Genomic DNA, 57,671 nt, shown 5'->3' on the forward strand with positions numbered 1-57,671 from the left:
AAAAGCAGTTGCTAATCCACCATACTCAAGAGATGAACTTAAATGTCCATCTCAGGAACTTGCGCTGAAGCTATGTGAAAAATATAATATTCCACTTCATCCGGCCCATACACATCTCTGGCATGATATATCTGTAAAAGAATACGAAACCCTTGCATCATTTATATCAGAGAATGGGATCATTTCTCAGGATTCAAGAATACTTGAACTTCCTCTTACTTTAACCAGAGATTCCGGTATAAAAACGATCCTTGAACATCTTCTTGTCCTGCACAGACTGACTGATGGACATATTGTTATCGAAAATCCTTTACCATTCATCAGATGTATGGGACTGGACACAGACCTTAAGAAAAAATGGACTGAATTACCGGAAGAACTTACAGAAACAGTACCATTGGTCAACAAACTCAGTGGACTGATCGTCAGAGAACGTGCGCCAATAAGGATTGGTGCAAGGATGGGACGTCCTGAGAAATCCAATAAGAGAAAAATGTCTCCTGCTCCTCATGTGCTGTTCCCCATAGGAGATTCGGCAGGAAATACACGTAAAATGGAAGCTGCGGCTGGCTATATATCATCGATGAACAGCAAGGTAGGGCAAATACGAGTTGAGATCGGAAACAGAGTATGTCCGGCTTGTGGAATGGATACTTTCCTTTATCGCTGCGACTGCGGCGAGTTTACCATACCCAAACTTTTCTGCCCCAGATGTGGAATTTCAGCGCAGAAAGAAGAGTGTCCTAAGTGCGGTTCTAAAACCACATGCGTGAAAATGCAGAATATCAATTTCAAAGAGATCTATCAGGCTGCCTTTGCAAAGGTCGGTGAGCGTGAGAATATCGAGGTCAAAGGTGTCAAGAGAATGATGTCAGGAACCATGACCCCGGAACCTCTTGAAAAAGGAATTCTACGTGCAAAACATGACCTTTATACATTTAAAGACGGGACTGTCAGGTACGATATGTCCGATATTCCACTAACACACATCCGGGCTGATGAGCTGGGTATAAAGGTTGAAAAGCTTATTGGAATAGGATATACCGAAGATATCTACGGGAATAAACTGGAAAGGGATGATCAGGTTGTATGCCTGAAAGTTCAGGACCTTGTGATTTCCTACGATTGTGGTGAGTATCTTCTGAGAACCACGAAGTATATCGATGACCTGCTTGAAAAATACTATGGAGAAGAGGCATATTACAAGGCTGAAAAACTCGAGGACCTTGTTGGCGTGATGCTAATGGGACTTGCACCTCATACTTCCGCTGGTGTGCTTGGAAGACTTGTAGGCTTTACAAAAGCATCAGTTGGTTACGCACATCCGTTCTTCCATGCGGCTAAAAGAAGGAACTGTGACGGAGATGAGGATTGTGTCATGTTGCTTATGGATGGTCTCATTAATTTCTCAAGGGATTATCTGCCTGAGAAAAGAGGAGGTAAGATGGACGCACCTCTTGTGCTTACAACTCGTCTTGATCCAAGTGAGGTCGACAAGGAAGCGCACAACATTGATGTATGCGACCACTATCCGCTGGAATTCTACGAAGCTACCCAGAATTATACAAATCCAAAGGAACTGGAGTCCACATTTGACCTTATAAGTGCAAGATTGGGAACTCCTGACCAGTACGAGCATTTTATGTACACTCACGATACAACCGATATTGCCGCAGGTCCGCTCAACAGTGCTTACAAGACACTGGGAAGCATGGTGGAGAAAATGGATGCACAGCTTGCTCTTGCCGATAAGATACGTGCGGTCGATGCCTCAAATGTTGCTGAGAGGGTTCTAATTTCACACTTCCTGCCGGATATGTTCGGTAATCTCAGGGCATTTTCAAGGCAGGGTACAAGATGCCTGAAATGTGCCGCAAAGTTCCGCAGACCTCCACTTACGGGAATTTGTCCTAAATGTGGTGGCAGGGTCATACTTACAGTTCACGAGGGTGCTGTGAAAAAGTATCTGGAGGTTTCAAAGAAAGTCGCTCATGATTACAATGTTTCCAGTTATACAAAACAAAGAATAGAATTGTTGGGTCTGGATATGCAATCACTCTTTGAGAATGACAAATCAAAACAGACCGGACTACTGGAATTTATGTGAGCAGCCGGCACAGATATTTTGTAATTTGATTTTCAGTATTGAATTGGTCTATTCACCAATTTCCAGACCAATTGCATTTATTTCACGGATAAGTTCTGTGAACCCTTCTATTTCAAATTCAAGAACTTCATCTTTGCTAAGACCAATGGACATTTCACCATCATATGTCAGCATTTCCGGTCCCCTGCGCACAAAGCGGGATACGCCGTCACTGGACAGGACTGAAGTTGCTTCAGGATCATGCACAAATGCCCTTCCGGGAATTATAACCGTCTCTTTTACATCCGTAAGATCCAGCTTTTCCATGTCTTCAATGGTTATTAGACAACCTATATCCTTATCCACGGCAACCACATTAACAGCACTTCCAAGCTTTGTGAATACTTCCTGAAGCCTGTCCTTTGAAGCCCGGCTGGTAAGTATTGTTGCATCCTTGCGGATCTCAGGAAGTCTGGCAAGAGCTTCCGGCTCATTCCTTATTGCATATGGTGAACCGATAAGTGGATCCTCAAGTGGAGTTCCGGTTATACGGAAATCGTATTTTGCATCGGCATCTCTTACGATCTTCACGAATTCCTCGATGCTGTGGGTTTCGATCCCTTCCATAACAGGAGCATTGTTCAGTATGAGACCTTCTTCTGTTTTGTTGGCAAAGCGCATGAGTATGGCTCCTTTGGCACCCATATCCTCAAGGTCGCTGAGAGTTTTGTCAAGTACTTCGCCATCATTGATTCCGGGAATGAGAACGATAGCTGCATAAACGTCACAATGCTTACAGAACTGGCGTAGCACCTTAAGTGCGGCTTCTGGCTCTGGGTCACGCATGTATTTTCTTCGCAGTTCCGGGTCGGTTGCAAATACTGTGAACGAAACCTCAGTAACACCGTATTCAATGAAGAAATCCGCCTCATCGCCATTACTGAAACCTTTTCCGCTGGTGTATCCAAGATGTATCGGAAGACCGAACTGCGCAATGTTAGCCACAAGTTCCATCAGGTCCGGATAACAACTTACGTCACCACCACCGCTTATGGTGATCTTTTCAATATTGTCACCTGCCATCATGAGACGCTGGTACAGGTCCTGGAACACATATTGCCCGGGTTTGAAACCGGAATAAGATTCCCTTACACCCCTGGTGCAGTAATCACATCCCTTTTTGAAAGGGAAACAGTATTTACAGCCAAATGGAGGGTTCTCTTTTACTTTCTTAAAATAACAGTATGTGCAGAAGCCTTTGCAATCTATTCCGGGATTGCCTCCTACGTCAGCAGTGATCTCCATAGAACGAAATACATATTATATAGGTACTTAAAGGTTTGTGGTTCTTTTAATATTCATTCATATACTGGATGATAAGGCGTTTTTAATAAACTAAAAAAAAACAGAAAAATTTTCAGAGAGAATTCTGTTATTTAAGCTTTCTTTAATTGGGGGCAAATCCAATACATATCCAATTATTTTTACACCCATTTTTTGCTTGCGGTTAATGATTGCGAAATTGTCGCGAAACGATGCAAAAGGTTTAAACGTCATCGTTGCTTAATAATTCCGAGAATTCCCAGTGGAAAGTTTTCGTACAGAAAATTACTATGTGGTACAAAGTAATTGGCTTACATTCATTCATCTGTACATTTCCAAAATGGGTGATTTCTGAATAGAAACATAGGAGGAAAATATACGTGTCTGATAAAATAGACATTTACGACGACAGAGGTAAACTGTTGGAAAGCGGCGTTGATCTTATGGATATTGCGCCAACAAGGAACGCAGCGATTCAAAATATCATCAAAGATACAAAGAGGACAGTTGCTGTAAACCTCGCAGGTATCGAGAAATCACTGAAAACCGGTGCTATGGGCGGAACTAAAAAGCAGATCCTTGGCAGAGAACTTGAATACGATATTGTAGGCAACTCCGGTGCTATCCTTGATGCAGTAGAGAAGCTCATCAAAGTAAGCGAAGATGATGACACCAACGTAAAGGAACTTGGTGGCGGAAAGCAGCTCCTCGTCCAGATCCCAAGCGTAAGGACACAGGTCGGTGCTGACTACGTATCTGCAAGCACAGTAACAGGTGCAGCAGTAGTCCAGACAATCATTGACATGTTCAACACTGACATGTTCGATGCACCAATAGTAAAGTCCGCTGTATGGGGAAGCTACCCACAGACAATGGACATGAAGGGCGCAAACATCGCATCAATTCTCAGCATTCCACAGAACAACGAAGGTCTCGGTTACTCCCTGAGGAACATCACAACAAACCACGTAGCAGCAATCACCGGCAAGAAGGCAATGAATGCAGCAGCACTTTCATCAATCTTCGAGCAGGTAGGTATGTACGAGATGGGTAACGCTGTAGGACCATTCGAGAGACACCAGTTACTCGGTCTTGCATACCAGGGTCTTAACGCAGGTAACTACGTCTACGACATCGTAAAAGAGAACGGAAAGGACGGTACAATCGGTACTGTGATCCAGTCTGTAGTAGACAGAGCACTTGAAGCAGGTGTTATCTCAGTCGACAAGACAGCTCCATCCGGATACAACTTCTACAAGGCAAACGATGTTTCAATGTGGAACGCATGTGCAGCAGCAGGTCAGCTTGCAGCAACCATGGTAAACTGTGCAGCAGGAAGAGCAGCTCAGAACGTATCCTCAACTATCCTCTACTACAACGACATACTTGAGAAGGAAACAGGCCTTCCAGGCTGTGACATGGGTAGAGCTCAGGGTACTGCAGTAGGATTCTCATTCTTCAGTCACTCCATCTATGGTGGTGGCGGACCAGGTATCTTCAACGGTAACCACGTTGTAACCAGACACTCCAGAGGTTTCGCAATTCCTTGTGTATGTGCAGCATGTTCACTTGACGCTGGCACACAGATGTTCTCAATCGAGAAGACATCCGCACTTGTCGGTAACGTATTTGGATCCATCGAAGAATTCAGGGAGCCAATCAAGGCAGTGGCAGGTGCACTCTAAGACACAACACCCCTCCTTAAATATCACAGATAATCATAAAGGTAACAAAAATGTCCGATACTTTTTCAGACGCAAACTATGTGCAGCTTGAAATATTCCCTTCAAGGCTGCTTAAACCCGAAACAGCCCAGAACTTACTTAGGGAGATCGCTGATCTCGAAGGAATTATCAGGCTGTTTGTCCATGGCCCAAGACTTCCCCAGACCGTTCCTTACGGACCTGCCACAGGACTGCCTGTGCAGCACCCGGGAAATACTGTAATTGAGGTCGCAGGCCAGGCAATAGAACTTGCCGTATCCGTTGGCAGCATCCGTATGGAAGTTGTGGACGTAGATGTAAAAGAGCAGGTAAGGGGAGTTTGCGAAAAGATTCTAACAGTACCGTTCGAATTCAGAGAAGGACATTTCATTCCAACGAGGCAGACAGTCAGTGACTATGCAAGACGTGGCCCAAATGCTGATCCTCTTATGACCGGAATGACAGATCCTAAAGGTAAACTGAAGAATCAGCCAGTATGTATTCTAAAACCTGACGATATGGAATAAGTGATAACATGTTTGACCGGGAAACACAGGTTGTAGATTGCAGACACGGAATGGGTCTTGGCCGTGGAGGAGGACTTGCACAGCGAGGTACTCTCTCTGAAACAGGAAGACCTGATGTGATCGCAGTTGCAATGAGCCCGGGAAGAAGACATATCACAAAACCAGTATGTGAACTCACATATGGCATGCGCCGTGAGGAGATCCAGGTAAGTGTGCTTGTGCTTAACACCGGTTCAGGTGTTCCGGACACAAATATGGGTTCCGGATCTTTTGGAATCAGTCCTGAGGAGATAGCACAGATCAACAGACACAAAGTTGCTGTGATCCACACAGGAAACATCAGGGACCATGTGGTCAGAAAAGTAAAGGCAATTCTTGAACAGGCCGATATTCCCGCAGTAGTTGTTTGCCAGACCCTTGTTGATTTCGAGGATTTTGCAATGGCAGGAGTAAAGACACGGCTTGTTAAACCAAAAGAGAGTGATATTTTAGCAAAGGGAAGGGTAATGGAAATTGTGACAGGAGTTACACGAGGCGAATCATGTTCGAGGGAAAAACTGAACGAACTCGTGAAGGCCGTGAAAACCACAATGAGATCATTAGAGAATTAGGAGTGAATAATAATGGCATATGAACTACAATATTATCCAGGAGCAACATCCGTTGCTGAAAACAGAAGAAAACACATGTCTGGTAAAGTCGAGAAGCTCAGAGAGATCTCCGACGATGACCTGACACTTGTTCTCGGACACCGTGCACCAGGTAGCGACTACCCAAGCACCCACCCACCACTCGCAGAAATGGGCGAGCCAGAATGTTCAATCAGAGAACTCGTAGAACCAACACCAGGTGCAAAAGCTGGTGACAGGGTAAGGTACGTACAGTTCGTTGACTCAATGTACAACGGTCCATCAGTACCATACTTCAGATCATACAACGCAGCAATCAACTTCAGAGGTGTCGACCCAGGAACACTTTCCGGTCGTCAGGTCGTTGAAGCTCGTGAGAGAGACATGGAAGAGATCGCAAAGTTCCAGATGGAAACTGAGATGACATGTCCAGCACTCGCAAGCCTTAGAGGTGCAACAGTACACGGTCACTCACTCAGACTTCCAGAAGACGGTGTAATGTTCGACATGCTCGACAGGTGCAGAAAAGAAGGCGATGTAATCGTTATGCACAAGGACCAGGTAGGAAGACCAATCGACAAGAAGGTAAACCTCGGCAAGCCAATGTCCCCAGAAGAGGCAGCAAAGAGGACCACAATCTACCGTGTCGACAATGTAGCATTCAGAGATGACGCAGAGGTCATCGAATGGGTACACAGAGTATTCGACCAGAGAACCACATACGGATTCAAGCCGGAGAACTGAGGTGATTATAATGGCAGACGACAGAAAGAGAATGTTTGCAAAACACATGGAAATTAAGTACACAAAAGAACACGGTACTAACAAAATGGAAGGTGGAAAGATCACCGACAAGACTGTAGAATACTACAGACTTGGTGTCGATCAGAACCCACGTAAATTAGAAATGAAAAAGGCAGGTCAGGAACTCGCAAAGAAGAGAGGACTTGTCGGTTACAACCCAATGATGCACTGTGGTGGTATACCACTCGGTCAGAGAGCACTCACACCATCTTTCCTTTCCGGAACAGATGACATGGTCGAGATCGATGACCTTCACTACGTCAACAATGCAGCAATGCAGCAGATGTGGGATGACATCAGAAGGACCGTAATTGTCGGTCTGGACATGGCACACGAGACACTCGAGAAGAGGCTCGGTATCGAAGTCACACCAGAAACAATCAACCACTACCTTGAGACACTCAACCACGCACTTCCTGGTGGAGCAGTTGTCCAGGAACACATGGTCGAAACACACCCAGCTCTTGTAGATGACTGTTACGTAAAGATCTTCACCGGTGACGATGAACTCGCAGATGAGATCGACAATCAGTTCCTCATTGACATCAACAAGGAATTCCCAGAAGAGCAGGCAGCCCAGCTCAAAGCAGCTATCGGAAAGAACTCATTCCAGGCAGCACACATCCCAACAATTGTCAGCAGAACCACAGACGGTGGTCAGACAAGCAGGTGGATGGCTATGCAGGTCGGTATGTCATTCATTTCAGCATACAGCATGTGTGCTGGTGAAGCAGCAGTAGCTGACCTTTCATACGCAGCAAAGCACGCTGGTGTTATCCAGATGGGAGAAATGCTTCCAGCAAGACGTGCACGTGCACCAAACGAGCCAGGAGGAATTCCATTCGGCCACATGGCAGATATCGTACAGACAAGCCGTGTAGACTCAGAGAACCCAGCACACGTAGCTCTTGAAGTAGTCGGTGCAGGATGTATGCTTTACGACCAGATCTGGCTCGGTTCATACATGTCCGGTGGTGTAGGTTTCACCCAGTACGCAACAGCAGCATACTGTAACAACATCCTTGACGACAACCTCTACTACAACGTTGACTACATCAACGACAAGTACGATGGTGCAGCAAACAAGGGTACAGACAACAAGGTAAAGGCAAGCCTCGATGTAGTAAAGGACATTGCAACAGAGTCCACAATCTACGGTCTTGAGAACTACGAGAAATACCCAACAACCCTCGAAGACCACTTCGGTGGATCACAGAGAGCAACAAGTCTTTCCGCAGCAGCAGGTTCCGCTGTAGCTCTTGCAACAGGAAACGGAAACGCTGGTCTTTCCGGATGGTACCTCTGTATGTACCTCCACAAGGAAGCACACGGCCGTCTCGGTTTCTTCGGATACGACCTGCAGGACCAGTGTGGTGCTACAAACGTACTCTCATACCAGTCCGACGAAGGTCTTGCTCTTGAACTGCGTGGACCAAACTATCCAAACTACGCAATGAACGTAGGTCACCAGGGTGGATACTCTGCAATCACTTCCGCTGCACACGCAGGTCGTGGAGATGCATACGCAGTCAACCCACTCGTCAAGATCTGCTTCGCAGACAAGCTCCTGCCATTTGACTTCACACAGCCAAGGAAGGAGTTCGCAAAGGGCGCACTCAGAGAGTTCGAGCCTGCTGGTGAGAGATCACTCATCATTCCAGCAAAGTAATTTTAAAACAAGTGCAGGCTTAATGCCTGCTACTTACTCTTTTTTTGAATCACCACTAATTGAGTGGAAATTTATAGTTGCTAACCAAACTTTTATTACATATCGTGCATAGTTCATACTTTATGGTTAAAACGGAACGTAAAAGTGCTATGGGAATGCCTTTTCATGTAATGCTTATCCCCACCCTGGGATGTCCCGGGAACTGTAATTACTGCTGGAGTTCCGAGGAAAACTCCCCGGTAATGAGTATCGAGACCATAAAAGAAGTAGTTAAATGGCTCAAAAACTTCAGGGAAGATTCTGTCACCTTTACTTTCCATGGTGGAGAACCACTTCTTGCAGGTGCTGATTTCTATAGAGAAGCTTTACCGATCCTTGCTGAAGGAGTAAAGCCAAAGGAAGTGGCTTTTGCCATACAGACCAACCTCTGGAAGATGACAGACGAAATTGCTGAGATTTTTGCAGAATATAATATTCCTATCGGCTCCAGCCTTGACGGGCCGAAAGAGTTGAATGATTTCCAGAGAGGAGAGGGATATTACGAAAATACCATGCGTGGCTACGAGATAGCAAAAAAACACGGACTTTCCGTGAGGTTCATCACAACTTTCACTTCCCATTCAGAAAAATTCAGAGAAGAGATCTTCAATTTCTACCTGGAAAACGGTTGGACCCTCAAGTTTCACCCTGCTCTGCCATCTTTACGCGGAGACGAGCCTGAAAAATGGGCTCTTGACCCGGAAGAATACGGCAGGCTTCTTATCTACCTTCTGGATAAATACCTGGAAAACATAGACCAGATCGAGGTAATGAACATCGACCACCTATGCAAAGGCGTATTTAGTGGCAGAGGTGCTGTCTGCACTTTTGTAGACTGTATGGGAGATGTTTTAGCCGTGGGTCCCGACGGAAGCATATACCCTTGCTATCGTTTTGTAGGCATGCCAGAATATGTCATGGGCAATGTCCATGACCACCCAAGCACTGAAGACCTTGCAAAATCCGATGCATGGAAGCTCATGTTCGATTACAAAGAGTATGTGGATGAGAACTGCAAGGACTGTTCCCACATAAAATACTGCAGAGGCGGCTGCCCTTACAATGCCATAACCCCAACAGGCGGAGAGATAAAGGATGTCGACCCCCATTGTATCTCCTACAAGATGATACTCGACGAAATAACCGAGAGAGTCAATGAGGAGATGTTCGGTGGTCCAAGCATGGAAATGGACTTTTTCCAGAACCCGATGAAGCCTTCAAAACCCAAGAAAGCAGGAATAATGTCCCTGATGCTTAAGAAAATATGATTGGGACTGAAAACAGACAGTAGCTTTCTAAAAACAAAAACTGACAGGACAGATGTCCCGTCATTTATTTATTCATTTTTTAATTATTTATTTTTCTGAGCACGATCAGTGCAAGTGATACAAAAACAATTCCTGCGAGTGCACCAAAACCTGGTGTACTCTTTATATCATCAGCATCTGTTTCTTTAGTATCTGTTCCTTCTGTTTTTTCCTCTTCAGAAATTATCGATACATTTTTTTCTGCCTGGATGCTTTCTTCAGGTATTTCCTCGCTGATATTATCAGTGATTGTTGCATCATTCTGAGCCTGAGTTGTTATTATAGATAAACGAGAGCTGGAACTTGAACCACTTGAACTTCCTGAATCGGAACTTTCCACACTAACTCCAGATACAGTAATGTAAGCAATCCTTGTGCTGATACTGCTTCCAAGAGCATTACTTGCATTAAGGCTCACATTGTAGGTCCCCACGGTTGAATAAGTATGAACAGGATTCTGATTGGTGGAAATGTTCCCATCGCCGAAATCCCATACCCATGAGGTAGGGTCGTTTGCCGATGAATCAGTAAAGCCTACGGAAAGCGGAACCACACCGGAGATCACATTGGAACTGAAGCCGGCAACCGGAGAGTCAACGACTGTGATATATGAAGTATGAAGTCCAACCAGTCCTGCATCGTCCACCGTCTCTGTTTCCCAGCTTGAGCCATTGTGGTATGCGAATTTGAGACTACCATTCAGCCAATCATAATAACTGATCGCGGGATTGCCTGAATGATCAAACTCAAGGGAAGTGTAGAGTCCAACCTGTCCTACATCGTCCACTGTTTCTATTTCCCAGCTTGAGTTATTGTAGTGTGTGAATTTGAGTTCGTGGGAATTATAATATAGATAACTGATTGCCGGATTGTCTGAAAGATCGAAGGCAAGGGAAGTATATTTTCCAGTATTGGGACCAGGATAGGGACAATAACTGGAAGCGTCATCCACCGTTTCTGTCTGCCAGTTCATTGCACTTACAGGAGATACGAATATCACAAGAAGGACAATTGCCAGAATGATGTATTTCATCTCATATCACTTTCCAAGTTTTGGGCAAGTTGGGAGAATTGTTCAAAAGGAGGAGTTCCATATGGAATTAAATTTGAAACCAATATAGATCGTTTTATCGTTTTTGAGAAATTCAAGGCAGTCACCTTTAATATTAGTATAAATAGATAATAATATATGTGCAACAATGCACATGTATATTATATAGAATTTATGAGAAAGTGTTACGCACTTTTCGTTATCAAATCCAATTAGATATCCTCTGAGAACAAACGGTAATGCTTAAATATTGCAAAACCATTGTTTTTTACATTATCAATTATGAAACTAATTTTTGTTTGAAAGGAGTGAACCAAAATGCAATACAGTCTGGGCATTGATGCCGGAGGAACTTTTACAGACGGTGTAATTATCCGTGATTCGGATGGTGTGATAATGGATGCCACGAAAATGCTTACCACTTATCCTGACCCGATTGGCGGAATTAAACAAGTAATAGATTCACTGAATCCTGAATATTTGCAAGATGTCAAGCTTGTTTCAGTCTCAACCACACTCTCTACAAACACTATACTTGAAGACACAGGTTTCCCTGTAGGAGTAATCCTCGTTGGTGATTATGTAATTCCAAAAGAAGGATTTCCGGCAAAATACTATGTCCAGCTTGCCGGCGGTCACACCAGCAACGGAGAAGAAGCCGCACCACTTGATGAAGATGGTGTCAAGCTTTTTGCTCTTGAAGTAAAAGACCATGTTGCAGCCTTCTCAGTATCATCATTCTTCAGCAACCGTAACTCAGAGCATGAACTTCGCGTCAAGGAAATTATCCGCGAGCTAACAGGGCTTCCGGTTGTATGCGGACATGAACTTTCCCAGGAAGTCGGTGCATATGACAGGGCTATTACTGCCTATCTTAATGCACAGCTTCTGCCGATCACACACAAATTCATCCAGTCGATCATGCAGGACATCAAATCAAGAGGAATGGATGCAAATCTGCTCATGCTCAAGTGTGACGGCTCTGTTGTTGGTATGGAAGAAGCTCTTGAACGTCCTATAGAATCTATCTTCTCAGGACCTGCTGCAAGTCTTGTAGGTGCTTCATTCCTGACAAAATATGACACCTGCGCCATGGTCGATGTTGGTGGAACCAGTACGGATGTTGCACTTATCAGAAATGGTGTTCCGGAACTTAGCGACCAGGGTGCCGTTGTAGGTGGCTGGAAGACAATGGTCAAAGCCATCAGAATGGAAACATCCGCTACCGGTGGAGACAGTCATGTATGGATTCAGGACCAGAAATTCTACATTGGTCCCAGGAGAGTTATCCCGCTTTGCCGTGCAGCAACTTTGTATCAGGGATTCCTTGAAAGATTCAAGGAGTCTAAATCACCATCAAGAAAACTTCTTTGTGAAAATATCCAGCCTACTAAATTCTTTGTGCGCACAGGCCTCAGACCACTTGAACTTAGCAGGACTGAAGAAGAGATATTCGATGTTATTCAGGGAAGTCCGGTTTCATACGTAGATATTTTCCAGCGCCTGAAAAAGCAACCAAGCGTACGTGCACTTGATGGCCTTATACAGAAACGTCTTGTGCAATCAATTGGTTTCACACCAACTGACGCACTGCATGTACTTGGAGATTTCAATAAATGGGAAACCGAAGCTTCTATCATAGGAGCTGAAAGGATTGCAAAGCAACTCAGGATTAGCAAGGAAGAAGTTGCCACCATGGTTAAGAAAAAGGTAGCAAAGAACATGGCATCAGACCTTGTATCATATCTTGTAGACGGAATTACCCAGCCTGTTATTGATCAGATGCTTGCAGGAGATAACTATACCCGTTTTAAAGTGGAAACGCCAGTTATCCTGCTGGGTGGTCCTGTGGTTGCATATAAGGAAGAAATGGAAAAACTCATTGATGCAGATATAGTGGTTCCTGAACATGCCAGTGTCGGAAATGCTGTTGGTGCTCTTGTTGGTAAAGGTATCAAGCGCGTAGAGGTTTTGATCAAGAAGGACTTTGCCCCGATCACAGGTGAAGATGTGACAGACGAAGAACTGAAGAATGCAAAGGAAGTAATCAGTTACTTTGTGTTCACCCCTGAAGGAAGACAGATCTTCCCTGACTATATCCAGGCCTTCGATTATGCCAGGAACACCGGTAAAGAAATAATTATGGATTACATGAAGGTTGCTGGCTATGGCAAGGACGAGGTTGAAATAGAGGTCACCAAGAAAGAACTCATGGTAAGAGAAGGCGAAGAACCTGTGGAGACTAAAGTCATTGTAGTAGGAATCGGTACATCAAAACTTGTTGTGGAAAAGGATGTTATCCCTGACTACATGCGTAAAAAAGCAGTAAGCTTCCGCTCTGCTGAAGATTCATATTCAGGAAAGTGAATAAATAATAAATAGATCAAAAGTTAAATAAATAAAAATTGTATCAGGAAGATCATAAAGCTTGATTTTAAGCTTATGTTTAATCTCCTGATCTTCTATTTTCTTTTTAAACTTAAAAATTTAGTATCTCAGTAGGATATACTTCTTATCGAAATATGCACCTGGTGTGGTAAAGTCGAAAACTACAAGAGCTCCTGCTTCAGGTCTTACCTGGAAGGAAACTTCAGTCCTGGGAGGAAGACCTTCATAGCTCTCATCATCAACCTGGAATACCTTACGGATATCCACTACTACTTCCATGATATCACCGGTCCTGAGTACCGGTTGTGTTGCCTTGAAAACAGTCTGATCACGGGAACGTATCGGACTTACTGAGAAGTATTCAGCAGTTGGCAAATGTACTGTATCACTTGTGTCTGATGTGTCATATCTGACATTGGCAACATGAGAACCATCTGACAGATAGATGATCAATTGTGAAAGATCAACATCCTCACTACCCGGACCTAAAGATACGGAAATGTGCAACTTTGTGATCTGACCGTAGTCAAGAGTATCATTTACAATAACATTTCCTGTAGTAGTAGTGCTGCCATCATCTATGGTGAAATTATAAGTTCCCTGTGATGTAAAACGATATTCATAATAAGAACCATCGGCTACAGAGCCGTTCTCACCATTTACAGTAATATCAAAAGAACCCGCTGAAGAAATCCATTCAACCATTTGTCCTTTATAACAGGATAAATTAGTATTAGAAACCACCCCATTTGTCACAGTAACTGTGGAATAAGAGGCACGTTCACCCTCTACACGGTCGATACGCATATTGGAAGCAACCTCACGTGTCGTTTCCTGACCGGTTTGAGCTGCTTTCTGCTGAAGCACTCCTGAGGTCTTGATCAAAAGGGCAGACGCTACGGCTGCCACAAGTACCATGGATATAAAGATGATAAGGGTACCTATACCTACCTGTGCACGGTCATCCCTGTGCATTAAATGTCTCTGATTTGCTTTCGTGCGATTCCCTCATGAAACGTTTTAGCAATCGTGTTACAGGTTTATATTGCGAGTTATACTATATTAATTCTGTTATTTAATATTTTTTATGAGTTAATATAGATATCGTGCTAGTAACATCTGTTACCATAATTGCACAATCAATATAATTATACTTATATTTAAATCATCCTGTAAAAAGAGCAGGCAAACTCATTGAACCATTTCATCAATTGACTGAATATCCATTAAAATTGCACGTGCTGGGGCACCATCACATCCTTCAAGCTTTAAAGGAAGGCAAATAAAGAAATAAGTACCCTCATTTACATTCATCAAGTCCAAATATTCTATAATATTGATATTATTGCTCAAAAAAAGATGGTGATTAGGCAGAGAGACATTCTCATCAACTGAAAGAGTATCAACACCTACTACCCTGAAACCATTTTCATATATCCATTTTCCCGCAGTTGCCGCAAGCATTCTGTCTGAATGAAGACATTCATCCAGGCACTCCGATGAACAACTTCTTGTTTTTATCAGAATAATATCCGCATTTTCCCCTGAATATGACTTATAAATTGTTTCAAGTTCATTATCAGTTATCGGGCCATTACCTGATGATATGTCGAGAAGAACAGCTTTCCCCATTAATGACCCTGGATCAATATCAGCAACTGACTGGCCACATTCATACAAATGTAAAGGTGCATCAACATGAGTACCTGTATGGGTTCCTATACTTATTCTTGTAACCTTAAAACCGTCTTTCTCAATCGAAGATACTTTTTCAAATACCGGAAGTGGATCACCTTCATACACCGGAGTATTTTCGGATATTCCGGTAGTTATGTCAATAACCTTGAACTTCATCGACTAAAAAAATAAAATGATCACAGGAAGCGCATTGAGTTATTTAACACATTCTGTGCCTGCTTCTCAGTTAATCCGGCACCCATTGCAACTTTCAGGGCAAATTCTTTGGTGATCAGATTACCTGGGCTGTGTGCATCAGTATCTACAACAAGAGTCGCACCGGCTTCCATTCCAATCCTTGCCACATGACCATTTGTCCTGTTATGACCATTCCTTGCAGTGATCTCCAGACAAACATCATTCTCACGGGCTGTTTCAGCTTCTTCAATAGTGATAAAACCAGGATGTGCCAGAATATCCACATCTGCAAGTTCCACTGATGCAGCATTCGTTCCCGGCATGACAGGTTCATTTATAGTCTCACCGTGAACAACCACGATCTCTGCTCCAAGGTCCTTTGCCATTTTTGCCAGAGGAGCTATCTTACGTGGTGGAACATGGGTGATTTCCACACCTACCTTTACCTGAATGTCAAGCTCATCTTCAAGGTACTTTGCCTTGCTCACGTTCTTGATAATGTGTTCTACGTTTGTGAAATCTGCATGGTCAGTGATACCTATTGCTCTGTAACCGTGAACCACGGCTCTTCGTACAAGTTCACTTGGAATTAGTTCACCATCACTGAAAATAGAATGAGTATGCATGTCAATCATAAAAATACCTCATTGGCTTGAGAATGAATTATAGAATGGAACCTATTATGTACTGAAATTAGATAAAGTCATTCATAGGAAAACAAAAATAATATAATGTTTTATAGGCAATGTTCATAAGTCCGATATTTGATATTTGGCATTTGATATTTGATACTTGCAGAATTATGACTTTCTAATCAGGAAGGATAAAAATTGACAGGAATTAGAAGATTGGTCCTGGATGTGCTTAAACCCCATCATCCATCAATTGTAGAATTGTCCAAGACACTTAGTGTACTCCAGGGAGTGCATGGAGTGAATTTGAGCTTATATGAAGTAGACCAGCAGACGGAAACTGTAAAGATCACAGTTGAAGGAGAGAACCTGGATTATGAGGAAATAAAACAGGCAATAGAGAATCTGGGTGCAGTGGTTCACAGCATTGATGAAATAGCTGCAGGAAAACGTCTGGTAGAAGAAGTGCAGACCTTGCAGGAAAGATAAGATCCATCTTCGAATAATTATCTGTATCTTTCACAGGATACAGCTATTAAAGACTTTTATACGCACGTGCGATGTTGTGTATAACACCATCATGTTCAACCTGGAAAAGACTGATAGTAAAAACCTTTAGAGCTTCATTGTAAGCCATAACCGCCTTTTCCACATTACTTTCTTTATTTTCAATTTCGGAGAGTTCAAACCAGGCATTGCCAAGGTTATTCTGGACAGTGGCATATTCTATTGGGCGGCTATTTATAGTATACACTCTGAGAGCATTGTTAAACGAAGTGATAGCACTTTCAACGTTGCTTTTTTCATTTCTGTATGAAGCCATCTCAAGGTAGAGGTTCCCCAGATTGTTCTGAACACCTGCATATTCAAAGGGGTAGACATCTTCCCTGAATACTCTGAGTGATTCCTCATATGATGACAAAGACATCTGAAGGTAGGTCACATTGTTTTCAATATTTCCCTTTTTACGCCATGCATTACCTAGTTTGTTGTTTATTGATGCAAAATAAATAGGGTCAACTGCAATGGAATAATAACAAAGGACACTACCATAATAGCTTATTGCAGTGTCCAGCTCACTTGCGTCTCCCCTGGAAGCATATAGTTTTAGATATGCATCACCCAACCCGTAATGCACCCTGAAATATTCTGCAGGATATTCTTTTTCTGTAATGAACTTAAGGGAATAATCATAAGCATAAATGCTGTTCTGCAAATGACTGGAAGCATTTACCATGTCGAATGATGCTATTTCCTCATATGTTTTTCCACGGTAGTAATGATTCATTCCATATTCCAGTGGAAAATCCTTAGAGGATATAAGGCTAAAAACTGAATTATAGACCTCAAGTGCACCGTCAAAGTTTCCTTCATCACGCAATTGTGATGCCTGCTCCCATAAGGAATCAACCTCACTTAGTGTCCTCTGTTCCTGTATATAATCTCCAAAAACAACATATCCTGCAATAAGGATAAGGAGAATACCAACGCCAGCATAGACAAAAGGTTTTTTTTGCGGACGAGATTCAGGTTCAGGGACTTCACAGTTCATAGACAATTCCAGAATTTACATCAATGCATATGCAAGTTTTTCTGTTCTAGAAAGTACTGCAAGTAATAGTAGTATAACTGCATATGCACTATATAAACTACATTACTTTATGGCATAAATATATAATTGATGAGCGAGTGATGCTAGTGGCAATTTATTGCCACTTCAATATCAAAAATAAAAACTAATTACTCGATCACTTCTGCAAATGCAAAGTTTGGCTTCACATCGTTTATTCTTATCTTTACATGATCTCCAAGCTGCACTCCCTTGACAAAGACAACAAAATCATCAATCAAAATTGCACCGTCACCACTGGAACCAAGTTCAGTTATATCAACTTCAAACTCATCCCCACGTCTTACGGGAGCTGTAAGGAACTTCTTACCAATAACATATATCTCAGCACTCTGGGACCTTGAGGCTTTAGGTGAATAAGAATGTGTGTAAGTAAAATTGTCCTGTACTTCATCCAGGAAATCCTTAAACATATCACCCTGAAATACTTTTACTACAAAATGGCCACCCGGTTTGAGAATCTTTTTTGCACAGCCAAGGGCTGACCTTGTAAGATCGATAGAACGTGCGTGATCATAACTCCAATTTCCACTTAAGTTCGGTGCTGCATCACATATTACAACGTCAGCTCCGGCTTTGCCCACCATATCAAATATTTTTGCGATGGTCCTGTCAGAAGTTATATCGCCAACTATTGTTTCTACACCTTCTATAGGTGATATTTTCCTGAGGTCTACACCCACAACACGAGAACCTGACAGTTCTTTGGCAACCTCACACCATCCACCGGGAGCAGCACCCAGGTCTACAACGATGTCGCCTTCTTTTATAATGTGATGCCTGTTATTAATCTGAAAAAGCTTGTAGGCCGCCCTTGAGCGAAAACCATCTTCTTTGGCTTTCCAGTAATATTTATCACGCCTGTCTCTTGCCATATATCTACCAGATAATACCTAAAAGTCAAATACCTTGTGCCGACTTCAGGGATTCTATCCTTAAGCTGAGTTCACGAATCTCATCTTCAAGACCAGGCATGTCGTCAGATAGCCAGAAAGTGTAATCATAATACTGGTTCAGTATGTCACTGTACCTTAATTCCAGATTTTCCAGGTCTTTTTCATGTACCTTTGCAGAACTGACAACTTCGATCTTGTCTTCAAGGTTCTTTATCCTGCGATGAAGATTCTTGCTTAGCCTTGCAGCAACACTACTAAGGTTTACATCCCTTTTTTGTAATTCCAGAATATCAATGACCTCACTTAGCTCAAAAGGAACTTCAGGAAAAGCATTCGGTCCGGAGATATAATACAAAAGAATATCATCCTTAACTTCGCCTGAAACCTGTGAAGCAGGATTTTTCTTGTTCTCTTCTGCACCTGTGATCTCTTCAGCTGAAACAGCCACAATGTGATGTTCCTTTTCAGACTCCGCACATAGCTCCTTAATAGAAGGCATGGCAGGGGGGACACTTCCCTTGAGCAAGGACAACTCCTTTGTTATATGATAGATCTCATCCTGGGTAAGAGCACCTAAAGCATCGATTATCCCGCAAAGTTCCTCTTTACTTAGCATTAAAGCACCCCATATTATCATATGATCATAGCCTGTACCTGCGACAGGTCATTAATTGTTTCATTATGCCGGAGATATTATGTTTTTCGATCCTTACATCAGATGACGAATATACCTGAGTGATATCAAGAAGAATATCGGAAGTAATTTCCTTTGCAAGCGGAAGGTCACCGGCCAGGATCATATAGTCGATGCTGCCTCTGAACTCATCAAGAATATCTTTCATGGCAATTCTTACTTTATCTATATGGTGTGCGATATCCTCATCCCGCAGCCTTTCAAAGCGTCTCTGGCTGAATCCTCCTTTAGCATGTTTGGCCTTGACACTTGTCTTTATCATCTGGAAAGAATCGAAGTCCTGAGAATCAAGAGAGAAGCCTGTAAAAGATTCGCCTGCATGAGCTACAAGTACACAGACACCTGCATTCTTGTTCAACAGCTCTGAAATTGTTGAAATATCAAATTTGTTATCCGCATTCCATGATGATTTTTCCATTGGCAATGGTGGCACAAGAAGCTCATTTATCATATGGTCGGGAGAATGGAACAATACAAAACCTGTGCTTGATCCAACTTTCTCAGCTAGAGCAAGGGTTTTGCTATCGACACGTTCTGCTAAAAGCTCGTAATCCTTGATGCTGGCAGGACTTTCATCCGCAGCTATATATAATGATACAAGTGAAGGATCATTATAACCGATCGTAGACAAAGACCTGAGAAATTCTTCTGTACGCTGTTTACTGAACTGATCATTGCAGGCGAATGAAATAGATGCAGGAACGTCAATTCTTTCTTTCTCCACCTCATGTTCCAGGGTTTTAAGTTTAACATCCAGAGCATTGAGTTGTTCTTCAGCTTCCTGTTTTGCTGCAACGGCCTTTTTCTCAGACTCGATACTTTTCTCATATCTTATGTTGGCAGTCCTCACATCCAGCTCAAGCTCAACAATGTGGGATTGAAGCCTATTTATCTCATTTTCAAGCTCCTCCTTCCCGGAATACTTGTTGAAGAGGGAGCTGATGTTGCCAACAACTTTGTCCTTTTCGATCATTTCATCTGAAATAGCAACTTACCTGATAAATAACCTGTCGATTTGTTCTGAAGGCGGAAAAGAGATTCTTGAAAATGAAGCAATCAGGAAAGTGTATCTTTGTGGAAAATACCAACCGGATAATTTTTAGATCTATTGAAAGTTAAATCAAAAATAGATTAACTAAAGCCAACAAGGCTTTAGTTTTTAATTTGTTTTATTTCGTGTTTATTCGACTCTGAATCAGGCATCCATCACAAGACGGAAACCAATTGAAGAATCTCCATCACGTGGATCCTGCTTTCCTCTGAATGCTGTGTAAAGTGCATTTTCCAGACTTGAATAACTGCCACCTCTCATAACCCTCAGGGAAGAAGCACCTTTCTCTACAGCACTTCCGTCTTCAGGTGCGCTGCCATAGTTATCCACCCAGCTGTCTTCCACAAGTTCCCATACATTTCCGTGAACGTCATAGAGACCCCATGGATTTGGAAGTTTCTGACCTACCTCATGAGTCCTGTCATATGAGTCATCCTGATACCAGGCATAGTCCTTGAGGAAAGGACCCTCATCCTTATTTATTTCGCCAAATGAATAGAGAGTTGTTGTGCCGGCTGCTGCTGCATATTCCCACTCAGCCTCGGTTGGGAGCCTGTACCTTGTAGTGCCTTCCATTTCATTGAGCTTGGTTATGAATTCCTGAATGTCGTTCCATGAGACACTTTCAACAGGAAGGTTGTCACCTTTGAAATTAGAGGGATTGCTGCCCATTACTGCTTCCCACTGTGCCTGTGTCACTTCATACTTCCCTATGTAAAAGTCATTATCAAGCCTTACTTTGTGAACCGGCTGAGAGTAAGCATACTTTGATGTACCCATGTTAAAGGTCCCGGCGTTGATGCGCTGGAAATCCATTCCTATGGAGTTGGTGTATTCATTACCCGTTGGTTTGCTGGCCGTAGTTGCAGATGAACTGCTTGCCCCATTGTCACTACCATTATCGCTTGAAGTGCAACCTGTTACAGCAATTGCAATCAGGAGTACTGCAAGGATCGTTATGATCTTTTTTGTACCTATCCGCATAAGATGTCCTCGCTATGAGTTTTTCGAAGATATGTTATCAATACATATCTATTTTTGGATGTTAAACTAGTCCTCAAAATACTCGAAAGCATCGATTATGTCAAGATAAACACCATCAAATCCCGCATCAAGTATCATATCCAGATACGCATCTTCATTTCCATAGATGACATCCTGCCACTGCTCATCCCAGTAGCGTACCTTGTAGTTGCCTTCCCAGTCAGGATTCTCAGCCTCAAGCCACTCTGGAGAGCCAACACGCCATGATTCATCCCAATAGTACCGATAGTCTTCACTTTCACCGATGCTCATGTAAGCGATCACAAGACGAGAGCCACCATTTGATTTGATTTTCAGGGAAGCAATGTCATCTGATGTCAGAGGCAGGTCATAAAAGAAGAGATCAATAAGAATCACATCGTAGTCAGTTCCCCACAAGCTTTCCAGAAACTCTTCCTTACTGCCATATTCCTCCGGATTGATGATGTACAAGAAGTTCTGCGCATCAGAAAGTGATAGAATATCGTTGCTGTTGACATTGAAAGGCTCTGCCGGATATTCAGGAATAGTATCAAGATCCCTGCTGTCAGCAGCAAATGAGATGTAAAACCGGTCTGCATTCTCACGATATGAAGCATCGACATAGAATTTAGTCCAGCAGTAATCAGTTACCAGTACAACTACACCGTTGTCTCTGGCAATATCCAGCAACGATGCCATATATTCTGTGTCTTCTTCCTCTGTTGCCACGTTGTCATCATCATAACCGAAGAAGAGGTCTTCCCTGCCAACCCCGTCAATTGCTGAAATATAGTCCTGTGCAATCGGATCATCAGGTTCTCCGCCGGATGTCAGAAGTTCCTGACCGTTCTGCGGGATGATTATGAAAACCGGGTTCTTCTGTTTTGAGTAAGTGCTGATACCGATGACAAAATCACGCATTTGCTGGCGATAGTCCATTACTGAAGTGGATTCTTCAGCAGTGTCAAGGGAATCAGTGTTTGAGGCTTCGGATATGTCAGGATTTTTGATTGTGTCGGGTGTGTCTGTGCTGTTGTCTGAGCAGCCGGATGTCAGGAGGATGAGTGTGAGGAAGATGATAATTTGCAGTGACTTCTGGTTCATGTAAAAAGGATTTATTTTACACTATTATATAGACTTGTAGAGGTATATCCATACTCAAAAAACAAAACAAAACACATAAAATAGAAAATCGGAAAATCCCATATAATAACCAGATGAATTGGAAAAGAGCAAACTTAGTCATTCCTGGTATCATTTTGACAATACACGGACTGAATGAACCAATGAATCTGATATTTCCAATATAGATCTTTACTTATCTGTTATTGGAGGAGGAGTGATGAGTGGGCTTTTGACCGAAGACAGGAGTATTTGCAATTACAGAAAATCTCCCGAAGCCTGCCGGTGAGAAAATACTGCTAAGTCAAAATCCAGTAAAATGATATTGTCTTTGGGTTTGTATACTATCTTTTTGTGATCTCTGTATGGTACTTACTGCTCAGGAAAATAAGATACGCTGGCAGAGATTTATTTTTGATAACAGGTATCTATGGACTGTTTCTACTTCCAGTGTTAAAATCAATATAAAATTACTATCCTACTTAAGTAGGTTTTAAAAATGGGAGGGATGTATACATGCCAGCATCCCCCTTTCAATTATGGATACAGTTGTACAGTTTCCTTAACACCGTAAGAAGAAGGCGTGACGAACTCTGCACTGGTTGCTGCACCAGACTCAGGGGTCAGGACAATGCTGACCACAGTACGCGGAACAAGGTTAAGACCTGATGAATACATACTTCCTGGAGCTCTAGAACCAATATAAGTATAAGTAGACCCACCTGCTTCTAGTGATGTTGTTCCAATATACACAGTAATAAGGTCCCCGGTATTCATTACAGGATTACTCTGAGAGAACGATGAATCCTCATCACGAATCTTTTCAACTGTAAAGTAGCGCATAGAGCTATTAACACCGTTGGTTACTGTACGAAAAAGTGCATCCAGATTGTCTGCAGCGGATGTTGAATTAAATGTAAACATTTGTCCGTATGACTTATCATTACCTGCATACGCAAGGTTATTTGTAGTTGTCCCGTCTGTGATGGAGATAATTACCTGATTTACATCCACCGGTGAACTTCCAACATTAAGACCAACTTTTAGTTCCAGCATGTCGATTGTGTTGGACATGTCGACTAAAGAATTTTTTGCACGTACACCTTCGATGTCTTTGACCATGAGGTTGGATGAAACTTCCTGTGTTGCCTGTTTACCTGTTGACTGGGCTTTCTGTTGCAGAGTACCTGATGTCTGAATCAGAACAGCGGCAGCTACAGCGGCTACCAGCACCATGGCTATGAAAATGATAAGAGTACCAATACCCACCTGGGCACGTGTATCTTTTTTCATGAAAAATTGTTTATTTGCTTTCATATGCAAGTCCCCAATAATTATATATAAAAAATAATATAATGAGCATTGACTTTTACTATATATAATGATTACCCTTTGAATGTACAGATATTATTACAGTTCCTTAACCATGTAACTATTAATGCAAAATTATTGTTGATGTAATGATCTGTTTTTTCTACTAGATAAATATAGAAAGAACCAGAAAGAGTCGATTTCCACCTTATTTTTCAGTAAAGTCAGGATTCAGCCACACCATGAGAATATCATCTTCAAAACTGCCGTCCTTTCTCCTGACCTTTTTCTCCATCCGACCTTCTTCTACAAAACCAAGAGATTCGTAAAGACCTCTGGCTGAGTGGTTGCTCTCCATTGTAATTAGCTCTACTCTCAGAACATCAGGGTATTCTGTTCTTACCTTTTCAAGCATTGTTGTAAAAAGCATCCTGCCGATTCCCCGTTTCTGAAATGACGAATGCACTGCGATTGTCAGGTGCTCGAACACGTGGGAGAACACGCTTCTGGAAGAGCGATAGGTATGAAGGTCAGCTATTATGCGGTCGTTCTCATTGTCATCAACCACAAGGATGATACCATCTTTCAGGCTGTTGGTGAGGAATTTATCGACGTATTCCTCTGTGACCTCATGTGGTTCGCGGATAATGCCGCCGGAAATCGTGGCTACCTCCCGGTAGAGGGCTAAGAGTTTGGATTTGTCTGCAAGGGTTGCAGGACGCGGGACAAAAGGAGAGGTCATAATGGAGAAGATATGGAACAATCATATTGGAATTTATCGGAAGTAGAGGGGAACGAATCTAGCAACAGTAAGCTCTCAGAAAAAGGGCGTGAACATATGCAGGTTTATGTCAATTGGAATGGTGGGAAAGTGCCGCCTTCGGTGGGATGGCGGTTTCTTCGCTCAATATATGTTGGAAATTCCTGAAAATGTTAATAAGAATAATAGCTAATAAATATAAGGTAGAACTAGAATGTAATCACATCTCTAAAAAGAAGAAACAAAGATAACACTGCTATCAATATGTCATTTAAGAAAAACACTATTGAGATCAATGATGCCTTTGATCTTGCACAATCTCTGGGTCTTGATAGAAGGGTTGGAAAAGACCTGATGGAGCTTTGCAGGCAGCATGATATAGTATCTCTTGGACTTTTTGGCTCTTTTTCAAGGGGAGAACAGCAAGAAGATAGTGATATTGATCTTCTGGTGACATTCTCTAAAGGAAAAAGTCTTATTGATCACATAAAGATAGAAAATGAATTCGAAACACTTCTGGGTAAAAAAGTAGACCTTGTTACTGAAAGGTCATTAAGTCCATACATATCCCCCATGATCAGAGACGAACTTAGGAGAATCTATTGTGAAGGATAATTCTGTATTTCTAAACTATATTCTTGATGCGATTAACCAGATAGAAGAATACACAGAATACCTGACCTATGAAGAGTTTCTTGAAAAAAGACTTATTCAGGATGCAGTAATACGGCAACTGGAAATAATAGGTGAAGCCACAAAGAACATTTCACCAAGTACAACAGAAAACTACCCTTTAATTCCATGGAAAGAAATTGCAGGAATGAGGGATAAGCTGATACATGTCTATTTTGGAGTTGATCTTGATGAAGTATGGAACACCACAAAAAGAGATATTCCTGAACTGAAGACAGTTATAGAAACAATTCTTGCAAACTAATTCTACTAAACCGTCCCCTTTTAAATACTAAAATCCACTTATTCATCAAATAAGGACAGAATATGCCTCAGATTCCAAATGAACACCCGACACTATGGATAAGATCCACTAGATCAGAATCGCTTAAAGGCAAGACCATCGTACTTGCAGTTACAGGCAGCATTGCTGCTGTAAGGACAGTAGAACTTGCACGTGAATTCATCCGAAGGGGAGCAGATGTCTATGCGGTTATGAGTGAGGGTGCAGGGTGGATAATCAACCCAATGGCCCTGCATTACGCAACCGGGAATGAAGTTATCACTGAAATCACCGGAAAGGTGGAACATGTGGAGTTCTTTGGGAATCTTGGCAGGGCAGACCTTTTGCTTATCGCTCCTGCAACAGCCAACACTCTTGGGAAGATCGCAGCAGGGATCGATGATACACCTGTGACAACCTTTGCAACCACAGCCATCGGTGCAGGTAAGCCTGTAATGGTAGTACCTGCAATGCATGAGGACATGTACAACCATCCGGCTGTTATGGAGAACATTGAGAAAATGAAAGGTTGGGGAATCGGCTTCATCGGGCCAAGGATAGAGGAAGGCATAGCAAAGATAGCTGGCAATGATGAGATCGTGCTTGAGGTTGAGAGGGCTATCGGGAAAAGGACACTCTGTGGGAAGAAGATACTAATTACTAGTGGTTCTACAGCAGAACCAATTGATCCGATAAGAATCCTTACTAACAGGGCATCCGGGAAGACTGGGAATGAACTTGCTCTTGAAGCTTACCGCAGGGGTGCTGAGGTTACCATCGTTCACAGAAACAAACTTGGAGTAACTGGCATCAATGAGATTTACGCTGAAACTGCAGCCCAGATGACCGACGCAGTGCTTGGTGAACTTTCAGCGGGTTATGATGTGCTTATAAGTTCTGCTGCTATTGCTGATTATACAATTGATTCAAGTGACCGGAAGATAAAATCCGGAGAAGAAGGGCTTAAGCTTTCATTCAAAAACACTCGCAAGTTAATCAAAGAAGCGAGGCAGGCATATCCTCAGGTGAAGATAATAGGGTTCAAGGCTGAGGCAGGAGTTGATTCAGAAGAACTGCTCAAAAGGGCAAGGCAGACCCTTGAAAATTCAGGACTTGATATGATCGTTGCCAACGAGGTCAGTAAAGAAGGAATGGGAACTGACAACAATAGTATTACTATATTATACTCCGGTAATAAAGATAATATTAGTATAGAAGGTTCCAAAAGTCTTATTGCAAATGTCCTGATAGATGAAATTACAGACATGCTGACATCGAAAGGCGAAAATTAAATGCAATCAGAATCTGTCGATGATACTCAGACGGCCAGAGCTTTTGCACCGGCCCATATTACAGGTTTTTTTCAGATACACGACCAGAATGATCCCATGAAAAAAGGGTCAACTGGTTGTGGAGTTGTACTTGATGGCGGAGTTTACACCACTGTTACTGCAGGAAAAGAGATTGATAATACAAAGATATTTCTCAATGGTGAAAAGGTAGCAGGGCACACTAGCAAAACAGTTGTTGAATCCATGACGGAATATCCTGTAAAAGTTGAAAGTATTTCTGATATACCTATTGAATGTGGTTTTGGTGCTTCCGGAGCCGGGGCTCTTGGAACTGCATACGCACTAAATCATGCTCTTTCGCTTGAATATACATCGACCCGACTCAATGATATCGCACATGTTGCAGAAGTCAGGAATGGCAGTGGACTTGGAGATGTTGCAGGACAGGTACATGGTGGAATCCTTGTAAGAATGACACCAGGTGCCCCATCCATTATCCAGACAGACCAGATACCTACACGAGAAAGAGAAGTGTGCTGTGTTGTGCTTGGAAAACTATCTACAAGTTCGGTTCTGGGAGACAAATATATGGTCAAAAATATCAATGCTGCCGGAAAAGAAGCAATGAAAAAGCTCATGCAAAAACCCACAGCATCTAATTTTATGCTTTGTTCCAGAGAATTTACCATGAATACAGGACTTGCTGAGGATAAAATAATAGATGTAATTGAAGCTGCAGAAAATGCAGGCGTTATAGCTTCACAGGCAATGCTTGGAAATGCAGTATTTTCAGTGCCATCAGTAACCTGTGCACCGGAACTTGTGAGTATATTTTCAGAATTTGGTGAAGTGCTTCGGTTCAGGATACGAACTGGAAGCATCAGAATTGTCTGAGCGAAAACATATTATCAATTACACCTGATATTTACGCCTGGAATTATTCTATTGGAGATTTTTTATGGTTGTTGAAGGTGAATGGGAACCCGAACCTCCTAAAAAGGTACCGGAACTCCCAATAAAAGATATTACACCTATTATTGGTAAGATATCACGTGGTATTGCTCTTATATTCGTAGTATTGATCGTATTTTCAATTTTATTCGGCTCTATCTTCGTATCTGTTGGAGCCGGAGAGGTTGGCGTGAAGTTCAACCAGTTCGGTGGTGTGGAAGATGACGAACTTGGGGAAGGATTACACATCGTTCCGCCATGGGTATCCGTGACAAAATACTCTGTTAGAAGTGAAACATACACCATGAGCGGTGTGGAAGATGAAGGACAGGTTGTTGGTGATGATCAGATCAAGGCACTCACGGCTGAAGGTCTTACACTGGGACTCGATATTACCGTAAGGTACAGACTTGTACCAGACAAAGTAAGTGATGTCCATCAGAAACTCGGAACAAACTACGCTGAAAAGATAATAAGACCTACAATAAGGTCATCGATACGTGAAGTTGTTTCCAGCAAGACTGCTCTGCAGGTCTATGGAGAAGAAAGGGAACTTGTAGCCGGAGAGATGCTCACAAATATTGCAGATGCCCTTGATAGCGATGGTATCATTGTGGAAGAAGTGCTCGTAAGGAACGTAGTGCTCCCTACAAAGGTTGCTGAAGCCATTGAAGCAAAACTCCAGGCAGACCAGGATGCCCAGAGAATGATCTTCGTAAAGCAGAAAGAGCAGCTTGAAGCTGAAAGGAAGATAATTGAAGCGAACGGTATTGCTAATGCAACTATTGCCCAGGCATACGGTGAGGCTGAAGCACTAAAAATAATCAATGAGCAACTGGCAAAGAACCCGAACCTCATAAACTACAAGTACATTCAGATGTTGCAGGGACAGGACATACAGACAATGCTTGTACCAACTGACCAGGGAATAATACTGGATGCTAGCAAATAAGATAATAAAATGAAAAGGAGAAAACGGACTGAATGACAGATATCCCTAAAGATCACCCCAGGTATGAATCCCTCATCACCAGGGAAAGAATAGTTGAAGGTGTGAACATCGGCATCACCAGCAAGCAGGGACTTGTGGCGCAGGGACGCGGGGAAGCCTTCGATTACATTATAGGGGAAAAGACCACTAAATCAGCAGCCATTGCCGAGAGAGCAGCGGTTGCTAATATCCTTCTTGCAGAGAATGCCATAATATCTGTGAACGGTAATACTGCTGCATTGGTTCCTGATCTTATGGCAGCTCTTGCAGATGTCACCGGAGCAAGACTTGAAGTGAACCTGTTCCACAGAAGTGATGCCAGGGTGCATAAAATAATCGAGCATCTAAAAGCGCATGGAGCAGGTGTTGTTCTAGGTGGAAAAGCAGACAAAAGACTTGACCTTTCCCATGACAGGGCTATTGTTGATGAGGAGGGTATATTCAGTGCTGATGTTGTACTGGTGCCCCTTGAAGACGGTGACAGGTGCCAGAAACTTGTGGAGATGGGTAAGACTGTAATTACAATTGACCTGAACCCACTTTCCAGAACTGCACTGACAGCTAACATCACCATTGTGGATAATGTCACCAGAGCTCTTAAGAATATGATCCAGTTCACAAAAGAGATGAAAACTCATAGCAAGGATGAACTTCAGGAAGTTGTTGATTCATTCAACAATGATGTTACTATCTCAGATGCCCTTTACACTATGCAGGAAAACCTGAAGAACAAAGCAGAGGAGAAAGGACTTACATGTGTCTGATAGAGAACACAAGGAAATTCGTGTCACTGGTACTGGAAAATGAACCCAGTACACACGATATGTCACATATCGAAAGGGTTGAAAATACCTGCATGAGAATTCAGGAAAAAGAAGGTGGAGACTTACAGGTAATCCGTCTTGCAGCACTTCTACATGATGTAGGTATCGTGAGAGAACACAAGGAAGGTGGCAACCACGCAGAATATAGCGCCGAGATTGCACGTGATTTCCTTGCAGAGAATGGCGCTGAAGCAGAACTCATAGAACATGTGACATCATGTATCCTGACCCACCGTTTCAGCCGTGGAATGAAGGCAGAGACCATCGAGGCTCAGATCCTTCAGGATGCTGACAGGATCGATGCATTGGGTGCTGTAGGGATTTTCAGGTCACTTGTATCTATGGGAGCTTTAAGAGCTTTGAAAGAAACTATTGGAACCGTAAAGGAAACTTCCATGAATGCTTACACCGAAGACCCATTTGACGGGTTCTACGATTACATGGAAAGAAAACCTTTTAAAATACCTGAAAGACTTAATACGGAAACAGCCAAAGATATTGCAGAACAGAGACTGGCAATTATGCGCAAATATCTAAACGAGCTAAAAGAAGAGACATCAGGAGAGAAATAATGGCGGATCTTATCATAAAGAATGCTTATATCCTAACAATGGACCCGGAAGCAGGCGATATTAAGAACGGGGTCGTTGTTGTAGAGGATGGTAAAATAAAGGAAGTCGGAACTTCCACAGAATGTACTGCTAAGAAAGTCATCGATGCAAAAGGCTCAGTCCTTATGCCCGGACTTGTTAACACTCATTGTCATGCAGGAATGACAATATTCAGAGGTTACGCAGATGACATGCAGCTTCAGGACTGGCTTGAGAATCATATATGGCCTGCAGAAGCTAAACTTACTGATGATGACATCTATGCAGGTACAAGACTTGCATGTCTTGAAATGATTCGCTCCGGAACAATTGCCTTTGCGGATATGTACATCCATGAGAACAGGGTTGCTCAGGCTGTTGATGAAGCCGGAATCCGTGCAGCACTTTCCTACGGAATGATTGATTTTGGAGATAAGGAAAAGGCAGACAAGGAACTTGAAGTTGGTAGCGCTTTTGTCAAAGAATGGAATGGGAAAGCTGGTGGCAGGATCATTACCATGTACGGACCGCATGCACCTAACACCTGTTCAAGGGATTTTCTCATAAGAGTGAAAGAGCAGGCTGTAAGAGATAACGTCAAATTGCATATCCATGTGCTTGAGACCGAAGCCGAACTCAACTATATGAAAGAGAACTTCGGAATGTGCTCTATTCATTTCCTCAAGGGAATTGATTTCTGGGGAACTGATGTGCTTGCTGCACACTGCGTGTGGCTCTCTGATGGTGATATAAAGATACTTGCTGAATACGGCGTTAATATATCCCACAATCCTAACAGCAATATGAAACTCGCTTCCGGCATCTGTCCTGTTACAAAACTCATTGATGCGGGAGCAAATGTATGCCTTGGAACAGACGGATGTGCTTCTAACAACAATCTCGACATGTTTGAGGAAATGAGATCAGCAGCTCTTTTGCAGAAGGTAAGTGTTATGGATCCAACCGTGCTTCCTGCACGCAAGGTACTTGAGATGGCAACTGTCAATGGCGCAAAGGCCCTTGGAATCAACAGTGGAATGCTGAAAGAAGGTTACAACGCTGACATGATAATTATTGACATGAACAAAGCACACCTTGCACCTGTATATGATGTAGCTTCACATCTTGTCTATGCTGCAAGCGGCAAAGATGTCAGGACTACAATTGTTGCCGGAAAAGTGCTCATGGATGATGGAAAAGTACTCTCCATGGATGAGCAGGAAGTCATTGACATCGCTATAAAGGCTTCAAAAGATCTTCTTGGAAGGATTGGAAACTAAGGAGTACAAGGCTTATACTTATATCAGATGCATAATAATCAGGAAGATATCCTATTTATCTATAGTTATTTCAAAATTGGAGATAAAAGATGACTGATACTGAAATGTTAGAATCCGGAAACATGAAGATCGACTGGGTTCTTAATCACATGCCTGTTCTTAATATCATCAGGGAACAGTTTGCAAAAGAAAAACCTCTTGCAGGTCACAAAGTTGCAATGGCACTTCACGTCGAAGCAAAGACCGCAGCTCTTGTAGAGACACTTGCTATCGGCGGTGCTAAAGTAGCGATTACGGGATGTAATCCTCTAAGTACACAGGATGATGTTTCAATGGCTTTGCACAACAAGGACAACATCCAGTGTTTTGCAAAATATGACTGCTGTAACGAGGAATACTATGAAGCTATTGATAAGGTTCTTGATATGAAACCTGACATCACGATCGATGATGGTGCAGACCTTATTTTCAAGCTTCATACAGAACGCACAGACCTTCTGCCTGAGATCCTTGGTGGCTGTGAGGAAACTACAACTGGTATCCACAGGCTTAAGGCAATGGAACGTGATGGGGCTCTGAAGATGCCTGTTATTGCAGTAAATGATGCAATGACAAAGTTCCTTTTCGATAACCGCTATGGTACCGGGCAGTCCTCATGGGATGGTATCATGAGAACAACGAACCTCCTTGTAGCAGGCAAGAATGTTGTTATCGGTGGATACGGATGGTGTGGCAAAGGTGCTGCAATGCGTGCAAAGGGACTTGGAGCAAACGTAATTGTAACCGAGATAGACCCGATAAGAGCACTGGAAGCACGCATGGATGGTAACAGTGTTATGCCTATGAAAGAGGCCGCAAAGATCGGGGATATATTCCTTACAACCACAGGTAACAGGGATATCCTGAACAGAGAGGATTTCGAGGTCATAAAAGATGGTGCTATTCTTGCAAATGCAGGTCATTTCAATGTTGAGATCAACCTTGAAGACCTCAAGGCAATGGCAGGTTCTGTCAGGACTGTAAGAAACAACATCAAGGAATACAAGATCGGTGAGAAACGTGTTTACGTGCTTGCTGACGGAAGACTTGTGAACCTTGCAGCAGGTGATGGTCACCCTGCAGAGGTCATGGATATGAGCTTTGCAAACCAGGCACTCTGTGTAAGATATATTGCGGAGAACAAGCTTTCAAATGGAGTACATGCTGTACCACACGAACTTGATATCGGCGTGGCCGAGATGAAACTCATGTCAATGGGCATAAGCATTGACAAGCTTTCCGATGAACAGGAAGCATACATGGCAGGCTGGGAAACCGGAACATAAACCTGTCATTTACTTTTTCTTTTTTTGCATAACTTTAAGTTGATACACTGCTACGACAAAGGTGCTAACCGAAGGTGCCGAGATATTGTTGCTACATTAAGTAATATTAAGTACCAAGTACCAATGTATCAGGTATTGTTCAGGAGTGGGCTTTTGAGAGGGAGAAATTAACCACATTAGTTGCCTACTTTGTAAAATGCAGGAATAATAAGATATAAACATTCTGTTTTGGATTTAATTAAGGGTACATCTATAAAAAAGATATAAGTAATAGTAAGTCATAGGATGTTATAGAAGTTCGAACGCAACGTGAAAGCACGAAAACTATATATACTAAAAGTGCTTTTATCACCCGCTACACCGAAGTCGATGAACGTGAAGCAGCCTCAGCAAATCCACCCAACATATTGGGCTCGTAGCTCAGTCAGGCAGAGCGTCTGGCTTTTAACCAGACGGCCTAGGGTTCAAATCCCTACGAGCCCGCCATCACTTTGCAAGAGTGTTCACGTTCACATTTTTGAGGGAGGAGTAATATATTGAGAAAATTTAGCCTGCTCGACCATCAGTTGATCCCTAAACATGAGATAATGTTGGAAGATGAACTTAAATCTGTTTTAAAGCAATATGCCATAGAGAAGGAACAACTACCAAAGATAAAGGTCGTTGATCCAGTTATTCAGGAAATTGGGGCACAGGTTGGAGACGTCGTAAAGATTACACGTAACAGTCAGACCGCCAGCGAAGCATTCTACTATCGACTTGTCATCGCTTGAAAGCGATATTCACATTATTCAGACAGGGCTTTTTTGCAATAAACACAATAACCACATAAAGAAGGTGCTATCATAGCGTTAACCAAAGGACAGATCCCACGTTCGTTTTTCACGAAAGATAAGATCGTACAGCATCACATAGATTCCTACAATAAGTTTCTGGAGAGTGGTCTTCAAAAGATCATCGATGAACAGAAGATCATCGAGACCGACCTTGAAGACACATATATCAAACTGGGCAATATCCGCGTTGAGAATCCTGTAGTCAAGGAAGCGGACGGAGCTATCGAGAATCTCTATCCTAATGAAGCAAGGCTCAGGAACCTTTCCTATTCCGCACCACTCTACCTCCAGATGAGTGTTGTAGAAAATGATGAGGAGAAAGAACCACAGGAAGCAAAGATCGGGCAACTCCCGGTAATGATAAAATCAGACATCTGTAACCTCACTGAACTTGGCGAGGACGAGATGATAAAATACGGTGAAGACCCACTTGACCCGGGAGGATATTTCATTATCAACGGTACCGAGCGTGTGGTCATGACACTGGAAGACCTTGCTCCTAACAAGATTCTCACTGAATTCGGAGAAAGATACGGAGACATCATCGAAGTTTCAAAAGTATTCTCACAGAGAAGAGGATACAGAGCACTTGTTGTTGTGGAAAGAGGAAGAAAATCACTTCTTGAAGTCTCATTCCCATCCATTTCAGGCCGTCTTAACTTTATCACACTTATGAGAGCTCTCGGAGTGGAAACTGATGAGGAACTCGTAAAGGCAGTATCCACAGATCCCGAGATCATGAAGTTCATGTTCGAGAACCTTGAAGAAGCAGAGGTTGACAACATAGAGGATGCAATGGAGAAGATCGGCTCAAGAGTGGCTTCCGGGCAGGCAAGGGACTACCAGATCAAACGTGCAAACTACGTGATCGACAGATATCTTTTACCACACCTTGGAAACGAACCTCATGACAGGCCGGCAAAGGCAAACTTCCTTGGAAGAATGGCCGAATCATGTTTCGAACTGGCACTTGGAAGACGTAATCCGGATGACAAGGACCACTACTCAAACAAGAGACTGAAACTCACCGGTGACCTCATGGAAGATCTGTTCAGGGTCGCATTCAACAGGCTCTCAAGAGACATAAAATACCAGCTTGAAAGAGCGAACATGAGAAACCGTGAGCTCAATGTGATCACACTTGTAAGAGCAGACGTACTTACAGACAGGCTCCAGCACCCTCTTGCAACAGGTAACTGGGTAGGTGGAAGAACCGGTGTATCACAGCTTCTTGACAGAACTGATTATATCTCAACCCTTTCTCACCTCAGGCGTGTTATTTCCCCACTTTCAAGAGCACAGCCACACTTCGAGGCTCGTGACCTGCACCCGACACAATGGGGCAGACTTTGTCCATCAGAAACTCCAGAAGGTCCTAACTGTGGTCTTGTGAAGAACTTTGCACAAATGGTAGAGCTTTCCACAGGCACAGAGGAAGAAAAGAAAATAAAGAACATTCTTTACGACCTTGGTGTAGTGAAGGCAGTTCTGAACTCATCCCTGAAAGCACTTCCTGAGTATGATGAAGAACTTGATGATTATCTGGAAGATATAGAAGTGAGAAACGTAGTAGAAGAGGATAAGCCAGAACCGATCGGGTACACGAACTATTCAGAATCATTAGATGATATGGGAGGACTTCTCGATGAATGAAGCTAAAGTTTTCCTCAACGGAGAACTTGTAGGAACCCACACAGACCCTGCTGAACTGGTAGAGAATATCAGGGAGCAGCGCAGATCAGGCATGATGTCAGAACAGATCAATGTAACATATTATGAGGACATACATGAAGTTCTGATCAACACTGACATGGGTCGCGCAAGAAGACCACTGATAATTGTAAAGAACGGAGAATCACTCGTTACCGATGAGGAGATAGACCTCCTTGCAGAGGGCAAGATGGGATATTCCGAACTTACAAAGACAGGAAAGATAGAGTACCTTGACTCTGAAGAAGAAGAGAATGCATTCATTGCTCTTTACAAGAATGATATCACAGAGAGCCATACTCACCTTGAGATCAACCCGGGACTTATGCTCGGTATTTGTACCGGAATGGTACCATATCCTGAACACAATGCATCCCCACGTAACACAATGGGTGCAGCAATGGTCAAGCAGTGTATTGGCGTCTCAACATCAAACACCAAGCTCAGACCTGACACCCGTGCACACCTTTTACACTATCCACAGCGCGCAATGGTAAGAACGCAGACCTGTGAATCCATCCATTTCGATGACAGGCCGGCAGGACAGAACTTCGTTGTAGCGGTTATGTCCTACGAAGGACACAATATTGAAGATGCACTGGTCTTTAACAAGGGTTCAATCGAGAGAGGACTTGGAAGAAGTCACTTCCTCAGGACATTTGAGGGCGAGGAAAGACGCTACCCAGGTGGACAGGAAGACAAGTTCGAAATACCTGACTCTGAGTTCAGAGGTGCACGCAGTCCGGAAGCATATGCGAACCTTGACATTGATGGTCTTGTAAACCCTGAAACCAGAGTAGGTCCAAACGACGTACTTATCGGAAAGACCAGTCCGCCACGTTTCCTTGAGGAACAGTCCGACTTCGGAATCACAGTTGAGCAGCGCAGAGAAAGTGCAATAACAATGCGTTCCAACGAGAAAGGAGTCGTTGACACAGTCATTCTTACAGAATCAATTAACGGAACACGTCTTGCAAAGGTCAAGATAAGAGACCAGAGGATCCCTGAGATTGGCGACAAGTTCGCATCAAGACACGGTCAGAAGGGAGTTATCGGCCTTATCGTACCGTTTGCTGACATGCCATTTACAGAGAAAGGAATGGTTCCTGACCTTGTAATTAACCCACACGCAATTCCTTCACGTATGACTGTAGGTCACGTGCTTGAGATGATCGGTGGTAAGGTAGGCTCCATGGAAGGAAGAAGAGTTAATGCAACTGCATTCTCCGGAGAGAACGAAGACGATCTTCGTGCAGCTCTCAAGACACACGGATTCGCACACACAGGAAAGGAAGTATTCTTCGATGGTGTAACCGGAAAAAAGATCCAGGCAGATGTGTTCGTAGGGGTTATCCTTTACCAGAAACTGCACCACATGGTTGCATCAAAGATGCACGCAAGATCCAGAGGACCTGTACAGGTGCTTACAAGGCAGCCAACAGAAGGTCGTGCCCGTGAAGGAGGTCTGCGTTTCGGAGAAATGGAGCGTGATGTGCTTATCGGCCACGGTGCTGCAATGACACTGAAGGAAAGACTGCTCGATGAGTCTGACAAGGTCGTAGAACTTGTCTGCGGACACTGTGGAATGATCGCAACCTTTGACAGGAAAAGGAATATCAGATACTGCGCCAACTGTGGTGCTGAGACTGACATCCACCCTGTAGAGATGAGTTACGCATTCAAACTGCTGCTTGACGAAATAAAATCCCTTGGTGTGGCTCCAAGACTGCAACTAGAGGACGCTGTATAAGGGGTGAGTTAAAATGAACAATGATATTCCATCAATTCCAAAAAGGGTCGGCGCAATTAAATTCGGTCTACTCTCTCCTAAAGAAGTAAGGAAGATGAGTGTAACCGCAATCATCACCGCTGATACCTATGACGACGACGGTTATCCAATTGACATGGGTCTTATGGACCTTCGCCTTGGAGTTATCGACCCGGGTCTTAAATGTAAGACCTGTGGCAGCCGTGCAGGAGAATGTCCGGGACATTTCGGACACATAGATCTTGTTGCTCCTGTAATTCACGTTGGTTTTAACAAGACAATACGCAAGACACTGCGTTCAGTCTGTCGCAACTGTAGCAGACTACTTCTAGATGCAAGTAAGAAACAAGAGTTCCTCGACCAGTTAAACACTTGCAAGGAAATGGGACACCTTCCGGACAATATTATCAACGAAGTATTCAAGGAAGCACGCAAATCAAAGACCTGCCCATACTGCTCAACCGAACAGCTTGAGATCAAGTTCGAAAAGCCAAGTGATTACATTGAAGACGGCCACAAGCTAACTCCAACCGAGATTCGTGACCGTTTTGAGAACATTCCAGATGAGGATGTAAAAGTTCTTGGAATGGACCCCTCAAGTGCAAGGCCGGAATGGATGATTCTTACTGTACTCCCAGTACCACCGGTAACTGTCAGACCTTCAATTACACTTGAATCCGGTCAGCGCAGTGAAGATGACCTGACCCACAAGCTTGTAGATATTATCAGGATTAACCAGAGATTCCAGGAGAACAGGGATGCTGGTGCTCCACAGCTTATTATTGAAGACCTGTGGGAATTGCTCCAGTACCACGTTACAACCTTCTTCGACAACGAAGTATCAGGTGTACCTCCTGCAAGACACAGATCAGGAAGACCTCTTAAGACACTCACACAGCGTCTTAAGGGTAAGGAAGGACGTTTCAGAGGAAGTTTGTCCGGTAAGCGTGTGAACTTCTCAGCACGTACAGTTGTTTCACCTGATCCAAACCTCAGTATCAATGAAGTAGGCGTACCTTTTGCAATTGCCATGCAGATGACAATCCCTGAAAAGGTCACCACAAGGAACATTGAGCTTCTTCGTATGTACGTACAGCGCGGCAGTGAAGTTCACCCAGGTGCAAATTATGCAATCCGTGATGATGGAAGACGTATCAGAGTCTCTGAAATTAATAAGGAAGAACTCGCAGAGAAGATAGAAGTCGGATGGACTGTTGAAAGACAGCTTATGGACGGCGATATTGTCCTCTTTAACAGGCAGCCTTCACTTCACAAGATGAGTATCATGGCCCACAGAGTAAAGGTACTTCCATTTAAGACATTCAGACTTAACCCGGCAGTATGTGCACCATACAACGCTGACTTTGACGGTGACGAAATGAACATGCACGTTCTTCAGACCGAAGAGTCAAGGGCAGAGGCCAGCATCCTTATGCAGGTCCAGGAGAACATTCTTTCCCCGCGTTTCGGCGGACCAATTATCGGTGGTATACACGACCACATCTCAGGTCTTTTCCTGCTTACAAGGAACGAAAATGCAATCACAAAGAACGCAGCTCTTGAACTTCTAAGAAAATCTGATATAAGAGACCTGCCGGAGCCTGCAAGCTACTCAGAGAACGGAGAACCACTGTGGAACGGTAAGCAGATCTTCAGCCAGATCCTTCCAAAAGGACTTTACCTGGAGTTCCCTGCACAGGCTTGTTTTAAGTGTGATACCTGTAAGAAGAGGGACTGCGAATACAATGCATATGTGGTCATAGAAGATGGAGAGATGCTCCAGGGAACTATTGACGAACAGTCCATTGGTGCATTCAAAGGAAAGATCCTCGATAAGGTCGTAAAGGAATACAGCTCAGAAGCAGGAGCTAAGTTTGTAGATGACTTTACCAGACTTGCTATCCGTGGTGTGATGAAGACAGGCCTTAGTTTCGGAATAAGTGACGAAGACATACCCCCTACTGCGAAGATCCAGATAGGAAATCTCCTGAATGAGGCTGAAGAGAGGGTCAAAACGCTCATTGAAGCTTATGAGGCTAAGGAACTTGAACCATTGCCAGGACGTACACTTGATGAAACAATTGAAATGAAGATCATGCAGGAACTCGGTAAGGCCAGGGACCAGACCGGTAATATTGCAGGTAAACAGCTGGGTCTTGAGAATTCTGCAGTGCTCATGGCAAAGTCAGGAGCAAGAGGTTCAATGCTTAACCTTACTCAGATGGCAGCCTGTGTAGGACAGCAGGCGGTTCGTGGTGAAAGGATAAGAAGAGGTTATGCAGGAAGAACACTCCCACACTTTGACAAGGGTGACCTTGGTGCAGATGCTCACGGTTTCGTTAAGGCAAGTTATAAGAGCGGACTGAACCCTACAGAATACTTCTTCCACGCAATCGGTGGTCGTGAAGGTCTTGTAGATACTGCGGTTCGTACTTCCCAGTCAGGTTACCTGCAGAGGAGACTTGTTAACGCATTGCAGGATCTTGAGGTCCAGTATGACGGTTCTGTAAGAGAAACACGTGGTGTCATTGTCCAGTTCAAATATGGTGAAGATGGAATTGACTCCACAAAGAGTGACTATAGTAAACCTGAAGCGATCCATCGTATCGTCAGGAGAGTCACCGGGAAGGAGGTGAACTAAAATGACGATCAGTGAAGCTACTATTGATGCAATGATCGCAGGGCTCGATCTTCCGAAGAACATCATGAAGACCTTAAAGGATGACGTGATGAGGGTCGGAGTTACAAAGAAAGAGCTTGAAGATATCATCGAGCAGGTTATGAAAAGTTATGAGTATGCATGTGTAGAGCCCTGTGAGGCAGTGGGTGTGGTTTCAGCACAGTCCATTGGTGAACCGGGTACCCAGATGACCATGCGTACTTTCCACTATGCGGGTGTCGCTGAAATTAACGTTACCCTTGGTCTGCCACGTCTTATTGAGATCGTGGATGCAAGAAAGACACCAAGCACACCGATGATGACAATCGCATTGGAAGAGGAATACGCACAGGACAGGGATAAAGCACGCAGGCTTGCATGGGAGATAGAGGCAACTCATATAGAACACCTTGCAGACATAACAACTGACCTTGCAAATATGCAGCTAATTATCGATCTGCATGAGAAAACACTTACCCACAGAGCACTCACTCCTGACGAAATAGCTGATAAACTTCGTGATGAACTGGATGTCATGGTGAATGTTTCAGGCAGTGTTGCAAATCAGATAATTGTCACACCTAATGCACCATCATACCGTGAGCTGCTCCAGCTTGCAAAGAACATACACTCAATTACCCTTAAAGGAATTGAAGGTATCAAGAGGGTAGTTATCAGAAAAGATGGTGAGGAGTACACCCTCTATACAGAAGGTTCACAGCTTAAAGAAGTACTCCAGATTGAAGGTGTCGATGTTACAAGGACATCCACAAACAATATCGGTGAGATCTATGATGTATTTGGGATCGAAGCTGCAAGGAATTCAATAATAACTGAAGCTACTAACACACTTTCAGAACAGGGTCTTACTGTAGATATCAGACACATAATGCTTGTATCAGATATCATGTGCTGTGATGGAGAAGTAAAGCAGATCGGAAGACACGGTATTTCCGGAGAGAAAGCCAGTGTATTCGCCCGTGCAGCATTCGAAGTTACTGTTAACCACCTGCTTGATGCGGGAATGCGCGGAGACCGCGACGAACTTAATGGAGTTACAGAGAACATTATCGTGGGACAGCCTATAAAGCTTGGAACAGGAGATGTACATCTCATTACAAAATAACGCTTCATTATATAGAAGTATATAAAGAACAACCAGAAAGTAAATATACGGAATCACTTATTAATACAAATCTCAAACTGACGTTATAAATGAGTTGATATAAAATGGATATTAACATTGACAAAGCACTTATCAAAGTGATCAGAACCGGAAAGGTGATCATTGGGTCAAACAGGACCATTGATGCTGCTGTTAGCAATGACGCTAAAATGGTAGTACTCGCTGCAAATTGTCCTGCAGACGTGAGAGCCAAGATCGAAAGCACAAACGTACCGATACTCAACTACCCAGGCACAGGAACAGAACTTGGTCCTGCATGCGGAAAACCATTCATCATCGCTGCAATGGCAATCATTGACAGCGGAGAGTCTGATATTCTGGCTGCCGCTTAAAGGAGTTGCGATATTTGGGCGAGATCAAGTTATCCACTGAAGGTATCCGATACATCGCATTATTTGAAAAATTAACCGGCGCGGCGGTCAAAGATTGTATAATCGATGACGGAAGGATAATATATGTGATAAAGGCAGGCGACATGGGTGCTGCCATCGGAAGAAAGGGAGACCATATCAACCGTATGAAGAAAACAGTGGATAAACAGATAGATCTTGTCGAATATTCGGACGAACCCGGTGTTTTCATCAAAAATGCATTCAGTCCGGTAACTGTCAAATCAGTGAACATCACAAGCAGAAACAACAAACGATTAGCTTATGTAGAAGTATCTAATAAGGACAAGGGTCTTGCCATAGGACGCAATGGGAAAAACATTGAAAAGGTCAAACTTGTCGCAAAGAGACATCACGACATAGATGACGTAATACTGCAGTGATCGTTCGAATAATATCATACTCATCAAAGACATTAATTGGAGGATATAATATGCCAAATGGAAAATATGCAGCTCACACACTTCAGCGCATGCGAAAGGATGCAAGGTGGAAGGATCCTCGCTACAACAGGCGCACACTAGGTCTTGACGTAAAAGCAGACCCTCTTGGTGGTGCACCTCAGGGCAGAGGTATCGTACTGGAGAAAGTGGGTGTAGAGGCTAAGCAGCCAAACTCAGCAATCAGGAAATGTGTAAGGATTCAGTTGATCAAGAACGGGCGTCAGGTTTCAGCTTTCTGCCCTGGGGACGGAGCTATCAACTTTATTGACGAGCACGACGAAGTTACAGTAGAAAGAATCGGTGGCCGCATGGGTGGTGCAATGGGAGATATTCCCGGAGTACGCTTTAAGGTAACCGCTGTTAACAATGTATCTTTAAGAGAGATGGTCATTGGCCGTAAAGAGAAACCAAGGAGATAATCCTATGTACAAATTATTCGGAAAATGGGATCTCAGCGAGGTAGAGGTTGCTGATCAGGGAATCAGAAGGTACGTCAATCTCGACCCTGTAATCATCCCACATACAAATGGTAAGCATGCAAGACAGCAGTTCAACAAGTCAGACATCTGCATTGTAGAGAGGCTTGTTAACAACGTCATGCGCAACGAGCAGAACACAGGAAAGAAGCAGAGAGCAATGATGATCGTCTCTGAAGCTTTCGATATCATTAACAAGAGAACACAGAAGAACCCTGTACAGGTACTTGTAGAAGCTATTGCAAATGCAGGCCCAAGGGAAGAAGTTGTCAGACTTAAGTATGGTGGAATATCTGTACCAAAGGCAGTAGACACAGCTCCACAGAGACGTGTTGACTCCGCACTTAGATACATCACAAAGGGTGCAAACCAGGCAGCTTTCAAATCCAAGAGAAGTGCAGCAGATTGTCTTGCAGCAGAGCTTATTGCAGCTTCAAACCGCGATGCAAAATGCTTCTCGATCAACAGGAAAGATGCGAAAGAAAGAGTCGCAAAGGCAGCACGTTAACGCTGTACAATTATTAAGTAAGGGTAATTAATATGGCAAAAGATAAAATGGTCGACCGTGTCGCAACGCTCATGAGCGAGCCAAAGATGATTCGTAACATCGGCATCGTTGCGCACATTGATCACGGAAAAACAACTTTATCAGACAACCTTCTTGCAGGCGCAGGCATGCTCTCTAAAGAGCTTGCAGGTAACGCATGCTGGACAGACTCTGATGAAGAGGAACAAGCAAGAGGTATTACAATTGATTCCGCAAATGTTTCAATGGTCCACGAGTATAATGGACAGGAATATCTCATCAACCTTATCGACACACCAGGTCACGTAGACTTTGGTGGTGACGTCACACGTGCAATGCGTGCTGTGGACGGTGCAGTAGTGGTAATTGATGCTGTAGAAGGTACAATGCCACAGACAGAGACCGTTCTGAGGCAGGCACTTAAGGAACACGTCAAGCCAGTTCTGTTCATCAACAAGGTAGACCGTCTCATCAATGAGCTTCAGGTCGACGGACAGGAAATGCAGATAAGACTCGGAAAGCTCATTGACCACGTAAACAAGCTCATTAAGGGTATGAACGAAGAGCGTTACAAGGCAGGATGGAAAGTCGATGCAGCAGAAGGTACTGTAGCTTTCGGTTCAGCACTGTACAACTGGGCAATCAGTGTACCAATGATGCAGAAGACCGGAGTCAGTTTCCAGCAGATCTATGATTACAACAAATCAGAGGATCCAAATAGCATAAGGGAACTTGCAGACAAGTGCCCACTCCATGAAGTCCTGAACGATATGGTAATCAGGTTCCTTCCATCACCTCTTGAGGCACAGGAAGGAAGGATTAGCGCTATCTGGCACGGAGACAAGACTTCTCCGATTTACAAATCAATGATCAATGCAGACCCTAAAGCTGACCTTGCTTTCATGGTAACAGACATTACCATGGACCCACATGCAGGTGAAGTTGCAACCGGAAGGTTATTCAGTGGATCTCTTGAGCGTGGAATGGAAGTTTTCGTATCCGGCACATCAAGAAAGAACAGAATTCAGCAGGTCGGTGTTTTCATGGGTCCAAAGAGACTTGAAGTGGAGAAGATCCCTGCAGGAAACATTGCAGCTGTAACCGGGCTTAGAGATGCTATTGTTGGTTCAACAGTAACAACACTTGAAGGTATGGAGCCTTTCGAGAGTATCACCCACGCAAGTGAGCCTGTAGTTACTGTTGCTGTAGAAGCAAAGCACATGAAGGACCTTCCAAAGCTTGTTGATGTACTGAGACAGGTTGCAAAGGAAGACCCAACACTTAAGATCACACTTGACGAAGAGACCGGTGAACACCTTATGGCCGGTATGGGAGAACTCCACCTTGAAGTCATTGCACACAGAATTGAGCGTGACAAGGGCGTAGAGATCACAACCACACCACCTATTGTAGTATACCGTGAAACCATCCGTGGCAGTGCAGGTCCTGTAGAAGGAAAGTCACCAAACAGACACAACAGATTCTATGTTGAGATCGAGCCACTCGAGGAAGGCGTCAGAGACCTTATCAAAGCTGGTGAAATCTCCATGCGCATGCCTGAAGTCGAGCGTAGAGAGAAGCTCATGGAAGCAGGTCTGGACAAGGACGAAGCAAAGGGTATTGTAGATATCTTCGAGAGCAATGTTTACATTGACATGACAAAAGGTATCCAGCACCTTAACGAAACTATGGAGCTCATCCTTGAAGGATTCCACGAAGTAATGAAGGGAGGACCTCTTTCAAAGGAACCATGTATGGGTGTAAAGGTAAAGCTCATGGATGCAAAGCTTCACGAAGATGCAGTCCACAGAGGACCTGCACAGGTAATTCCTGCATCAAGACAGGGTATCCAGGCAGCAATGCTCATGGCAGATGACACACTTCTCGAACCATACCAGAAGGTATTCATTCAGGTACCACAGGACCAGATGGGTGGCGCAACCAAGGAAATCCAGGGACGCCGTGGAATCATCATCAACATGATCGCTGAAGGTGACATGACCATCATCGAGTCCAGGGCACCAGTATCCGAACTCTTCGGATTTGCAGGAGACATAAGATCCGCAACAGAAGGACGTGCAATGTGGAGCACAGAATTTGCAGGATTTGACACACTTCCAGCAAACATGACAGCAGAGATTGTATGTGGTATCAGAGAAAGGAAGGGACTTAAGAAGGAGCTTCCACAGGCATCTGATTACCTTAGCATGTAATCACAGGATTTTGCAGTATTTTAACTGCAAAACCTTATTTCGTCAGAAAGGTTTAAACGTAAAAAGACCTATTATGGCAAATCAAACTGATATATTGATATTAAACTAAAGGAGATATGAAAATGGCAGCTGAGAAACCACACATGAACTTAGCAGTTATCGGTCACGTAGACCACGGCAAATCAACATTTGTCGGAAGATTGATGTTCGAGACAGGAGCAGTACCTGCTCACCTTATCGAGAAATACAAGGCAGAAGCAAAAGAGAAAGGAAAAGAATCCTTCGCTTTCGCATGGGTAATGGACTCACTCAAGGAAGAGCGTGAGAGAGGAGTTACCATCGACATCTCCCACAAGAGATTCGACACAGACAAGTACTACTTCACAGTAGTAGACTGTCCAGGTCACCGTGACTTCGTAAAGAACATGATCACCGGTGCATCACAGGCGGATGCAGCTGTTCTTGTCGTAGCAGCACCTGATGGTGTAATGGCACAGACAAAGGAGCACGTTTTCCTTTCAAGAACACTCGGTATCAACCAGCTAATCGTTGCTGTAAACAAGATGGATGCAGCTGAATACAGCGAAGAGAGATACAACCAGGTAAAGGCAGATGTAAGCCAGCTTCTCGGAATGGTAGGATTCAAGGCATCAGAGATCCCATTCGTACCAACATCCGCATTCGAGGGTGACAACATCACAAAGTCAAGCCCTAACACTCCATGGTACACCGGTCCATCACTCCTTGAATGCCTCAACGAGCTCAAGGAACCAGAAAAGCCAGACACACTTCCACTCCGTATCCCTGTACAGGATGCATACACCATCTCCGGTATCGGAACTGTACCAGTAGGTAGAGTAGAGACCGGAATCATGAAGAAGGGTGACAATGTAATATTCAACCCAAGTGGCGTAGCTGGTGAAGTAAAGTCAATCGAGATGCACCACGAAGAAGTTCCACAGGCTGTCCCTGGAGACAACATTGGATGGAACGTAAGAGGTGTAGGCAAGAATGACGTACGCAGAGGAGATGTCTGTGGTCCAACAGCAAACCCACCATCTGTAGCAGACGAGTTCACAGGACAGATCGTAGTCCTTCAGCACCCATCTGCAATCACAGCAGGATACACACCAGTATTCCACTGCCACACCACCCAGACTGCATGTACTCTCATGTCCATTGACAAGAAGCTTGATCCAAAGACAGGTCAGGTCAAGGAAGAGAATGCAGCATTCATCAAGGCCGGTGACGCAGCAATTGTAACCATCAAGCCAACCAGACCAATGGTAATCGAGCCTGTAAAGGAAATCCCACAGCTCGGTAGATTCGCTATCCGTGATATGGGTATGACCATTGCCGCTGGCATGTGCATGAGTGTCAAACAGAAGTAAGACACTCAAATTTTCCTTTTTTTAGGAGAAGAGCAACATGTCACAGAAAGCAAGAATAAGATTATCAGGAATTAGTCCTGTAAACCTTGATGGTGTTTGCGATCAGGTAAAAGCTATTGCAGACAGAACAGGTGTAAGTATCTCAGGACCAGTTCCATTACCTACCAAGAAAATGGTAGTACCAGTCCGTAAAAGTCCAAGTGGTGACGGAACCGCTACATGGGATCACTGGGAAATGCGTGTACACAAGAGACTCATCGACATTGCAGCAGATGAGCGCGCACTCAGACAGCTCATGCGTATCCAAGTACCAAAGGACATCAATATCGAGATAGTACTCCAGAACTAAAAACTATAGTTATTGCCCATCAATAACTATAACCCTTAAGTTACAGATTACATCTGTAACCTACTCTACTTCTTAACTTTCATATAGCCAGCCAGTGCTGGCTATGAAAGATTCACAGACAGAACTGCTGCAAACAATCTATTTTAAAAAGTTCTTCCATCTACTTAAATACTACTGAATAAAAGTATCAGTACCGCAAAATTTATGTAAACAAGCAACTCATAAAAAATATGGGGTTTTATAATGAAACAAAAGGTATTGATATTGGGAGCTGGCTATGCCGGATCGGTAGTAGCTAACATATTGGCAAGAGAATTCAGAAATAAGATTGCAAAAGACGAATTAGAAGTGACTATTCTAGACAAGAATGACACTAATATAAATCAGGGTGGGTTCACCTTTATTCCTTTTGAACTTTATACCCCTGAAGACATCACAAGACCCCGCAAGAAGCTTATCAGCCCCAGGGTCAAATCATTTTTTGGAGCAGATGGGGAAGTAACGGCTGTTGACCTTAATAACAAAGAGATCACAGTCAAGAGCGATAAAAAATATACTTACGATTACCTTGTTATCGCAATGGGATGCAGAGCGGATCCTACGACTGTCCCCGGACTTACAGATGACTTGAACACTTTTTACACATCAATGGACGATGCCTTCAAGGTCAGAGATCTTGTTCAAAATATAAGCAGTGGAAAAGTTGTAGTTTCAGTTGCCTCAATGCCTGTACCCTGCCCCGGTGCACCAGTAAAATTCACATTTATGCTGGAAAGCTACCTGCGCAACGTAAAGAAGATCAGAGACGATGTACAATTAACACTTGTATGGCCTATGGAACCAATAGGACCCCCTGAATTCAATAAATTTGTAACATCCCAGATGAATGAAAAGGGTATAGAAGTTATTAGGAATTCCCCATTGACAAATGTAGATGCAGCCAAAAAAGAAATCACAACAAAAAGTGGAGAGAAAGTCAGCTACGATCTGCTGATAACTGTTCCAACACACAAAGCACCACAAGTATTGATCAATGCCGGACTTACGGACGAGAAAGGATGGCTTTCTGCAGATAAAGCCACACTACAATACCGTGGACCGGCAGGTGACCATGACAATGTCTATGTTCTTGGAGATCTGGGGCCTGCTGACATCCTCAAAACAGGGATTGGTGCTCACTATCAGGCAATTGCAGTGAGCCAGAGCCTAAAGAATGATATCTATGGAAACGGAATCCAGACACCTTATGAAGGCGAAACAGGATGTCCACTTGTTACCGAACTGGAAACGCCTTCTACTCCTGGAAGGGGATACATTGCCACCTGGAAATATAACAAATCACCGGAAGCATTCTCAACAACTAAAATGGGATGGTTCCTATACCGCATGTATTACCATATACACTGGGACATTAGTGTAAAAGGACTGTTCTGAGGAGATGAGAAAATGAGCGATGAAAACCTTATGAACCAGATATCAGGTGTCGAAATCAGACCAGCTGACGTTGAAGCTGTCTTAGACCTTATCAGAACAGCAAGAATACTGCAGGATTACATCAATGATCAGACAGCCCACGGAATTGCAGACCTCACATCCACAGTACTGAAACTCACAAACGCCATTATGTGCACTGACTTAATAGAAGTAATGGAAAGAGCAGTTCAGGATCCTGAGCTTGATAAAGCAATTCTTAACCCTCCAAAAGTAGGTCTGGCAGGAATGTTAAAACAAATGGGAGATGAAGACTTCCAGAAAGGAATGGGAGTTATGCTCACACTTGTAAAAGCAATAGGAAGAGCTGCCGAAGAATAAAATCATAAAACAGAGATTCCCGATTATACGGGAATTTTCTTTTCTTTATAAGGAACTTCATTAACTGTCTATTCTTCGCATCCATTGTCCCTGTTACTGTCGTAGAATTTGATAATGAATGTAGCTCCAGATGGAGTATTATCCTCCAGGGATATCTCACCGTATCTTTCGACTATCCTTTTTGCAATATACAATCCAAGACCAGTGTGTCCGGTTCTGCCATATTTGAAACCTTCATCAAATATGCGTCCTTTTATCTTATCCGGTATACCACTGCCATTATCTGATATTCTAAGTTCACAATAATCTTCCTTTGATTCCATGTGGAGATCGATAGTATCTGCTCTCCCATGAATAATAGCATTCTGTATTATATTGCCGATTACCGAATGAAGACCACTGTCCGCTTTTACCGAACAATATCCGGATATATTGATCTTTACAGGGAACTCCTGAGAAACTTCTAATGCAAGTATACGAAGATCAATTGTCACAAGCTCCCTGATATACATCAATGACTCAAAATCCTTCATCTCACGAATAAGTTTAGTGCTATGTTTCACAGCCTTTTCCGAGAGATCAAGTTCTTTTTCGGACATTCTCTCTTTCAGATTATCAATTGAAAGAGAAATAATATTCAGATCATTAAGAACATCATGTCTGAGTATCTGATTCACCAGACTCAATGTTTCCAGCAGATCTTCCTGTGCTTCTTTCTTCTTAATAAGTTCATACTCCCTCACTTTTAATTCCCGGTAAAGAAGATCATATGGACGTGCAAGACTTGTGACGACTATTGCCTTATAAATAAGATAAAATGACAACAGCTTGAAGAAATGACCCATCAGATTCGAAAAACCATAAACGTCTATATAAAAAGTGAAAGCCAGTTCTGCAAATATTGTGAGAATAATAGAAGCTATGATCAAGCTGTAGACCTTACTGTCAAATTGATCTTTATTCCTGTGAAGCAATATGGCGGAAGCAAGTAATATCAAGGATATAATATACTCACTTATGATCTTGAACTGAGTAAGACCACTGCCTTCGATATAACAATCAGGGAAATAGCCCTGATAAATGACTGCGAAGATAAGACACGTAAATGCAAAATATATAACGAGAACTTTTCTGTAATTGAGCTCTTTTTTCATAAGAAGAGGAGCGATCAAAAGTGAGATACTTTGCATATATCTGGCAGCTATCCATAACTGAGTAGGCAGGTTTGCATCATTGCCTGGAAAAATGCCCATTCCTTTGTAGCTAATTATATGCAGAAAGTCGATCCATGATACAAAAAAGAAACTTATTGCTATGAACAAAAGATATGAGTTTTTCAAATATTCCCTGGAGTTCCATGCAATAAGAAAAACAGCAGCAATAACTACTATACTTGCTACCTCAACTATACTATGGAATAAAAGATAGCTTTCAAGACTAATACGATATAATGCCAGAAGAACCAGAATTACAATAACTGTTTCAGAATATTTCTCATATACATTTTGTAAATTCACACCGTAATCTCCACGTTTGTTACACTAACCCTATGTTCAAAAGCAAAGTAATAATATAAAATTATTGTGATGACTTCGTTTTCTACTGCACATATCCGTACAACAGGATCGGTTCTTTGAAACGCCTTAAAATTTTTGAAGGGACAGCTCAATAACAAATATAGAATTATAGATAATGAAAACTGGAGCAAACATCAAATGGAATTAATTTCAGTCCTTATCAACAATACTCTTGCCACATACTTTGCAATCAGACCTCTTAGAGACTTTCATGTAATCCATTTCAGAGTTCAGACCATCCCATATCAGTAAACGATTAGTCAGGAGCTTACCTTTTCCAAGCAAATATTTAATGACTTCATTAGCCTGTATCATGGCAATTATACCTGGAGTAACACCTACTACCGGAAAAGTTTCCGATGGCGGTTCAGATGGGAATACACAATTAAAACACGCACTTTGCCCAGGGATGATTGTCATCGCCTGACCATCAAAGCCACGAATTGCACCATGGACCAGAGGAATTCCTTTCTCATGGGAAGCCTTATTCAATAAATAGCGGACATGGTAATTGTCCATTGCGTCGACTATTATGTCTGCATCTGCCACAAGGTCCATTATATTGGATTCATCTATTGTCAGGTAAAATGACCGGACTTCTATGTGAGGATTTATCATTCTGAGCTTTTCCTCTACAGATATGACTTTCTCTTTGCCAATGTCCTGTTCCCAGTGCAGGATCTGACGATTAAGATTTGTTTGCTCCACAACATCTTTATCTGCGATCCTCAAATGACCTATCCCGGCAACCGCTAGATACAATGCAATAGGACAGCCAAGTCCTCCGGCACCTGCTATAAATACTGTGGCATCTTTTAAGCGCTTCTGACCGCCCTTGCCAAAAAGCATGATCTGTCTACTGTATCTTTGAAGTTCATCATCGCTTAACATAGAATAGGTCCCATTTGGATCGCTGTAGATCATAGTTGAATTTAGTATGATTTTGACTACAATACCGAAATCAAGTTTATAACTTCATAAGTAGTCAAGCAATATAAGTCCAGAGGTCTAAACTGCCAATATCGCCTGCTAGATCTTCCCGATATCAACAAAAGATATTAAATATGAAAGATATATTCACAATTGTGAGACTTTTAATTTGAAAGCAAAAACCAAAAGGAATGAAAATGAAATTACCATGTCAGATGATAGTCTGGGACGTATTACCCGCCATAAGAGCAGCCATTGCAGAAGAGCTTATCAATTGCGGACTGTCACAGCAGGAAATTGCCAAACAGCTTGATATGGCACCTTCTGCGGTTTCACAATACCTGTCCAAGAAGAGAGGATACAGGATAGTGCTTGAACATGAAGTTAAAACATCTATCCGTCAGCTTGCCGAGGACCTGAAAGAAGAAAAGGTTGATGATCTTGTTTCAAGAATATGTGCAATATGCAGACAACTTAGGGAAGAAGGTCAGCAATGTGTTAATGACAATTAATATTTTTAAAAACTAAGAATCTACTTTGCCGGAGTTTCTAACCTCCGAACACAACCTGAATTATTCGCACATCATCACTGTTTTCGAGAATGGTGTCTTCAGGAATAATACACTTGTTCTTAGATACCAGAACCTCACCCTGACTTATGTCCAGATGTTGCAGCAATTCCTCTACTGTCAAAGGCCCCATGGCCAGTTCCTGTATATCACCGTTTGGAAGTATCACTTTCATGCATTTACCTTCTTAAAAAAATAAAATATGGAAGTAGTCTGGAGTGGTAGTTTGAAGTAGACGTTTTTCAGCAGGAGTCAGAAGACTCCTGCGGGATTTGAGGTTAAACCTCAAGCCAGGATCCGGACTCGAACCGGGACAGCTTTTCTTCACAGGAAATCTTAACTGCACCAATTTCCTGGTAATTGGCAAATAAATGCCGTATCACAATTGTGATAGAACCTAATACACAATTGTGATATTTAAGGATAACGTTCGTATGTTGACTAATAAAACACATTGGTGTTAAAATCTAAAGCAAATAGATAAGAAACATCCATAGGATACTAACACTATATTTATCTTCAATGAGAAACATGCAAAATGAGTTCAAGTAAAATATCAAAAAAGGACCTGTAGTGTAGCGGATATCACTTAAGCCTCCGGAGCTTAGAACCCGGGTTCGACTCCCGGCAGGTTCGACTCATAATCCATATAATCTCATATTATCAAAATCATTTTTGGCGATCCCATGAGTCAGAAACACACCTCGAAAGGAAAAAGGAAGACTGAAACCGAACAACAGAAGATGAAAGTCAAACTCCTCCCGCTTGCACTGGGGATACTGCTCATGGCAGCCGGTGCCATAGGAATCATGCATAGTTCGAATGACAGTGATCAATGGTCTGTTTCGGATGGAGGCATTCTTTCCTTTCCAGCAATAAAAAACATTGATTACAGCTCAAATGACATATCCGCAGCTAACGATGCAGACATCATCAGAGAAGTCAGTTTTGAAAGTAGTGGCTCTCAAATTGCAGGACTTATAAGGATTCCTGAGTCAGGTACAAATGTACCTGGTGTTGTAGTTCTTCCCGGGGCAGGAGTGTCAAAAGAACAACAGACAACAGTGCCTCAGTTACTTTCGTCCCTTGGATACGCATCCATAACTATAGACCAGAGAAATCTTGGAGGAATTAACCCGCAAGGTGACCTGGCACTTTACATTAATGGAACAGAGCCTGTGGAATATATGATGGTGCATGATGCACTTGCCGCTGCAAATGTTCTTGGTGAACAACCTGAAGTAAATGGAAGTGACATTGCAATGCTTGGTCTCAGTAATGGTGGCAGATTTGCCATAATCGCAACCGCAATAGAACCTGAAATAAAAGGAGTTATTGGAATTAGCACAAGCGGATATGACACTGACTCGATAGAAGTCAATGATAATGTTAACATGAACGCATATAGGTTTTACAGGTCAATTGACCCTGACAACTATCTGGGAATGATAAGCACACGAAGGTTTGTTATGTTACATTCTGTAAACGACAGCATTGTTCCTTATGAACTGGCACTCCGAACTTATGATAAAGCTGAAGAACCTAAGGTACTTTATCCTATCAACGGAAGCACACATGGATATTCCCGGCTTATGGCAGATGATATCCAAAAAGAGCTTGAGATAATGTTTCAATAACAAAGATAAAATAGAAAATCAAAAAAGTGAAGTCCCATTATAGTTCAAAGATGCAGTAATTAGTTCCTCTGGATGCGTATGAATGCCTGCCCACATGTAGAATAAAATCCTTCTTCTTCGCAGCGAACAACTCTTTCATATTCAAATCCTGAACTGACATCTGTTTTTTGTGTTGATTCGTTATTATTAATGTGTTTTTTCTTCAACTCAGGCAAACTCAGTACCTCCCTGTCCAGACACATAAAGTTAGCTACATATTACTATACACATATAAAATATATAAAATATACTAGTGCAGATATAATGTCCCGAATTTATATATAGAAAACGAGCATTAAATCCAGAACAAGGGCATGAAATAGGGTAAAAAATGGATAAAATGGGCATGAACATAAGAGGCGTCATTTTTGATATGGACAACACGCTTTTTGACTTTGTGGAAGCAAAGATGATCGCCTGCACAGAAGTTGTCGGTTTTCTTGGCGCAGGTGACCCGGAAGAGTTGTTCGAATATTTCCGCAGGGAAACTCATGGTTTTGAAAATCCGGAGAATATCAGGGACTACATGCTTGACAATGGAATTGATCCTTTGGAAAAATACCAGAGTTGTGTCAAGATCTATGAAACACAGAAGATAGATCATATCAGGCTCTACCCTTATGTCAGGGAAACCCTGGAAGAACTTAATGAAATAGGAATGGTGCTTGGAATTGTGACCGATGCCAACAGCGACAATGCAAGAAAAAGACTTGTGAAAACAGGTCTTGAAGACATGGTACATTCGCTTACAGCCCATGACATGACCGGTACGAAAAAGCCGGACCTTACACCTTTCAAATATGCTCTTGAAACTATGAGGCTTAAAGCTTCAGAAACACTTTTTGTCGGTGATAGCCTCAGAAGGGATATAGCTCCTTCAAAGCAACTTGGCATGATGGCCGCTTATGCAGCTTATGGAGACCGCAACAGCACAATGGACAGGACATCAGGTGAATACAAACCTGACAGAACCCTCAACAACTTCCGTGAGGTTCTGGAAATAGTACTTGAATTCAGTGAAAATGACAGAATATGACGTTATTGTTGTAGGCGGAGGACCAATTGGTTCTGTGGCGGCAAGATATGCTGCAATTAATGGTTCAAAAACGCTGATCTTAGAAGACCACGCATTCATAGGTAGTCCGGTGGGATGCACCGGACTGTTAAGCACAAGAGCGGTCAGCGAATGTGAGATCGGTCCCTCGGACAGCTCCATCCTGAACTCTGTAAGAGGAGCATTTATTCATCCAATGCAGGGAGATTGCCTGCCAGTTGACGGGAAGAAAACCAAAGCTTACGTTGTTTCCAGAAAGATATTTGACAGGAAACTTGCTGCCAAAGCTCTTGAAGAAGATGTTGACCTGTGGTTGAACTCAAGAGTTACGGGCATAGAGAGATCACAGAATAAGCAGAAGGTTTCCGTAGTTAGGAGCGGTGAAAAACAGGTTCTGAAAGCGAAGGTAGTAATTGGTGCAGACGGTGTTCGCAGCCAGATTGCTAAATGGTCCGGACTTGGAAATGTAATCGAAGTGCTGCCGGGAATTCAGGCCGAAGTACCTTACCAAAGTGATGATACTAATTTTGTGGAACTATTCCTTGGCTCACAGGTTCCCGGATTCTTTGGATGGACCGTTCCTGTCAATGAAAGTATTTCACGTGTTGGAATGGCTGTTGACCCGAAATATGGAATGCCAGCACACCGGGTCCTTGAGAATCTGCTTACAAAAAATAAGCATGTAGCTTCAAGATATAGTGCCGGGAAGCTTGATCTTGTAATGGGGGGAATTCCCCTGGGACCTCTTGAAAAAACATACTCAGATGGCGTGATTATCGTCGGAGACGCTGCAGGACAGGTCAAACCCACATCAGGAGGAGGCATCTATACCGGAGCAGTGTGTGCAAAGATCGCAGGTGAAATTGCTGCAAAGGCTGCAGAACAGGAGAACAGCTCGGCATCATTCCTTTCTGAATACGACAGGCAGTGGAGAGCAAAGCTTGGAAAGGAACTTGCCATGGGAATGAGAATACACAGGTTTGCCGCCGGGCTTAAAGATAAAGAAATAGATGAGCTGATAGGTTCTATGAACAATTCTACTATTCTTGATACAATAACACGTTACGGTGACATGGACCATCCTTCAATACTGATAAAAAAGATGCTGCACCCATCTAAATCGGTGCATATGCTAAAGATATTCAGAGCTTTTGCAAAGGCGGTACTCTGAATATGATCACAGTGACATATTACAAAATATGTAGCCTGCTGATCTTCGATCTAAAATGATCAGGCAATATTCACACTTTTTACAGAATCCAGTTTGAGCAGTTCTTCAATGATACTGCCTGGAACCTTGGTATCAGTGATTATTGTAAGTCGGGGTTCGTCTGTGAATAACGGATCATCTGATACAGCCTGTCTGATGCTGATATTGTGCTGTGCGATAACTGTGGAAACCTCAGATATGATCCCCTTGTGAGAAGCATCATCAGGAGTTATGATTATGACACCCTGCCCCATTAATGGAGCTACGTCGCGTAGAAAAGGAATTGATTTTACGTTCTGGAATATTTTCCTTAGCTGCTCATCTGAAAGTATGACCTCTGTTGTGGAATCTACAACACGCCTGTCAACTCCTGCTTCTCTGGCAAGTTGTGTATGTGCGATCTCTATTGCACCTGAGGTGACCTTTCCTTCATCGTTTACCTGGAAACCACGCTCGAAAAGAAGCTTCAGAACCTTTTGCTGGGCCGGGTATTTCTCAAATTTTCTAAGTAATATACTCCACATATCAACCATGTAATCTTTTAAAATATAAAGATTTAAAGGTTTAGTTCTATGCAGAGGAACAAGATATCCTCCCTTATATATGGAAACGATATTTTAAGTAGGAGTTCAGCTATAATAAATTACAATTCAACTCATGAAGTGATAATCCAGAGTGATATGCTTAATTAGAGTACTAACACTAACTCGTTTTATGACAAATACACTAATTTAAGCTCTGGAGTTTTTAGAATTTAAAAAAAGGAGAAATGGAGGTATCAAATGAAAATATACAAAGATTATGACGATCTTCCAAAAATCAAATTACCACTGGGGCAGGAAGTATCTATAAGTGACAGCACTATCAGGGACGGGGCACAGATGCCTGGTATTGTCATGAAGAGTCAGCAGAAGCTCCAGATATACGAGTATCTTCACAGGATCGGAATCGAGAAGCTTGAATCTTTTGTTTACAACGAAAGGGACAGAAAAGCTATCAAGCTCATGATGGACCACGGTTACGAGTTCCCAGAGGTCACTGGATGGGCACGTGCAAACCCTGCAGATATTGATATGGTCCTGAACATTGACGGTATTGAGGAAACAGGCATCCTGATGTCAGTATCAGACCCACACATCGTTGATAAGATGGGACTGACCCGCGAGACTGCAGAAGAAAAATACCTCAACGCACTCCAGTATGCAGTTGACCACGGACTTCGCACAAGAGCTCACATCGAGGATATGACACGTGCAGACAACTATGATTTCACTTTCCCACTAATAAAGAAAATAATGGACATCGACCCGGATTGCACTATACGTATCTGTGACACTATCGGTTTTGGAATTCCATTTACAGATGTGGACGAACCTTTCGGCGTGCCAATGATCACAAAGTACCTGAAGGATGAACTCAATGTCAAGAATATAGAAACCCACTGCCACGATGACTTCGGTCTTGCAGTTGCTAACTCAATTGCAGGTTACTGGCACGGTGCAAACTGGTCCAATGTAACTTTCCTTGGTATCGGTGAGAGGGCAGGTAATGCCGAGATGGAAAAACTCCTGTTGTTCCTTGCAAGGCGTATCGAAGGCTTTGACAAGTACAACCTTGACTGCCTTGTAGAATTTTCAAGGTTCATGGAGAAGGAGATTGGTATCCGTATCCCAAGGAATAAGTCTGTTGTGGGTAACAACGTGTTTGCTCACGAATCAGGTATTCACTCCGCAGGTGTTATCAAGAATCCGTTCACCTACGAACCATATCCACCAGAGATAGTCGGTGGTAAGAGGATATTCCTAATAGGTGACTCTTCAGGTATCGAGGTGCTGAGGTACAAGGTTCAGGAAACTCTTAACGAGCTTATGGAAGTGAATATCGAGATAGACAAGAACGATAAGCGTCTCAGGGCTATCCAGGCAGATATTCAGAAGCTCTACAACGATGAAAAGAGAGTTTCATGCATATCCGACGAAGAGGTCATGGCTTACGTGAAGAAGTACTTCATGTTCAACCAGATGGTCAGTAAGGACATGCACCGCAAGGATGAGGAAGAGAACGGCGATGTCAGTGAGTCAAGTGACATTAACGAGATCAAGCCTCGCATGCACGACACAATTGACTAATTCTTTTTTTGAAGCTGCTGTCTGAGGATGGCAGCGATTATTCATTAATATTATATTT

55 protein-coding genes and 2 tRNA genes (1 of these 57 cut by a window edge) are annotated in these 57,671 nt (G+C 42.9%); 39 read left to right on the top strand and 18 right to left on the bottom strand.

All coding sequences use genetic code 11. The features are described 5' to 3' along the window. On the top strand, nt 1-2,107 hold the 3' portion of the coding sequence (locus tag BLP52_RS02010) for a DNA polymerase II large subunit (protein ID WP_091708224.1). The gene continues 1,319 nt to the left of window position 1, outside the view; the window shows 2,107 of its 3,426 coding nt (coding positions 1,320-3,426); its start codon lies off the left edge, out of view; its stop codon occupies nt 2,105-2,107. A 48-nt stretch (nt 2,108-2,155) separates the two neighbouring features. On the opposite strand, the gene mmp10 is transcribed toward BLP52_RS02010, so the two are convergent. Continuing rightward, complete coding sequence (gene mmp10, locus BLP52_RS02015; protein ID WP_091708226.1) at nt 2,156-3,391, bottom strand: methyl coenzyme M reductase-arginine methyltransferase Mmp10; 1,236 nt, start codon at nt 3,389-3,391, stop codon at nt 2,156-2,158. A 398-nt stretch (nt 3,392-3,789) separates the two neighbouring features. On the opposite strand from mmp10, the gene mcrB reads away from it, so the two are divergent. The 6 genes from mcrB (at nt 3,790) to BLP52_RS02045 (ending at nt 10,048) form a co-directional block, all read left to right on the top strand. Next, on the top strand, nt 3,790-5,094 hold the full coding sequence (gene mcrB / locus BLP52_RS02020) for a coenzyme-B sulfoethylthiotransferase subunit beta (RefSeq protein WP_091708227.1): 1,305 nt from the start codon (nt 3,790-3,792) through the stop codon (nt 5,092-5,094). Nucleotides 5,095-5,144: 50 nt separating this feature from the next. Beyond that, nucleotides 5,145-5,639 (top strand): methyl-coenzyme M reductase operon protein D, encoded by a 495-nt coding sequence (mcrD, locus tag BLP52_RS02025; RefSeq protein ID WP_091708229.1) that lies wholly within the window; start codon nt 5,145-5,147, stop codon nt 5,637-5,639. An 8-nt stretch (nt 5,640-5,647) separates the two neighbouring features. Then, complete coding sequence (gene mcrC / locus BLP52_RS02030; protein WP_091708231.1) at nt 5,648-6,250, top strand: methyl-coenzyme M reductase I operon protein C; 603 nt, start codon at nt 5,648-5,650, stop codon at nt 6,248-6,250. Between the two features lie 12 nt (nt 6,251-6,262). After that, on the top strand, nt 6,263-7,012 hold the full coding sequence (gene mcrG, locus BLP52_RS02035; protein WP_091708232.1) for a coenzyme-B sulfoethylthiotransferase subunit gamma: 750 nt from the start codon (nt 6,263-6,265) through the stop codon (nt 7,010-7,012). A 10-nt stretch (nt 7,013-7,022) separates the two neighbouring features. Next, the gene (gene mcrA, locus BLP52_RS02040; protein WP_091708234.1) at nt 7,023-8,741 is read left to right on the top strand and encodes a coenzyme-B sulfoethylthiotransferase subunit alpha; all 1,719 of its coding nucleotides are present in this window, start codon (nt 7,023-7,025) and stop codon (nt 8,739-8,741) included. A gap of 122 nt (nt 8,742-8,863) precedes the next feature. Beyond that, complete coding sequence (locus BLP52_RS02045; RefSeq protein ID WP_238380685.1) at nt 8,864-10,048, top strand: TIGR04083 family peptide-modifying radical SAM enzyme; 1,185 nt, start codon at nt 8,864-8,866, stop codon at nt 10,046-10,048. Between the two features lie 79 nt (nt 10,049-10,127). Here BLP52_RS02045 and BLP52_RS02050 read toward each other — a convergent pair whose 3' ends face one another. Further along, nucleotides 10,128-11,120 (bottom strand): PKD domain-containing protein, encoded by a 993-nt coding sequence (locus tag BLP52_RS02050; protein ID WP_091708235.1) that lies wholly within the window; start codon nt 11,118-11,120, stop codon nt 10,128-10,130. 336 nt (nt 11,121-11,456) lie between these two features. On the opposite strand from BLP52_RS02050, the gene BLP52_RS02055 reads away from it, so the two are divergent. Next, entirely contained in the window at nt 11,457-13,505 is a 2,049-nt protein-coding gene (locus tag BLP52_RS02055; protein ID WP_091708237.1) for a hydantoinase/oxoprolinase family protein, read from the top strand. Nucleotides 13,506-13,625: 120 nt separating this feature from the next. Here BLP52_RS02055 and BLP52_RS02060 read toward each other — a convergent pair whose 3' ends face one another. From BLP52_RS02060 to BLP52_RS02070, 3 genes are all read right to left on the bottom strand, one after another. After that, nucleotides 13,626-14,501, bottom strand: a complete 876-nt coding sequence (locus BLP52_RS02060) for an archaellin/type IV pilin N-terminal domain-containing protein (protein WP_091708238.1) — start codon at nt 14,499-14,501, stop codon at nt 13,626-13,628. 216 nt (nt 14,502-14,717) lie between these two features. Next, the gene (locus tag BLP52_RS02065) at nt 14,718-15,380 is read right to left on the bottom strand and encodes a cyclase family protein (RefSeq protein WP_091708240.1); all 663 of its coding nucleotides are present in this window, start codon (nt 15,378-15,380) and stop codon (nt 14,718-14,720) included. A gap of 20 nt (nt 15,381-15,400) precedes the next feature. Further along, nucleotides 15,401-16,036, bottom strand: a complete 636-nt coding sequence (locus BLP52_RS02070) for a histidinol phosphate phosphatase domain-containing protein (RefSeq protein ID WP_091708241.1) — start codon at nt 16,034-16,036, stop codon at nt 15,401-15,403. Nucleotides 16,037-16,231: 195 nt separating this feature from the next. On the opposite strand from BLP52_RS02070, the gene BLP52_RS02075 reads away from it, so the two are divergent. Then, nucleotides 16,232-16,522: a DUF211 domain-containing protein gene (locus BLP52_RS02075; protein WP_091708243.1), complete on the top strand. Its 291-nt coding sequence runs from the start codon at nt 16,232-16,234 to the stop codon at nt 16,520-16,522. 46 nt (nt 16,523-16,568) lie between these two features. On the opposite strand, the gene BLP52_RS02080 is transcribed toward BLP52_RS02075, so the two are convergent. The 8 genes from BLP52_RS02080 to BLP52_RS02115 all read right to left on the bottom strand — a co-directional run bounded on the left by BLP52_RS02080 (nt 16,569) and on the right by BLP52_RS02115 (nt 24,484). After that, on the bottom strand, nt 16,569-17,585 hold the full coding sequence (locus BLP52_RS02080; RefSeq protein ID WP_091708245.1) for a hypothetical protein: 1,017 nt from the start codon (nt 17,583-17,585) through the stop codon (nt 16,569-16,571). A gap of 188 nt (nt 17,586-17,773) precedes the next feature. Beyond that, nucleotides 17,774-18,538: a 23S rRNA (uridine(2552)-2'-O)-methyltransferase gene (locus tag BLP52_RS02085; RefSeq protein ID WP_091708247.1), complete on the bottom strand. Its 765-nt coding sequence runs from the start codon at nt 18,536-18,538 to the stop codon at nt 17,774-17,776. 25 nt (nt 18,539-18,563) lie between these two features. Next, on the bottom strand, nt 18,564-19,175 hold the full coding sequence (locus tag BLP52_RS02090; RefSeq protein WP_154717767.1) for a DUF7109 family protein: 612 nt from the start codon (nt 19,173-19,175) through the stop codon (nt 18,564-18,566). A 25-nt stretch (nt 19,176-19,200) separates the two neighbouring features. Further along, complete coding sequence (locus BLP52_RS02095; RefSeq protein ID WP_091708250.1) at nt 19,201-20,226, bottom strand: Vms1/Ankzf1 family peptidyl-tRNA hydrolase; 1,026 nt, start codon at nt 20,224-20,226, stop codon at nt 19,201-19,203. 222 nt (nt 20,227-20,448) lie between these two features. Next, a complete protein-coding gene (locus BLP52_RS02100; protein ID WP_091708252.1) occupies nt 20,449-21,288 on the bottom strand; it encodes a formylglycine-generating enzyme family protein in 840 nt (279 codons plus the stop codon). A 66-nt stretch (nt 21,289-21,354) separates the two neighbouring features. Further along, nucleotides 21,355-22,413, bottom strand: coding sequence for an endo alpha-1,4 polygalactosaminidase (locus tag BLP52_RS02105; protein ID WP_091708254.1), 1,059 nt, complete (start codon nt 22,411-22,413; stop codon nt 21,355-21,357). A 555-nt stretch (nt 22,414-22,968) separates the two neighbouring features. Then, a complete protein-coding gene (locus BLP52_RS02110) occupies nt 22,969-23,748 on the bottom strand; it encodes an archaellin/type IV pilin N-terminal domain-containing protein (RefSeq protein ID WP_091708261.1) in 780 nt (259 codons plus the stop codon). Between the two features lie 202 nt (nt 23,749-23,950). Beyond that, nucleotides 23,951-24,484 (bottom strand): GNAT family N-acetyltransferase, encoded by a 534-nt coding sequence (locus BLP52_RS02115; RefSeq protein WP_091708263.1) that lies wholly within the window; start codon nt 24,482-24,484, stop codon nt 23,951-23,953. 282 nt (nt 24,485-24,766) lie between these two features. Between BLP52_RS02115 and BLP52_RS02120 the strand changes: the two genes are divergently transcribed. The 24 genes from BLP52_RS02120 to BLP52_RS02235 all read left to right on the top strand — a co-directional run bounded on the left by BLP52_RS02120 (nt 24,767) and on the right by BLP52_RS02235 (nt 48,468). Next, complete coding sequence (locus BLP52_RS02120; RefSeq protein ID WP_091708265.1) at nt 24,767-25,117, top strand: nucleotidyltransferase family protein; 351 nt, start codon at nt 24,767-24,769, stop codon at nt 25,115-25,117. Next, entirely contained in the window at nt 25,107-25,439 is a 333-nt protein-coding gene (locus BLP52_RS02125) for a HepT-like ribonuclease domain-containing protein (RefSeq protein WP_238380686.1), read from the top strand. Before BLP52_RS02120 ends, BLP52_RS02125 begins: the two co-directional genes overlap by 11 nt. A 62-nt stretch (nt 25,440-25,501) precedes the next feature. Then, nucleotides 25,502-26,749, top strand: coding sequence for a bifunctional phosphopantothenoylcysteine decarboxylase/phosphopantothenate--cysteine ligase CoaBC (gene coaBC, locus BLP52_RS02130; RefSeq protein ID WP_091708268.1), 1,248 nt, complete (start codon nt 25,502-25,504; stop codon nt 26,747-26,749). Continuing rightward, nucleotides 26,750-27,643 carry a pantoate kinase gene (locus BLP52_RS02135; RefSeq protein ID WP_091708270.1) on the top strand — a complete coding sequence of 298 codons (894 nt, stop codon included), beginning with the start codon at nt 26,750-26,752 and terminating at the stop codon, nt 27,641-27,643. Nucleotides 27,644-27,707: 64 nt separating this feature from the next. Beyond that, nucleotides 27,708-28,652: a prohibitin family protein gene (locus BLP52_RS02140; RefSeq protein WP_091708272.1), complete on the top strand. Its 945-nt coding sequence runs from the start codon at nt 27,708-27,710 to the stop codon at nt 28,650-28,652. Between the two features lie 32 nt (nt 28,653-28,684). Beyond that, the gene (locus BLP52_RS02145) at nt 28,685-29,455 is read left to right on the top strand and encodes a 4-phosphopantoate--beta-alanine ligase (protein ID WP_091708274.1); all 771 of its coding nucleotides are present in this window, start codon (nt 28,685-28,687) and stop codon (nt 29,453-29,455) included. Further along, entirely contained in the window at nt 29,446-30,087 is a 642-nt protein-coding gene (locus BLP52_RS02150) for an HD domain-containing protein (protein ID WP_091708276.1), read from the top strand. Before BLP52_RS02145 ends, BLP52_RS02150 begins: the two co-directional genes overlap by 10 nt. Then, nucleotides 30,087-31,385 (top strand): amidohydrolase family protein, encoded by a 1,299-nt coding sequence (locus BLP52_RS02155; RefSeq protein ID WP_091708278.1) that lies wholly within the window; start codon nt 30,087-30,089, stop codon nt 31,383-31,385. Before BLP52_RS02150 ends, BLP52_RS02155 begins: the two co-directional genes overlap by 1 nt. Before the next feature lie 89 nt (nt 31,386-31,474). Next, nucleotides 31,475-32,710 carry an adenosylhomocysteinase gene (locus BLP52_RS02160; RefSeq protein WP_091708280.1) on the top strand — a complete coding sequence of 412 codons (1,236 nt, stop codon included), beginning with the start codon at nt 31,475-31,477 and terminating at the stop codon, nt 32,708-32,710. Between the two features lie 409 nt (nt 32,711-33,119). Further along, nucleotides 33,120-33,196, top strand: a tRNA-Lys gene (locus tag BLP52_RS02165). Nucleotides 33,197-33,246: 50 nt separating this feature from the next. Further along, nucleotides 33,247-33,483: a DNA-directed RNA polymerase subunit H gene (locus tag BLP52_RS02170; RefSeq protein WP_091708282.1), complete on the top strand. Its 237-nt coding sequence runs from the start codon at nt 33,247-33,249 to the stop codon at nt 33,481-33,483. A gap of 93 nt (nt 33,484-33,576) precedes the next feature. After that, nucleotides 33,577-35,199 carry a DNA-directed RNA polymerase subunit B'' gene (locus tag BLP52_RS02175; RefSeq protein ID WP_091708284.1) on the top strand — a complete coding sequence of 541 codons (1,623 nt, stop codon included), beginning with the start codon at nt 33,577-33,579 and terminating at the stop codon, nt 35,197-35,199. Continuing rightward, a complete protein-coding gene (gene rpoB / locus BLP52_RS02180) occupies nt 35,192-37,006 on the top strand; it encodes a DNA-directed RNA polymerase subunit B (protein WP_091708286.1) in 1,815 nt (604 codons plus the stop codon). Before BLP52_RS02175 ends, rpoB begins: the two co-directional genes overlap by 8 nt. A 13-nt stretch (nt 37,007-37,019) precedes the next feature. Then, nucleotides 37,020-39,665, top strand: a complete 2,646-nt coding sequence (locus BLP52_RS02185) for a DNA-directed RNA polymerase subunit A' (RefSeq protein ID WP_091708288.1) — start codon at nt 37,020-37,022, stop codon at nt 39,663-39,665. A 31-nt stretch (nt 39,666-39,696) separates the two neighbouring features. Next, nucleotides 39,697-40,809, top strand: a complete 1,113-nt coding sequence (gene rpoA2, locus BLP52_RS02190; protein WP_394328622.1) for a DNA-directed RNA polymerase subunit A'' — start codon at nt 39,697-39,699, stop codon at nt 40,807-40,809. 104 nt (nt 40,810-40,913) lie between these two features. Next, complete coding sequence (locus BLP52_RS02195) at nt 40,914-41,201, top strand: 50S ribosomal protein L30e (protein WP_091708292.1); 288 nt, start codon at nt 40,914-40,916, stop codon at nt 41,199-41,201. Nucleotides 41,202-41,215: 14 nt separating this feature from the next. After that, nucleotides 41,216-41,641: a NusA-like transcription termination signal-binding factor gene (locus BLP52_RS02200; protein WP_023845899.1), complete on the top strand. Its 426-nt coding sequence runs from the start codon at nt 41,216-41,218 to the stop codon at nt 41,639-41,641. Nucleotides 41,642-41,691: 50 nt separating this feature from the next. Next, nucleotides 41,692-42,120 (top strand): 30S ribosomal protein S12, encoded by a 429-nt coding sequence (locus BLP52_RS02205; RefSeq protein WP_023845898.1) that lies wholly within the window; start codon nt 41,692-41,694, stop codon nt 42,118-42,120. Between the two features lie 4 nt (nt 42,121-42,124). Beyond that, a complete protein-coding gene (locus BLP52_RS02210) occupies nt 42,125-42,685 on the top strand; it encodes a 30S ribosomal protein S7 (protein ID WP_091708294.1) in 561 nt (186 codons plus the stop codon). 32 nt (nt 42,686-42,717) lie between these two features. Continuing rightward, a complete protein-coding gene (locus BLP52_RS02215; RefSeq protein WP_091708296.1) occupies nt 42,718-44,916 on the top strand; it encodes an elongation factor EF-2 in 2,199 nt (732 codons plus the stop codon). Nucleotides 44,917-45,038: 122 nt separating this feature from the next. Next, entirely contained in the window at nt 45,039-46,307 is a 1,269-nt protein-coding gene (gene tuf, locus BLP52_RS02220) for a translation elongation factor EF-1 subunit alpha (RefSeq protein WP_091708298.1), read from the top strand. A gap of 37 nt (nt 46,308-46,344) precedes the next feature. Then, a complete protein-coding gene (rpsJ, locus tag BLP52_RS02225) occupies nt 46,345-46,656 on the top strand; it encodes a 30S ribosomal protein S10 (RefSeq protein ID WP_015052947.1) in 312 nt (103 codons plus the stop codon). 243 nt (nt 46,657-46,899) lie between these two features. After that, nucleotides 46,900-48,090: an NAD(P)/FAD-dependent oxidoreductase gene (locus BLP52_RS02230; RefSeq protein WP_091708300.1), complete on the top strand. Its 1,191-nt coding sequence runs from the start codon at nt 46,900-46,902 to the stop codon at nt 48,088-48,090. A gap of 12 nt (nt 48,091-48,102) precedes the next feature. After that, nucleotides 48,103-48,468, top strand: a complete 366-nt coding sequence (locus BLP52_RS02235; RefSeq protein WP_238380687.1) for a helical membrane plugin domain-containing protein — start codon at nt 48,103-48,105, stop codon at nt 48,466-48,468. Between the two features lie 68 nt (nt 48,469-48,536). Here BLP52_RS02235 and BLP52_RS02240 read toward each other — a convergent pair whose 3' ends face one another. After that, nucleotides 48,537-49,985, bottom strand: coding sequence for a sensor histidine kinase (locus BLP52_RS02240; RefSeq protein WP_091708302.1), 1,449 nt, complete (start codon nt 49,983-49,985; stop codon nt 48,537-48,539). Nucleotides 49,986-50,195: 210 nt separating this feature from the next. Continuing rightward, on the bottom strand, nt 50,196-50,936 hold the full coding sequence (locus BLP52_RS02245; protein WP_091708304.1) for a HesA/MoeB/ThiF family protein: 741 nt from the start codon (nt 50,934-50,936) through the stop codon (nt 50,196-50,198). A 236-nt stretch (nt 50,937-51,172) separates the two neighbouring features. Between BLP52_RS02245 and BLP52_RS02250 the strand changes: the two genes are divergently transcribed. Next, nucleotides 51,173-51,487 carry a transcriptional regulator gene (locus tag BLP52_RS02250; RefSeq protein WP_091708305.1) on the top strand — a complete coding sequence of 105 codons (315 nt, stop codon included), beginning with the start codon at nt 51,173-51,175 and terminating at the stop codon, nt 51,485-51,487. 37 nt (nt 51,488-51,524) lie between these two features. Here BLP52_RS02250 and thiS read toward each other — a convergent pair whose 3' ends face one another. After that, nucleotides 51,525-51,719, bottom strand: a complete 195-nt coding sequence (gene thiS / locus BLP52_RS02255) for a sulfur carrier protein ThiS (protein WP_091708307.1) — start codon at nt 51,717-51,719, stop codon at nt 51,525-51,527. Nucleotides 51,720-52,108: 389 nt separating this feature from the next. On the opposite strand from thiS, the gene BLP52_RS02260 reads away from it, so the two are divergent. Continuing rightward, nucleotides 52,109-52,180 (top strand) — tRNA-Arg (locus BLP52_RS02260). 50 nt (nt 52,181-52,230) lie between these two features. Continuing rightward, on the top strand, nt 52,231-53,181 hold the full coding sequence (locus BLP52_RS02265) for an alpha/beta hydrolase (RefSeq protein WP_091708308.1): 951 nt from the start codon (nt 52,231-52,233) through the stop codon (nt 53,179-53,181). A gap of 59 nt (nt 53,182-53,240) precedes the next feature. Here the strand turns inward: BLP52_RS02265 and BLP52_RS14250 are convergent, their stop codons facing one another. Next, nucleotides 53,241-53,396, bottom strand: a complete 156-nt coding sequence (locus BLP52_RS14250) for a hypothetical protein (RefSeq protein WP_154717768.1) — start codon at nt 53,394-53,396, stop codon at nt 53,241-53,243. Nucleotides 53,397-53,551: 155 nt separating this feature from the next. Here BLP52_RS14250 and BLP52_RS02270 point away from each other — a divergent pair, with 155 nt between their 5' ends. Next, nucleotides 53,552-54,256 carry an HAD family hydrolase gene (locus tag BLP52_RS02270; RefSeq protein ID WP_238380688.1) on the top strand — a complete coding sequence of 235 codons (705 nt, stop codon included), beginning with the start codon at nt 53,552-53,554 and terminating at the stop codon, nt 54,254-54,256. After that, nucleotides 54,237-55,445 (top strand): NAD(P)/FAD-dependent oxidoreductase, encoded by a 1,209-nt coding sequence (locus BLP52_RS02275; protein ID WP_338011363.1) that lies wholly within the window; start codon nt 54,237-54,239, stop codon nt 55,443-55,445. The genes BLP52_RS02270 and BLP52_RS02275 overlap by 20 nt, the downstream gene beginning before the upstream one ends. A 59-nt stretch (nt 55,446-55,504) precedes the next feature. On the opposite strand, the gene BLP52_RS02280 is transcribed toward BLP52_RS02275, so the two are convergent. Then, complete coding sequence (locus BLP52_RS02280; protein ID WP_091708415.1) at nt 55,505-56,008, bottom strand: TrpY family transcription regulator; 504 nt, start codon at nt 56,006-56,008, stop codon at nt 55,505-55,507. Nucleotides 56,009-56,266: 258 nt separating this feature from the next. Between BLP52_RS02280 and BLP52_RS02285 the strand changes: the two genes are divergently transcribed. Next, nucleotides 56,267-57,613, top strand: coding sequence for a homocitrate synthase/isopropylmalate synthase family protein (locus BLP52_RS02285; protein WP_091708312.1), 1,347 nt, complete (start codon nt 56,267-56,269; stop codon nt 57,611-57,613). Nucleotides 57,614-57,671: the final 58 nt, after the last annotated feature.

Origin of the sequence: Methanolobus vulcani, from assembly GCF_900100715.1 — an archaeon.
In the GTDB taxonomy this organism is placed as follows: Archaea; Halobacteriota; Methanosarcinia; order Methanosarcinales; family Methanosarcinaceae; genus Methanolobus; species Methanolobus vulcani.

Coding starts and splice junctions, on each gene's coding strand:
- BLP52_RS02140 (WP_091708272.1), top strand. CDS start 27,708: ATGGTTGTTGAAGGTGAATGGGAACCCGAACCTCCTAAAAAGGTACCG.
- mmp10 (WP_091708226.1), bottom strand. CDS start 3,391: ATGGAGATCACTGCTGACGTAGGAGGCAATCCCGGAATAGATTGCAAA.
- mcrC (WP_091708231.1), top strand. CDS start 5,648: ATGTTTGACCGGGAAACACAGGTTGTAGATTGCAGACACGGAATGGGT.
- coaBC (WP_091708268.1), top strand. CDS start 25,502: ATGCCTCAGATTCCAAATGAACACCCGACACTATGGATAAGATCCACT.
- BLP52_RS02230 (WP_091708300.1), top strand. CDS start 46,900: ATGAAACAAAAGGTATTGATATTGGGAGCTGGCTATGCCGGATCGGTA.
- BLP52_RS02285 (WP_091708312.1), top strand. CDS start 56,267: ATGAAAATATACAAAGATTATGACGATCTTCCAAAAATCAAATTACCA.
- BLP52_RS02120 (WP_091708265.1), top strand. CDS start 24,767: ATGTCATTTAAGAAAAACACTATTGAGATCAATGATGCCTTTGATCTT.
- rpoA2 (WP_394328622.1), top strand. CDS start 39,697: ATGATCGCAGGGCTCGATCTTCCGAAGAACATCATGAAGACCTTAAAG.
- tuf (WP_091708298.1), top strand. CDS start 45,039: ATGGCAGCTGAGAAACCACACATGAACTTAGCAGTTATCGGTCACGTA.
- BLP52_RS02095 (WP_091708250.1), bottom strand. CDS start 20,226: ATGATCGAAAAGGACAAAGTTGTTGGCAACATCAGCTCCCTCTTCAAC.
- BLP52_RS02090 (WP_154717767.1), bottom strand. CDS start 19,175: ATGCTAAGTAAAGAGGAACTTTGCGGGATAATCGATGCTTTAGGTGCT.
- mcrA (WP_091708234.1), top strand. CDS start 7,023: ATGGCAGACGACAGAAAGAGAATGTTTGCAAAACACATGGAAATTAAG.
- mcrG (WP_091708232.1), top strand. CDS start 6,263: ATGGCATATGAACTACAATATTATCCAGGAGCAACATCCGTTGCTGAA.
- BLP52_RS02155 (WP_091708278.1), top strand. CDS start 30,087: ATGGCGGATCTTATCATAAAGAATGCTTATATCCTAACAATGGACCCG.
- BLP52_RS02205 (WP_023845898.1), top strand. CDS start 41,692: ATGCCAAATGGAAAATATGCAGCTCACACACTTCAGCGCATGCGAAAG.
- BLP52_RS02215 (WP_091708296.1), top strand. CDS start 42,718: ATGGCAAAAGATAAAATGGTCGACCGTGTCGCAACGCTCATGAGCGAG.
- BLP52_RS02185 (WP_091708288.1), top strand. CDS start 37,020: ATGAACAATGATATTCCATCAATTCCAAAAAGGGTCGGCGCAATTAAA.
- BLP52_RS02265 (WP_091708308.1), top strand. CDS start 52,231: ATGAGTCAGAAACACACCTCGAAAGGAAAAAGGAAGACTGAAACCGAA.
- BLP52_RS02160 (WP_091708280.1), top strand. CDS start 31,475: ATGACTGATACTGAAATGTTAGAATCCGGAAACATGAAGATCGACTGG.
- BLP52_RS02280 (WP_091708415.1), bottom strand. CDS start 56,008: ATGTGGAGTATATTACTTAGAAAATTTGAGAAATACCCGGCCCAGCAA.
- rpoB (WP_091708286.1), top strand. CDS start 35,192: ATGAATGAAGCTAAAGTTTTCCTCAACGGAGAACTTGTAGGAACCCAC.
- BLP52_RS02145 (WP_091708274.1), top strand. CDS start 28,685: ATGACAGATATCCCTAAAGATCACCCCAGGTATGAATCCCTCATCACC.
- BLP52_RS02115 (WP_091708263.1), bottom strand. CDS start 24,484: ATGACCTCTCCTTTTGTCCCGCGTCCTGCAACCCTTGCAGACAAATCC.
- BLP52_RS02150 (WP_091708276.1), top strand. CDS start 29,446: ATGTGTCTGATAGAGAACACAAGGAAATTCGTGTCACTGGTACTGGAA.
- rpsJ (WP_015052947.1), top strand. CDS start 46,345: ATGTCACAGAAAGCAAGAATAAGATTATCAGGAATTAGTCCTGTAAAC.
- BLP52_RS02250 (WP_091708305.1), top strand. CDS start 51,173: ATGAAATTACCATGTCAGATGATAGTCTGGGACGTATTACCCGCCATA.
- BLP52_RS02135 (WP_091708270.1), top strand. CDS start 26,750: ATGCAATCAGAATCTGTCGATGATACTCAGACGGCCAGAGCTTTTGCA.
- BLP52_RS02050 (WP_091708235.1), bottom strand. CDS start 11,120: ATGAAATACATCATTCTGGCAATTGTCCTTCTTGTGATATTCGTATCT.
- BLP52_RS02045 (WP_238380685.1), top strand. CDS start 8,864: ATGGTTAAAACGGAACGTAAAAGTGCTATGGGAATGCCTTTTCATGTA.
- BLP52_RS02195 (WP_091708292.1), top strand. CDS start 40,914: ATGGATATTAACATTGACAAAGCACTTATCAAAGTGATCAGAACCGGA.
- BLP52_RS02065 (WP_091708240.1), bottom strand. CDS start 15,380: ATGAAGTTCAAGGTTATTGACATAACTACCGGAATATCCGAAAATACT.
- mcrD (WP_091708229.1), top strand. CDS start 5,145: ATGTCCGATACTTTTTCAGACGCAAACTATGTGCAGCTTGAAATATTC.
- BLP52_RS02080 (WP_091708245.1), bottom strand. CDS start 17,585: ATGAACTGTGAAGTCCCTGAACCTGAATCTCGTCCGCAAAAAAAACCT.
- thiS (WP_091708307.1), bottom strand. CDS start 51,719: ATGAAAGTGATACTTCCAAACGGTGATATACAGGAACTGGCCATGGGG.
- BLP52_RS02070 (WP_091708241.1), bottom strand. CDS start 16,036: ATGATTGACATGCATACTCATTCTATTTTCAGTGATGGTGAACTAATT.
- BLP52_RS02055 (WP_091708237.1), top strand. CDS start 11,457: ATGCAATACAGTCTGGGCATTGATGCCGGAGGAACTTTTACAGACGGT.
- BLP52_RS02110 (WP_091708261.1), bottom strand. CDS start 23,748: ATGAAAGCAAATAAACAATTTTTCATGAAAAAAGATACACGTGCCCAG.
- BLP52_RS02085 (WP_091708247.1), bottom strand. CDS start 18,538: ATGGCAAGAGACAGGCGTGATAAATATTACTGGAAAGCCAAAGAAGAT.
- BLP52_RS02235 (WP_238380687.1), top strand. CDS start 48,103: ATGAGCGATGAAAACCTTATGAACCAGATATCAGGTGTCGAAATCAGA.
- BLP52_RS02060 (WP_091708238.1), bottom strand. CDS start 14,501: ATGCACAGGGATGACCGTGCACAGGTAGGTATAGGTACCCTTATCATC.
- BLP52_RS02100 (WP_091708252.1), bottom strand. CDS start 21,288: ATGCGGATAGGTACAAAAAAGATCATAACGATCCTTGCAGTACTCCTG.
- BLP52_RS02245 (WP_091708304.1), bottom strand. CDS start 50,936: ATGTTAAGCGATGATGAACTTCAAAGATACAGTAGACAGATCATGCTT.
- BLP52_RS02105 (WP_091708254.1), bottom strand. CDS start 22,413: ATGAACCAGAAGTCACTGCAAATTATCATCTTCCTCACACTCATCCTC.
- BLP52_RS02210 (WP_091708294.1), top strand. CDS start 42,125: ATGTACAAATTATTCGGAAAATGGGATCTCAGCGAGGTAGAGGTTGCT.
- BLP52_RS02270 (WP_238380688.1), top strand. CDS start 53,552: ATGGATAAAATGGGCATGAACATAAGAGGCGTCATTTTTGATATGGAC.